The sequence below is a fragment of the Rubritalea sp. genome, from assembly GCF_051252225.1.
In the GTDB taxonomy this organism is placed as follows: Bacteria; Verrucomicrobiota; Verrucomicrobiia; order Verrucomicrobiales; family Akkermansiaceae; genus Rubritalea.
Window position 1 is genome coordinate 1 of the sequence record NZ_JBPOGE010000005.1, and the last position, 57,671, is coordinate 57,671.

At 47.8% G+C, this 57,671-nt stretch carries 50 protein-coding genes, 2 tRNA genes and 1 pseudogene (1 of these 53 running past the window's edge); 34 read left to right on the forward strand and 19 right to left on the reverse strand.

The features are described from left to right. The 3 genes from ACSHX2_RS06450 to ACSHX2_RS06460 all read left to right on the forward strand — a co-directional run bounded on the left by ACSHX2_RS06450 (position 1) and on the right by ACSHX2_RS06460 (position 1,273). Positions 1-77 (forward strand) — tRNA-Asp (locus ACSHX2_RS06450). Positions 78-108: 31 nt separating this feature from the next. Continuing rightward, positions 109-185, forward strand: a tRNA-Asp gene (locus ACSHX2_RS06455). A 224-nt stretch (positions 186-409) separates the two neighbouring features. Continuing rightward, entirely contained in the window at positions 410-1,273 is an 864-nt protein-coding gene (locus tag ACSHX2_RS06460; RefSeq protein WP_435691734.1) for a hypothetical protein, read from the forward strand. Positions 1,274-1,282: 9 nt separating this feature from the next. Here the strand turns inward: ACSHX2_RS06460 and ACSHX2_RS06465 are convergent, their stop codons facing one another. Beyond that, positions 1,283-1,450 (reverse strand): hypothetical protein, encoded by a 168-nt coding sequence (locus ACSHX2_RS06465; RefSeq protein ID WP_435691735.1) that lies wholly within the window; start codon positions 1,448-1,450, stop codon positions 1,283-1,285. Positions 1,451-1,672: 222 nt separating this feature from the next. On the opposite strand from ACSHX2_RS06465, the gene ACSHX2_RS06470 reads away from it, so the two are divergent. The 5 genes from ACSHX2_RS06470 (at position 1,673) to ACSHX2_RS06490 (ending at position 6,296) form a co-directional block, all read left to right on the forward strand. Then, entirely contained in the window at positions 1,673-2,518 is an 846-nt protein-coding gene (locus tag ACSHX2_RS06470) for an SMP-30/gluconolactonase/LRE family protein (protein WP_435691737.1), read from the forward strand. A 67-nt stretch (positions 2,519-2,585) separates the two neighbouring features. Further along, positions 2,586-3,374: a thiazole synthase gene (locus ACSHX2_RS06475; protein ID WP_435691739.1), complete on the forward strand. Its 789-nt coding sequence runs from the start codon at positions 2,586-2,588 to the stop codon at positions 3,372-3,374. Between the two features lie 304 nt (positions 3,375-3,678). After that, positions 3,679-4,755, forward strand: a complete 1,077-nt coding sequence (locus ACSHX2_RS06480; RefSeq protein ID WP_435691741.1) for an alkaline phosphatase D family protein — start codon at positions 3,679-3,681, stop codon at positions 4,753-4,755. 146 nt (positions 4,756-4,901) lie between these two features. Beyond that, complete coding sequence (locus ACSHX2_RS06485; RefSeq protein ID WP_435691743.1) at positions 4,902-5,696, forward strand: hypothetical protein; 795 nt, start codon at positions 4,902-4,904, stop codon at positions 5,694-5,696. Between the two features lie 96 nt (positions 5,697-5,792). Beyond that, positions 5,793-6,296, forward strand: a complete 504-nt coding sequence (locus tag ACSHX2_RS06490; protein ID WP_435691745.1) for a YlbF family regulator — start codon at positions 5,793-5,795, stop codon at positions 6,294-6,296. 144 nt (positions 6,297-6,440) lie between these two features. On the opposite strand, the gene ACSHX2_RS06495 is transcribed toward ACSHX2_RS06490, so the two are convergent. The 5 genes and pseudogenes from ACSHX2_RS06495 to ACSHX2_RS06515 all read right to left on the reverse strand — a co-directional run. Then, complete coding sequence (locus ACSHX2_RS06495; RefSeq protein WP_435691747.1) at positions 6,441-6,971, reverse strand: DnaJ domain-containing protein; 531 nt, start codon at positions 6,969-6,971, stop codon at positions 6,441-6,443. Between the two features lie 13 nt (positions 6,972-6,984). Next, entirely contained in the window at positions 6,985-7,791 is an 807-nt protein-coding gene (locus tag ACSHX2_RS06500) for a tRNA threonylcarbamoyladenosine dehydratase (RefSeq protein ID WP_435691749.1), read from the reverse strand. 53 nt (positions 7,792-7,844) lie between these two features. Continuing rightward, positions 7,845-8,375 carry an NUDIX hydrolase gene (locus ACSHX2_RS06505; RefSeq protein ID WP_435691750.1) on the reverse strand — a complete coding sequence of 177 codons (531 nt, stop codon included), beginning with the start codon at positions 8,373-8,375 and terminating at the stop codon, positions 7,845-7,847. Positions 8,376-8,422: 47 nt separating this feature from the next. After that, positions 8,423-9,205 carry a L,D-transpeptidase family protein gene (locus ACSHX2_RS06510; RefSeq protein WP_435691752.1) on the reverse strand — a complete coding sequence of 261 codons (783 nt, stop codon included), beginning with the start codon at positions 9,203-9,205 and terminating at the stop codon, positions 8,423-8,425. Between the two features lie 95 nt (positions 9,206-9,300). Further along, positions 9,301-9,456 (reverse strand): annotated as a pseudogene (locus ACSHX2_RS06515) (four helix bundle protein); the annotation flags it as partial. A 217-nt stretch (positions 9,457-9,673) separates the two neighbouring features. Between ACSHX2_RS06515 and trpB the strand changes: the two are divergent. Further along, positions 9,674-10,867 carry a tryptophan synthase subunit beta gene (gene trpB / locus ACSHX2_RS06520; RefSeq protein WP_435691754.1) on the forward strand — a complete coding sequence of 398 codons (1,194 nt, stop codon included), beginning with the start codon at positions 9,674-9,676 and terminating at the stop codon, positions 10,865-10,867. 316 nt (positions 10,868-11,183) lie between these two features. Next, the gene (locus ACSHX2_RS06525; protein WP_435691756.1) at positions 11,184-11,870 is read left to right on the forward strand and encodes a PEP-CTERM sorting domain-containing protein; all 687 of its coding nucleotides are present in this window, start codon (positions 11,184-11,186) and stop codon (positions 11,868-11,870) included. Positions 11,871-12,000: 130 nt separating this feature from the next. Here ACSHX2_RS06525 and ACSHX2_RS06530 read toward each other — a convergent pair whose 3' ends face one another. From ACSHX2_RS06530 to ACSHX2_RS06555, 6 genes are all read right to left on the reverse strand, one after another. Further along, complete coding sequence (locus ACSHX2_RS06530; RefSeq protein ID WP_435691758.1) at positions 12,001-13,389, reverse strand: aldehyde dehydrogenase family protein; 1,389 nt, start codon at positions 13,387-13,389, stop codon at positions 12,001-12,003. A 157-nt stretch (positions 13,390-13,546) separates the two neighbouring features. Continuing rightward, a complete protein-coding gene (locus ACSHX2_RS06535) occupies positions 13,547-15,328 on the reverse strand; it encodes an arylsulfatase (protein ID WP_435691760.1) in 1,782 nt (593 codons plus the stop codon). Between the two features lie 141 nt (positions 15,329-15,469). Then, positions 15,470-15,925: a RidA family protein gene (locus ACSHX2_RS06540; RefSeq protein WP_435691762.1), complete on the reverse strand. Its 456-nt coding sequence runs from the start codon at positions 15,923-15,925 to the stop codon at positions 15,470-15,472. A gap of 42 nt (positions 15,926-15,967) precedes the next feature. Next, positions 15,968-17,581, reverse strand: a complete 1,614-nt coding sequence (locus tag ACSHX2_RS06545) for a CTP synthase (RefSeq protein WP_435691764.1) — start codon at positions 17,579-17,581, stop codon at positions 15,968-15,970. Between the two features lie 18 nt (positions 17,582-17,599). Further along, positions 17,600-18,361 carry a 3-deoxy-manno-octulosonate cytidylyltransferase gene (gene kdsB / locus ACSHX2_RS06550; protein WP_435691765.1) on the reverse strand — a complete coding sequence of 254 codons (762 nt, stop codon included), beginning with the start codon at positions 18,359-18,361 and terminating at the stop codon, positions 17,600-17,602. Between the two features lie 116 nt (positions 18,362-18,477). After that, positions 18,478-18,720, reverse strand: a complete 243-nt coding sequence (locus tag ACSHX2_RS06555; protein ID WP_435691767.1) for a hypothetical protein — start codon at positions 18,718-18,720, stop codon at positions 18,478-18,480. A gap of 84 nt (positions 18,721-18,804) precedes the next feature. Between ACSHX2_RS06555 and ACSHX2_RS06560 the strand changes: the two genes are divergently transcribed. The 4 genes from ACSHX2_RS06560 (at position 18,805) to ACSHX2_RS06575 (ending at position 24,148) form a co-directional block, all read left to right on the forward strand. Continuing rightward, positions 18,805-20,388, forward strand: coding sequence for a sodium:solute symporter family transporter (locus ACSHX2_RS06560; RefSeq protein ID WP_435691769.1), 1,584 nt, complete (start codon positions 18,805-18,807; stop codon positions 20,386-20,388). Positions 20,389-20,823: 435 nt separating this feature from the next. After that, entirely contained in the window at positions 20,824-22,248 is a 1,425-nt protein-coding gene (gene dnaA / locus ACSHX2_RS06565; RefSeq protein WP_435691771.1) for a chromosomal replication initiator protein DnaA, read from the forward strand. 257 nt (positions 22,249-22,505) lie between these two features. Beyond that, the gene (gene dnaN, locus ACSHX2_RS06570) at positions 22,506-23,603 is read left to right on the forward strand and encodes a DNA polymerase III subunit beta (protein WP_435691772.1); all 1,098 of its coding nucleotides are present in this window, start codon (positions 22,506-22,508) and stop codon (positions 23,601-23,603) included. 80 nt (positions 23,604-23,683) lie between these two features. Further along, positions 23,684-24,148 (forward strand): SixA phosphatase family protein, encoded by a 465-nt coding sequence (locus ACSHX2_RS06575; RefSeq protein WP_435691774.1) that lies wholly within the window; start codon positions 23,684-23,686, stop codon positions 24,146-24,148. Here ACSHX2_RS06575 and ACSHX2_RS06580 read toward each other — a convergent pair. Both ACSHX2_RS06580 and ACSHX2_RS06585 read right to left on the reverse strand, forming a co-directional pair. Further along, positions 24,145-25,809 (reverse strand): transglycosylase domain-containing protein, encoded by a 1,665-nt coding sequence (locus ACSHX2_RS06580; protein ID WP_435691776.1) that lies wholly within the window; start codon positions 25,807-25,809, stop codon positions 24,145-24,147. The two genes, ACSHX2_RS06575 and ACSHX2_RS06580, sit on opposite strands and share 4 nt — an antisense overlap. A 19-nt stretch (positions 25,810-25,828) precedes the next feature. Then, the gene (locus tag ACSHX2_RS06585; protein ID WP_435691777.1) at positions 25,829-28,057 is read right to left on the reverse strand and encodes a transglycosylase domain-containing protein; all 2,229 of its coding nucleotides are present in this window, start codon (positions 28,055-28,057) and stop codon (positions 25,829-25,831) included. A gap of 217 nt (positions 28,058-28,274) precedes the next feature. On the opposite strand from ACSHX2_RS06585, the gene ACSHX2_RS06590 reads away from it, so the two are divergent. Then, positions 28,275-29,189, forward strand: coding sequence for a S1C family serine protease (locus tag ACSHX2_RS06590; RefSeq protein ID WP_435691779.1), 915 nt, complete (start codon positions 28,275-28,277; stop codon positions 29,187-29,189). After that, positions 29,179-30,396 (forward strand): PDZ domain-containing protein, encoded by a 1,218-nt coding sequence (locus tag ACSHX2_RS06595; protein WP_435691781.1) that lies wholly within the window; start codon positions 29,179-29,181, stop codon positions 30,394-30,396. Before ACSHX2_RS06590 ends, ACSHX2_RS06595 begins: the two co-directional genes overlap by 11 nt. Before the next feature lie 7 nt (positions 30,397-30,403). On the opposite strand, the gene ACSHX2_RS06600 is transcribed toward ACSHX2_RS06595, so the two are convergent. After that, positions 30,404-31,075, reverse strand: a complete 672-nt coding sequence (locus ACSHX2_RS06600) for a metallophosphoesterase family protein (RefSeq protein WP_435691783.1) — start codon at positions 31,073-31,075, stop codon at positions 30,404-30,406. 142 nt (positions 31,076-31,217) lie between these two features. Here ACSHX2_RS06600 and ACSHX2_RS06605 point away from each other — a divergent pair, with 142 nt between their 5' ends. The 3 genes from ACSHX2_RS06605 to ACSHX2_RS06615 all read left to right on the forward strand — a co-directional run bounded on the left by ACSHX2_RS06605 (position 31,218) and on the right by ACSHX2_RS06615 (position 34,917). Next, the gene (locus ACSHX2_RS06605) at positions 31,218-31,667 is read left to right on the forward strand and encodes a rhodanese-like domain-containing protein (RefSeq protein WP_435691785.1); all 450 of its coding nucleotides are present in this window, start codon (positions 31,218-31,220) and stop codon (positions 31,665-31,667) included. A gap of 200 nt (positions 31,668-31,867) precedes the next feature. Continuing rightward, positions 31,868-33,397 carry a cryptochrome/photolyase family protein gene (locus tag ACSHX2_RS06610; protein ID WP_435691787.1) on the forward strand — a complete coding sequence of 510 codons (1,530 nt, stop codon included), beginning with the start codon at positions 31,868-31,870 and terminating at the stop codon, positions 33,395-33,397. An 8-nt stretch (positions 33,398-33,405) separates the two neighbouring features. After that, positions 33,406-34,917, forward strand: coding sequence for a deoxyribodipyrimidine photo-lyase/cryptochrome family protein (locus ACSHX2_RS06615; RefSeq protein ID WP_435691789.1), 1,512 nt, complete (start codon positions 33,406-33,408; stop codon positions 34,915-34,917). 62 nt (positions 34,918-34,979) lie between these two features. Here ACSHX2_RS06615 and ACSHX2_RS06620 read toward each other — a convergent pair whose 3' ends face one another. Beyond that, positions 34,980-35,720 carry an NYN domain-containing protein gene (locus ACSHX2_RS06620; RefSeq protein ID WP_435691790.1) on the reverse strand — a complete coding sequence of 247 codons (741 nt, stop codon included), beginning with the start codon at positions 35,718-35,720 and terminating at the stop codon, positions 34,980-34,982. A gap of 136 nt (positions 35,721-35,856) precedes the next feature. On the opposite strand from ACSHX2_RS06620, the gene ACSHX2_RS06625 reads away from it, so the two are divergent. Together ACSHX2_RS06625 and ACSHX2_RS06630 are read left to right on the forward strand one after the other, a co-directional pair. Continuing rightward, the gene (locus ACSHX2_RS06625) at positions 35,857-36,144 is read left to right on the forward strand and encodes a hypothetical protein (protein ID WP_435691792.1); all 288 of its coding nucleotides are present in this window, start codon (positions 35,857-35,859) and stop codon (positions 36,142-36,144) included. Positions 36,145-36,402: 258 nt separating this feature from the next. Beyond that, positions 36,403-36,687 (forward strand): DUF6172 family protein, encoded by a 285-nt coding sequence (locus ACSHX2_RS06630; RefSeq protein ID WP_435691794.1) that lies wholly within the window; start codon positions 36,403-36,405, stop codon positions 36,685-36,687. A gap of 141 nt (positions 36,688-36,828) precedes the next feature. On the opposite strand, the gene rlmN is transcribed toward ACSHX2_RS06630, so the two are convergent. Beyond that, complete coding sequence (gene rlmN, locus ACSHX2_RS06635) at positions 36,829-37,908, reverse strand: 23S rRNA (adenine(2503)-C(2))-methyltransferase RlmN (protein WP_435691796.1); 1,080 nt, start codon at positions 37,906-37,908, stop codon at positions 36,829-36,831. Positions 37,909-38,353: 445 nt separating this feature from the next. Here rlmN and ACSHX2_RS06640 point away from each other — a divergent pair, with 445 nt between their 5' ends. From ACSHX2_RS06640 to ACSHX2_RS06675, 8 genes are all read left to right on the forward strand, one after another. Continuing rightward, complete coding sequence (locus ACSHX2_RS06640) at positions 38,354-41,125, forward strand: bifunctional aconitate hydratase 2/2-methylisocitrate dehydratase (RefSeq protein ID WP_435691798.1); 2,772 nt, start codon at positions 38,354-38,356, stop codon at positions 41,123-41,125. A 296-nt stretch (positions 41,126-41,421) separates the two neighbouring features. Next, entirely contained in the window at positions 41,422-41,940 is a 519-nt protein-coding gene (locus ACSHX2_RS06645) for a GbsR/MarR family transcriptional regulator (RefSeq protein WP_435691800.1), read from the forward strand. A gap of 66 nt (positions 41,941-42,006) precedes the next feature. Then, the gene (locus ACSHX2_RS06650; RefSeq protein WP_435691802.1) at positions 42,007-42,396 is read left to right on the forward strand and encodes a hypothetical protein; all 390 of its coding nucleotides are present in this window, start codon (positions 42,007-42,009) and stop codon (positions 42,394-42,396) included. A gap of 52 nt (positions 42,397-42,448) precedes the next feature. Beyond that, on the forward strand, positions 42,449-42,907 hold the full coding sequence (locus ACSHX2_RS06655) for a thiol-disulfide oxidoreductase DCC family protein (RefSeq protein ID WP_435691804.1): 459 nt from the start codon (positions 42,449-42,451) through the stop codon (positions 42,905-42,907). Between the two features lie 14 nt (positions 42,908-42,921). After that, the gene (locus ACSHX2_RS06660; RefSeq protein WP_435691806.1) at positions 42,922-43,347 is read left to right on the forward strand and encodes a hypothetical protein; all 426 of its coding nucleotides are present in this window, start codon (positions 42,922-42,924) and stop codon (positions 43,345-43,347) included. Then, the gene (locus tag ACSHX2_RS06665) at positions 43,338-44,237 is read left to right on the forward strand and encodes an MBOAT family protein (protein ID WP_435691808.1); all 900 of its coding nucleotides are present in this window, start codon (positions 43,338-43,340) and stop codon (positions 44,235-44,237) included. The genes ACSHX2_RS06660 and ACSHX2_RS06665 overlap by 10 nt, the downstream gene beginning before the upstream one ends. After that, positions 44,234-45,148 carry a TIGR01777 family oxidoreductase gene (locus ACSHX2_RS06670; protein ID WP_435691810.1) on the forward strand — a complete coding sequence of 305 codons (915 nt, stop codon included), beginning with the start codon at positions 44,234-44,236 and terminating at the stop codon, positions 45,146-45,148. Before ACSHX2_RS06665 ends, ACSHX2_RS06670 begins: the two co-directional genes overlap by 4 nt. After that, positions 45,141-45,461, forward strand: coding sequence for a hypothetical protein (locus ACSHX2_RS06675; protein ID WP_435691812.1), 321 nt, complete (start codon positions 45,141-45,143; stop codon positions 45,459-45,461). The genes ACSHX2_RS06670 and ACSHX2_RS06675 overlap by 8 nt, the downstream gene beginning before the upstream one ends. A gap of 107 nt (positions 45,462-45,568) precedes the next feature. On the opposite strand, the gene ACSHX2_RS06680 is transcribed toward ACSHX2_RS06675, so the two are convergent. After that, positions 45,569-46,726 carry a permease gene (locus ACSHX2_RS06680; protein ID WP_435691814.1) on the reverse strand — a complete coding sequence of 386 codons (1,158 nt, stop codon included), beginning with the start codon at positions 46,724-46,726 and terminating at the stop codon, positions 45,569-45,571. 159 nt (positions 46,727-46,885) lie between these two features. Here ACSHX2_RS06680 and ACSHX2_RS06685 point away from each other — a divergent pair, with 159 nt between their 5' ends. Beyond that, complete coding sequence (locus ACSHX2_RS06685; protein WP_435691816.1) at positions 46,886-47,500, forward strand: LON peptidase substrate-binding domain-containing protein; 615 nt, start codon at positions 46,886-46,888, stop codon at positions 47,498-47,500. A gap of 84 nt (positions 47,501-47,584) precedes the next feature. Further along, a complete protein-coding gene (locus tag ACSHX2_RS06690) occupies positions 47,585-48,220 on the forward strand; it encodes a PEP-CTERM sorting domain-containing protein (protein WP_435691817.1) in 636 nt (211 codons plus the stop codon). 177 nt (positions 48,221-48,397) lie between these two features. Here ACSHX2_RS06690 and lysS read toward each other — a convergent pair whose 3' ends face one another. Further along, the gene (lysS, locus tag ACSHX2_RS06695; RefSeq protein WP_435691819.1) at positions 48,398-49,870 is read right to left on the reverse strand and encodes a lysine--tRNA ligase; all 1,473 of its coding nucleotides are present in this window, start codon (positions 49,868-49,870) and stop codon (positions 48,398-48,400) included. Between the two features lie 274 nt (positions 49,871-50,144). Here lysS and ACSHX2_RS06700 point away from each other — a divergent pair, with 274 nt between their 5' ends. The 3 genes from ACSHX2_RS06700 to ACSHX2_RS06710 all read left to right on the forward strand — a co-directional run. Continuing rightward, a complete protein-coding gene (locus ACSHX2_RS06700; RefSeq protein WP_435691821.1) occupies positions 50,145-51,479 on the forward strand; it encodes a dipeptidase in 1,335 nt (444 codons plus the stop codon). Positions 51,480-51,822: 343 nt separating this feature from the next. Beyond that, complete coding sequence (locus ACSHX2_RS06705; protein WP_435691823.1) at positions 51,823-56,328, forward strand: Ig-like domain-containing protein; 4,506 nt, start codon at positions 51,823-51,825, stop codon at positions 56,326-56,328. Positions 56,329-56,883: 555 nt separating this feature from the next. Continuing rightward, a protein-coding gene (locus tag ACSHX2_RS06710) for an Ig-like domain-containing protein (protein ID WP_435691825.1) crosses the window boundary here: on the forward strand, positions 56,884-57,671 show its 5' end (the start). Its footprint extends 3,673 nt past the window's final position; 788 of the gene's 4,461 nt are visible here — the first part of the coding sequence; the start codon lies at positions 56,884-56,886; its stop codon lies off the right edge, out of view.

The window sequence follows — 57,671 nt, forward strand, 5'->3', positions numbered from 1 at the left end:
GGAGCGGTAGCTCAATTGGTTAGAGCACCGGCCTGTCACGCCGGAGGTTGCGGGTTCGATTCCCGTCCGCTCCGCCATCTCTTTTCAACGCACAAACATCGACTAAGTGGAGCGGTAGCTCAATTGGTTAGAGCACCGGCCTGTCACGCCGGAGGTTGCGGGTTCGATTCCCGTCCGCTCCGCCACTCGTTGATTAAAGGAAAGCACACCATTTGGTGTGCTTTTTTATTATAGCTAACTAAGCGGCGAGGTCTAACTTCTTGCCAAGTGATTGAGTATTCGTTACTCACTTATTATTCACCTCGGGACTATTCATTGTTCCAGAGATGAGAGCCTACACATTCCCCCATGTACTGATCAGTGCTTGGGGTTTTTATTTTTTGAGGGAGGACTGAAGAAGTCGGCGATAATGAAAACGTTTCTCCAACATTTAAAAACAGGTAGGTTTACTCCATATGAGGGGAGTCTCTACGCGCATTTTCCAGGGCTATGGATGACCATGTTACAGCTGACAGCGTGTTTAGTGTTTGCTGTACAAGGCTGGCTCTTGGTTAAGGGGGAGTTACATTGCTGTGCTCAGCTTTTTCCTGAGGGAGTGAGTGATACTTGGGTGGATACACTGCATCTATATTCGGAGCTGGCGCTTGGCTATGGGTTAATGGGTGGTGTCCTCGTGACTTTGCTTGTTCGTATTCCTTATTTTTTGGTGCTTCGCTGGGTGCTGCTGTTTCTCAGCCTGGCTTCCTTATGCGTGGTAGTTTCGCAAATTTCAGGTGCAGATAAGGGAGATTTGCTTGAGCTGGTAGGTGTTATTTCTATTCCTATCATGCTGTTTTGGATGTTGAGTGCACCTCGAGCGTTGAAACAGTTAGGTTGGTTTTTTTGTGTTCTGTTATTTCTGGCTTTGAGCCTTAATGGTGTGGGATTGGTCGAGCTTGCTCAATCTGATGAATGGGTAATATCTATGGAGAGTGCTATGGGGATTGTGAGTCTAGCGCTAGGTATCTCGTTGCTCATTCCCTTTTTTCGAAGGACCGCACTCTATGGAATTCTTGTGATGTGCGGTGTGAACTTCTATCTCTTATTTAGGGCAATGGATGGAAGCAATTTATTGGACCCACTTCTGAATTTGGTGACTCAGGGAGTTCTTCCATTGTTGATATTGATGCTTCTGCAGACATGGAATCCCAATAATCGTCTGACCTTGAGTATGATGGAGATTAGCTCACAAACTCGGAGAATTCTTTCAAGGGCTCCGATTCTACATAAGTGATGCAAGTCGCTATGACTGTTCTTTTCTGAGCATCCATACAGAGGTCAGAAAGAGAAGGAGGTTGAACAGGGCGAAGGCGGAGAGTAGATAGAAGGTGTTATAATTGGCTCCGCGCAAGGATTCTATTTGTTCCATAAAGAATGCGTTATCTTTTGCGTAGTCTGGGATCTCGGGCATGTTCGAAAGGGTGTGATAGCGAAACCCTGCAAGTGTTGCCCCAAGAATAGTAAAATAGGCAGAAAGCCGGCGGACCTTTTTCCAATGGGATTGCTTAGGGGGCCGGGATTTTCTGAAGAACATGGTGTCACATAGTTAACTACTTCAAATGATCCTAACAATAGAAAACCTAGAGGCGGGATCCCACTGGACAAATCTAGAGTGGCAAACTATTGCTAGCGCATGAAGATTGAACCAATTGGAACGTACCGTTCGACATGGGGTGAAGGCCCGATCTGGTGGCAGGGTAAATTGATCTACGTGGACATCGAGCAGCACAAGGTGATCAGCTTTGACCCAGCGAGTGGTGAGGAAAAGGAATTTTCAGTAGGTGAGCGTGTCGGGACAGTGGTTCCACGCGAGACCGGCGGTTACGTGATCGCTGGCGACAATGGTCTCTATTTCATGGACGCAGCTGGTGAGCTGACCTCAATTGCTGATCCAGAGCCTGACAAAGCGAATAACCGCTTCAATGATGGTAAGTGCTCGCCCGACGGACATTTCTTCGCTGGAACTATTTCTTTGGTGAAAAAGGAGGGCGATGCGCGCCTCTATAAACTCGATAAAAATGGCGAGTTTAGTGAAGCATTTGGTCCGGTGACTAACTCGAATGGACTGGCATGGTCTCTTGATGGAACCAAGATGTATTTCATCGACACTCCTCGCCGTGAAATCCTGAGCTTCGATTACGCCAAGGGTGAAATTTCTAACATGCAGTCTGCTGCTGACACGGGTCACATCGATTCTTCTCCAGACGGGATGACAATCGATGCGGATGGCAATCTCTGGGTGGCGTTCTGTCACGGTGCTTGTGTCGCGTGCTTCAATCCTGAGACGGGTGAAGAGGTCCGCCGAGTGGAGATTCCATGCCTTGAAACAACTGCTTGCGCCTTCGGTGGTGAGAATCTAGATGAACTCTACATTACGACTGGCGTGCACAAGTCTGAAGTAGAAGAGCACGCAGGCTTACTCTTCCGTGTTACAGGGCTCGGAGTAAAAGGCGTTCCAGCTTTTGCTTACCAAGGTTAGATTCACTGTAATAAAACACAAATTGGCAATTGCGGCTCGCGCGGTTGCCAATTAGCTTTTCGCCGCCATGAAGAACCAGCCATTAGTTATTGCAGACCGCAGCTTTGATTCACGTCTGATGACGGGTACAGGGAAGTTCCCGTCGAATGAATCGATGCGTGATGCATTGGCTTCTTCGGGTTCACAGATCGTGACCGTTGCTCTGCGCCGTGCTGATCTCTCAGGTGGTATGGATCCGTACGCGAACATTCTCGAATTCATCGATCCAGAGAAGTATTTGCTTCTGCCAAATACCAGTGGCGCGATGGATGCTGAAGAAGCGGTCCGTCTTGCGCGTCTCGCTGCCGCAGCGGGGCTTCCTAAATGGATCAAACTTGAGATCCACCCAGACCCAACCTATCTCCTTCCCGATCCTATCGAGACGCTCAAAGCGGCTGAAATTTTGGTCAAAGAAGGGTTTACAGTTCTTCCTTACATCAATGCTGACCCAGTGCTGGCAAAGCGTTTACAGGAAGTGGGAACTGCCGCCGTTATGCCTCTCGGTGCTCCGATTGGCTCTAACAAGGGCGTGGTGACGCGTGATCAGATTCGTATCATCGTCGAGCAAGCTATCGTGCCCGTAGTCGTCGATGCTGGCTTAGGCGTTCCTTCTCACGCAGCCGAAGCCATGGAGCTCGGTGCAGATGCCGTACTGGTGAATACTGCGATTGCGATTGCGAGTGACCCTGTTCGCATGGGGCTTGCCTTCAAGGCCGCCGTCGAAGCTGGTCGCGCAGCTTACGAAATGGGGCTTCCTGAAGTGATCGATGGTGCCTCTGCGACATCTCCACTCACAGGGTTTTTAGATAGCCTGTAAGCTCTATTTCCTTGAGAAGCTTCTTCAGATGAGTTGACTGCTTAGCCGTCAACTATTCCTCTATTTGGCATAGATCAAACTAGTTCATCGAAACTCGAGTTAGCATATTTTCATGCTCTGCATTATCACACTTAATTCTAAGTGGTGGTGCAACTAACTATTGATCAGTATCATAGGTGATTCATTGAGCATGGTTTCTGTTTTTCTATCCGCAGATCATCAGTATGAATTTTTCCTGTAGACAGAGGTGAGGAGTTTGAGCAACTTTCCAGCAGTACACGAATCACGTGTTCTATAAAATTTTATGAAATCCGTGTTCAAATGTATTCTGGATAAGGTCGTTGTTAGGCTAGGAGTTCTCTCAGTGATGGCTATTCCCTATACTGGAGCTGCAGAGAGTCAGTCATCTGAGTCACCACTCGTTGAGTTTCTGTCCGATAAAACCTACACAGATCAGGACATTACTCAGATCGCGTTTGGCTCGTGTAATAAACCTACGAGGGATCAAGGTTTTTGGGATGTAATTAGGGCTGAAAAGCCTGACATTATGCTGCTGCTGGGAGACAATCACTACGGGAATACATCGAATCCAGTGCGTTTGAAAAGGGCTTATGACAAATTGGCGACCATTCCTCAATACAGCACCTTTCTTCAGAATGTTCCAACATTGCCAACGTGGGATAATCACGACTATGGCGATAAATACCCTGGGCGACTTCATCCTCATGCTGAGCAGTCAGAGCAACTGTTTCTGGACCATTTTTCGATTAAAAAAGAAGATGCGCGTCGCTCGCGAGACGGTATTTACGGGAGCTGGACTTTTGGAGAGAAACCTCATCGTGTGCAGGTGCTTATGTTAGATTTGCAGCGATTTCGTGATCCATTTCAGGAAGGGACTAGAGAAGAGCAGTTTGCCCCACAACCGGGAAAAACACTGATGGGCTCAGAGCAATGGGAATGGTTTGAAGAACAGCTCAAGAGTGAAGCGGAAGTCCGCATTATAGGATCCGGGATTCAAGTGCTCTCCAATGAACATGGGTGGAGGCGCTGGGGGATGTTCCCTGATGATCGGGAGAGGCTGCTTCGTGTCATTAGTGAAGCAAAAGGAACCACTGTGTTATTGTCCGGAGACAGGCACCGTGGCGAGATTTCGGTGATGAACCCAACGAGCGAACGGCCGCTGTTTGATGTCACATCCAGCAGCTTTAATGTCTGCTATCCTGGTGAAGAAAAAAATAGTTTGCGGGTTGGAGAAATAATCGATGAACCACATTTTGGCTGGTTGGACATCAATTGGGACGAAAGTTCGATCAAGGTGCAATTGCTCTCCTCTAAGACTGGCGCTCCTTTGCTCACCAATACTGTGAAGATTCATCCCTGATCACACTTTCACATTGTGGATGATGTGTAATATCTATCTCAAGAAGAGGTTGAGGAGACGGAGCCTAGGTTGTTAAAATCGGCTCCTCTGGCATACTCTATTTCGTTGTCATCCTATTATTTTTAATATGGAGTGACTGACAACCTATGAAAAAACTCTTTTTGTTCACCGTTTTTACCTTCTGTTCTCAGCTTCATGCCGATGATGCCCCATTTGGGGATAGTTCCTATAAAACTGGATTTGGTGGATATCTCTACGACCTTAAAAAAGATGAAAAAGGGGAAGCAACAGAGGTCGCGCAAGGATCAGGGAACTCGTTGACCCGATTTTATGAAGCGTTTGGAGATCTCATTAGGAAAAAATTCTCAGAGAGGGCATTAGATAAATACGCGGTTGCGGATGAATATAACGGACTGAAGTATTTTTATGTCAAAAGCATAAAAGCTGAAGAGGCTCCAGCTCAGTTTGGTTCGTCCTACATTGATCCTATGCAAATCATTATGGTCTACAAAGGCATTGTAGAAGAGGCTCCGAAGAAAGAGTTTCGTTTTGCTGGAGTCTTTGATGATGCGATGTGTGTCTTAGTGAATGGGAAACTAGTGTTCTATGTTTCACGTCATGAGGATGAACTCCGCTATAAGCCTGCTGAAGTAAGTAAGCGCAGAAAGGATGAGGGGGTGAACCATATGGCATATGGGAATTATATAAAATTGAATAAAGGGGATGAACTGACCCTAGTTGCCGCAGAGGTTCCTGGGGGAGGGATGAGTGGTAAGCTACTTGTACAACTGAAGGGGTATAAGTACGAAGACGACAAGTATGAGGACCCTGTCCTGCATCCCTTCGTCTGTGCTGAACTCACCGAGGAAGACGAAAAACTTCTTGGTGGGAGCCAATCTACTCTAGAGGATTTACCGACTTTTCGCTTCAAGCTAGATTAGTGGAGCTAGAGAAGTTTTTTCACGGATCCAATTTTGAGTCTAAAGTAATCCTGTGTTCAGTAAAAGGCGGGCAGCAAATTCGTAGTTTGGTGAGAATTGAGAAAATTTCCTAAAACCCACTATTGCCAAGTGGATGATGCGGGTTTATCGATGCGTATGAGCTTAATTGCAGACGATTCCGCCCTCATGGCAACTACTAAGTCCCTATGTGAGACACTTGTTTCCCAGGACGCATTCAAAACTCTTCACGGCAACGTAGAAGCATTCCTTTCTAACGACGAAGCACGCCTTCAGTACCAAAATGTTCACGAAATGGGTGACGCGCTTAATAATAAGCAGCGTTCAGGTGTTGAGCTTAGTGATGCTGAAATCAACGAGTTCGAGCAAGCGCGTGAGCAGCTTCTTGAGAATGGCACAGTGACTAACTTCATGGATGCACAGCGCGAACTTCAGACAGTTCAGCAGTCCATCAGCAAGTACGTTGGTCTTACTCTTGAGCTTGGTCGCGTACCAACTGAAGAAGACTTCGCGGCAGCAGCTGGTGACGGCGGTGGTGGCTGCTGTGGTGGTGGCGGCGAAGGCGGCGGTTGCTGTAGCTAAAACCTCTATCTCGCTACGATGCGAGATCTATAAAATTTCTAAGGCTTCTGACACTTTTGATGTGTTAGAAGCCTTTTTGATTTTTGTGCCTATCGGCTGAGATCTCTGGGTAGAGATAATTATTCTTAATCGTCCCTGCCTATATTAAAAGAGGGCGCCGTAGCGTTGTTGGAGCTGAGCTTGCCATTTCTCTAGGAAAGAGAGATTGCGGGCAAGTTGGGGAAGCTGTTCCTGAGGAATGTCGTTTGGGAAATTCGCGGTGATGGCTTCTTGACTGTGCTCAATGATGGCAATGAGCGCACTGAGCTTGTCTTGGACTTCCATCGACTCACCTTCGAGCAAGGCCTTGGCGAGGACACTAGTGGCTGAGGACTTCTTGCGGATAAATGCATCCGCTTCTTGTACGAGACTGCCGACCTGCATGAATAGGTCCATTAGGTCGTTGCTCACAGCTCCCCTCGAGTCGTGTGGGATTTCCTGAATCTCCATATACGCCTTCAGACGTTTGGCTGGAGATTGTAGGGCCGCGTAGGCGAGGTTTACTTTCTCGAACTCTGCTTTCTCCCCACCACTGTCAGGGTGGTGAGATGCTGCTAGGTTCTTATAGCTTTGTTTCAGCTGATCGAGATCGATGCTTAAACTGGGCTCGAGAGAAAATGTTTTGAAGGCGTTCATTTGATTGAAAATGTTAAGCGAGTTTCGCGAGTTTCGCGAGTGCGCGCTCGGCAGCGAAGAGGCCTAGGGTAGCTGTCATGTGAGTGATGGAGCCATAGCCGCTGGCACAGTTCAGACGCATGTCTCGGCCGTCGGCGTCCTCTGGTTTTTTTGTAGAGACGCTGCCGTCACACTGAGGGTACACGGCTTGCTCTGTGGAGTAGATGGCGTCGATGTAGAATTTTTTGGACGGCTTAGTGCTGTGCCCCTGAGGGTAGCCGTATTGAGTACGGAGCTTGTTACGAACTTGGGCGAGGAGCGCATCATTACTGATCCGTGCGAGATCGTTTACCAGGATTTTTGACGGGTCACGTAAGCCGCCAGCGCTCCCACAGCAAATGACTGGAATCTCGCGTTTTCTACACTCAGCTACCAAATGGGTTTTCTCTATCGCCCTGTCGATAGCGTCAATCACTAGGTCGAAATCATTTTCAAAGAAGGCTTCGAATGAGCGCTTACTGTAGAATGTATGCAGGTTGTTGACCTCGCAATCTGGATTGATGGCTTTGATACGCGCTTCCATAGCATCGGTTTTTTGATGGCCGATGTTGCCATCCATCGCGTGGAGTTGGCGGTTGATGTTGGTCACGCAAATTTCATCGAGATCGATCATCGTGATTTTCCCCACACCTGAGCGCGCGAGAGCTTCCACAGTCCATGACCCAACACCGCCAATGCCGACGACTGCGACATGGGAATTGGTGAAATTTTCGAGAGCTTTGACTCCGTAGAGGCGAGCGATACCGCCAAAGCGCGAGATGGTATTTTCCGAGAGATTCATAGTGCGTTTCTGAATCGAGACAGAATTACAAAATTGGGGAAATGTAAATAGACTTAAAGCAGCCCGAGCTCTTGCGCTTTGTAGAGACTGGCGTGGATCTTAAAATCGATGTCATAGCCTTCACTTTGTTTCTGTGAGAGAAAGGTATCGAGCTCAGTGAATGGTATCACATGCACCGTGATATTTTCTCCATCCACTCCACCACCAGCGTGGACTTTGCTAAGTTCAGTGGCTGCAAACATGTGAGTGATTTCAGGAGTCATTCCGGCAGATGTGGGGCTGGCGATGAGTTCCGTGATCTTTCCCGCACAGTAGCCAGTTTCTTCGAGTAGCTCCCGTGCTGCAGAGTCCGCTATGGTTTCTCCTTTGAATTCTGGTTCATCGCCGACAAGGCCTGCTGGGACCTCGATTACACGTGACTGAGTAGGAATGCGAAACTGTTCAACAAGTATGATCTCGCCTGCGTCTGTAATGGGTAGGATGGTAACACAGGATGAAGCATTCGGGCGCTGCGCAAATTCCCAATGACCACGCTTATAGAGTCCGAGGTAGGCGCCCTCGTGTAAGACTTCGATTTCGCTCATGGCTGTATCCAAATAGGGTGGGGAGGGAGAGTAAATACCTTTCTGTCTTACGGCAACTTCCACTCTGCTCTGAGTTTGACGTATTCTGCTTGTGGTAAGAGAAGGTAGAGCGGGTTTTTACTCGGGTCTATCTTGCTGATTAGATCGCGAAGGTTGGCTTCTGGGAGGGTGGTGCAGCCGGCGGTGGCTGATGCGCCGCCATTACGCCAGATGTGGAAGAAGATAGCGGAGCCTCCATTTGGTTTGGCGGCTTGGTTGGCGTAGGCTGTGTTGTGACCGATGTAGAGCTTGAGCGAATGCGGGTAATCGTTTTGGCGCATTTGCGCTTTCTTTTCCCATTCGGAGCTCGGTTCGTGGTCGAGAAGGATGTGGCGGTTGTACATGGAGGAAGTGGAGTCTTCTACCCAGAGGTCGCGAGTGGTGACCCGGCGGTAGGGGAGACTTCGGTGCTTCTTGATGCTTTTGTGGACACCATAGGCTCCACCTATTTGGAACACGCCCGCTGGAGCGCGCCCGTCACCTTCTTTTTTAAGATGGGGAGAGGTGGTGAATGGGTGGATTCCGCGTCCCCAGGCGAGACCATTCTTCCCGAGTCGTCCGGTGACTGGCTTAGTGGCAGCTTTCCAGCCGCTGCGGGTGCGTTCGTAGAGTGTGACGCTGACGTAGGACGAATCCCAAGATTTTGCGGTGCCGACGATGAGCTGGTCGCAGTTTTTTGGGATTTCCCAAGCTGTCGCAGGCAAAAGGAGTAGCGTAAAGGCAAGGAGGATACGCTGGATATTGCCTTCGAATGTTGAATGCTTAATGTTGAATGCTGATTGACTAGGCACGTTGTTGAGCGGTTTTGGTGATGCTTGTTAGGAGGGCGACGATGTTGAGTAGTGTCGTCTTTAAGTTTGCTTAGTTTTTGTGAGGAAACAAGTTCATAGGCGATGAATAGATTGATCCAGTATTGAGTCTCTCTAGCCACTTTAGCTGTAATACACATCTTCGAAGTGAAGTCTTTCTTTGATTGTTCGGCTTGAACCTCGGAGACATTTGCACCTATTGAGGTTCCCGAACGTAATATTTGCTCAGCAATAGTATATGGAACGGCGGCTTCAGCTAAGAGAAATTTATGGAGCTAAACAATACTGACTGCAAATTGAAAAGAAAGCTCCTGAATAGCATTAGGCCCAGACATCACAGATAAAAGGGTATTAAGGTTTCAGAACTCTGGCAATTCAACATTCACCATCGAGCATTTAACATTCTAATCAGAGTTGATTTAGTCGAGTTTCTGGCATAGGTAGCAGGGAATGAGCGCTCAATTACCAGATGCCAGTGGTCACTTCGGTACTTATGGGGGAATGTTTGTCCCTGAGACCTTGATGGCTCCACTGCAAGACCTTGCTGCGGAATACGAAAAAGCGAAAGCTGACCCGTCATTCCAGGAAGAACTTGATTATCTTTTACGCCAGTACTGTGGACGTCCTACGCCATTGTACTACGCTGAGCGCTGGACGGAGCTCCTAGGAGGAGCCAAAATTTATCTTAAGCGTGAAGATCTGCTGCACACAGGTGCACACAAGATTAACAACGCAATTGGTCAGATTCTTCTCGCTCAACGCATCGGTAAGAAGCGTATCATCGCTGAAACTGGCGCAGGTCAGCACGGTGTGGCAACAGCGACTGTCTGTGCGCGCTTCGGCATGGAATGCATCGTTTACATGGGTGCTGTCGATATGGAGCGCCAGGCGCTTAACGTAGCGCGTATGCGTTTGTTAGGTGCTGAAGTGAGATCGGTGACTAATGGTCAAGCGACTCTCAAGGATGCCGTCAATGAAGCGATGCGTGACTGGGTGGCAACTGTCGACCACACGCACTATATTCTCGGCTCAGCACTCGGTTCCCATCCATTTCCAATGATGGTGCGCGATTTCCACCGCGTGATCGGTCTCGAGGCACGTGAGCAAATTCTCGAGCAAGAAGGGCGTCTACCTGACCTCTGTATTGCTTGTGTTGGTGGTGGCTCTAACGCGATCGGACTTTTCCATCCATTTATTGACGATGAAAGCGTTGAGCTTATGGGCGTGGAAGCTGGTGGTGATGGAATCATCAAGGAGCGTCACGCTGCTCGATTCCAAGGCGGTAAGCTAGGAGTTCTGCAGGGAACAAAGACATGGTTACTCGCTGATGATGATGGCCAGATCGAGCTCACTCATTCTGTGAGTGCTGGTTTGGACTATGCTGCAGTTGGTCCTGAGCACGCTTACCTAAAGGATATTGGACGTGCGGATTATACCTATGCTACGGATGATGAAGCGCTCGCTGCCTTTCAGGAGTTAGCCTCTGCTGAGGGAATTATTCCTGCACTTGAGAGCTCCCATGCGATGGCTTACGTAAGCAAGATTGCACCGAAAATGGGTAAAGATAAAATCATCATCGCGAACCTTTCTGGTCGCGGTGATAAAGATGTCGAGCAGGCAGCAAAGTATTTGCTGAAGGACTAAACATATTTACTATAAACTTTGCAGTCCACTGTGGTTATTTTACCGCAGTGGACTTTTTTTATGACCGTGCTTAGCGATGACTGAAGTGATGCGGTTTTCTAGTGTTGTTAAGTGCTAATTATGAGTGTGTTATCTCTGTGTTTTTGAGTCTATCCTTTCGATGTTCTTAGGAACTTTCATCATGTGTGTATATTTTGAACGTGTGTTTAGTGGCTGTGTATTAGCGTGTTGCAGTTAATTATTTCGCTTTGACAATATTAGAAACCTCGCTTAACGGATTCCCGCCCCCCCGAAACAACACACACACGAGATAAATATGAACAAGATTCCCCTCGCAATCATGGCATGCTTTGCCGCGGTTGCTACCACCCACGGCTCCACTATTATTTATAGTGAGGACTTTTCTGATACGGTCCTATTAGAAAATGGAAATCCTTATCTAGGTGGCTATTATGGCAATACTGTAGAATTCGGCGAATATGCTGGAGATGAAATGAGGATAGCTATCACGGCTGAGGACACTCTTAAGGTCACAGCAGACAGCATTCTGAGTAGTGCTGGAGTCATCATTGATCCGAATAGTTTTACACCTGGTGCAGGTACGTATACTTTGTCTTTTGACATTGTTTCTTACGTCGCTGGCGCTGGTGATTTTTCTTCTGTCAGTATATGGTCAGGGAGTAATTACGGCTCAGATTCATCCCCTGATGCATTGATCCTGGATACATATCTTAACGAACTTGCTACGGCGGGTGATGCTACTTCTGAGCGTCTCTCGTACGAGACGTATACTTCTACTGGATCTGCATACTCTCTGACATTCGATTACGATGGAACGAGTGCTATTGCGTTGTTTTTCGGTGCAGAGAACAATAATGGTTTTCCGTTTCCTGTAATTGAATACGATAATATCACGATTACTTCAGCAGCGGTTCCTGAACCAACTTCCATGAGCCTTCTTGCTCTTGGTGGTCTGACTCTAGCACTAAGAAGGAAGCGCTAAAGACTCTTTAAGTGCTATCGACATATTTCAAATCAAAGCGCTCTGTTGATTAGGGTGCTTTTTTGTTGGGGGCAATATCTATATATCCACAGTTACCAGTTGAGGTTGTGATTATTCACACTATGAAAAACTAGGTGTAATTGATGACGATCATTTTCTCTTCAGTCATGTCGTGGATGGTTTGTTCGATACCACCGAGGCCGAGGCCTGAGCTTTTGCGGCCACCAAAGGGCATCCAATCGACTCGGAAGGCAGTGTGATCGTTGATCATTACTGCTGTGGCATCCAGCTGAGTTGCTGCCTGCATAGCTTTATCAATGTCTTGGGTGAAGATGGCAGACTGGAAGGCAACTTCTAAGCTGTTAGATTCAGCGATGGCTTCTTCGAGTTCTTCGTAACCATAGAGACAAACTACTGGCCCAAAAACTTCTTCGGTGCTGACTTTGCTCGTCTTATTCGGAGAAAGTAAAATGGTGGGAGCGTAGGTGGTCTCGCTTAGGATTTCTCCGCCGCAGAGTAGAATGGCCCCTTCTGCGATGGCTTCTTGTACCCACTGGTGAACGCGTTGCACTTCTGAGGGCGTGATGAGGGGGCCGACTTGCGTGTCTTCATCGAGAGGGTCTCCGACGCTGAGCTCTTTTGCTGATTCTTTAAGTAATTCAGCAAGTTTGTAGAGAATGCTTTGCTGGACGTAAACACGTTGGACTGAGACGCAAACTTGGCCCGCGTGGTAGAATCCACCTTTCGTGAGAGCTGGGACGACTTTGTCGAGGTCGGCATCGGCTTCAATGATGACAGGAGCAACTCCACCATGCTCGAGTGCGCAGCGTGTACCGGGTGCGAGCTTATTACGGAGTGACCAACCGACTTTGGCCGAGCCAATGAAGCTGAGGAAATTGACGCGCGAGTCAGTGGCTAGTTTCTCAGCGACAGCGGATGGACAAAGGACGACCTGACACCAATCCGCTGGGAGGCCAGCATCGATTAAGATATCTCTGAATGCTAAGCAGGAGAGTGGAGTGGTCCCAGCGGGTTTGACAATGACGGGACAGCCTGCGGAAACAGCCGTGGCGACCTGGTGGATGATTAGATTGAGCGGGTGATTAAAGGCCGAGATAGCTACTACGACCCCAATCGGTTCACGCGAAGTGTGAGCAATTCTATGCAGAGAGGCGGGCGTGTGGCCCATTGGAACTGAGCTGCCAGTGAGTGTGTTGATGGCTGCAGCTGCAAGTTTAACGCCTTCGATTGCTCGGTAGACTTCTACTTTAGAATCGATCATCGGCTTACCACCTTCTTTGGCTGCTTGTTGGGCAAGTGAGTTGTGATGCTCTTCTAGTAGCTGGGCTGTTTTGGTGAGAATAGCGTGACGTTCCCAAGCTGGAATCCATTTCCCTCTATAATCAGCTAAGGAACGCGCAGTTGCTAAAGCCGTGTCAATAGCTGCTGCATCTTGCAGTGGAAGTTCAGCAATGAGTTCTTGCTGGTAGGCTGAGTAAACTTTGAGGGTGTGAGACATGGCTAGAGGAGGTAGTTTAGAAGAGAATAGGAGGATTAGCGGGAGGTCGCTAGAGCAAAGTTAGAAGCTTGTTGCTTCATATAGAATTAAACAAAAAGAGGACGCAGCGAATGATGCTGTGTCCTCTTTGGTGAAATATAAAATTAGCTACTAGTGTCTACTTTTGAAGAGTGAAGGTGCAGTATGGGACACCGACTTGCTTGCCATCTGCGAGGATGAAGTAGGCGGAGATTTTTTGTTTCCCTTGGGCTAGGTCTGTATCGATTGATACGGAGACATCCTTATCTGTGACTGCTTGTCTGCCGATTTCTTTGCCGTCGACTTCTAGAACTACTTCTTTGATGTCGAGTGCTTGGCCTGGATAAGCGCAATATGGCTTATCAACTCCTGGGCGGTCAGGCTGAGCTGGAAGTGAGGCTGTGATCGCAGCATTTGCTTGTGGGTCCCAGCGGAAGAACGCGAGGTTGTATTTTCCTGGAGTTTCTACTTCTACAGCCCAATAGCCGTCGAAGTCCTCAGAGATGAATTTTTTGAGACCACGGATGTGAGACTGGTTCCATGGTGGAAGCTTTTGAGAGATCCAGTCGTGGCCGTTGAGTGTCACGACTTCGGACTTCTCGTTTCCAATGATGAACTCAGCAGTCACTGCATAGCCTGGCTCGAGGTCATCCCACCATGAGTCATAATAGCTACGGAGTAGCTCTACTTTTTCTGGGTGCTTGCTAGCGAGGTCATTCTTTTGTGCTGGGTCATCTGGAAGGTAGTAGAGTTCTTTGCCGTTGATGAGGCGCCAGTCTTGAACCATGACGGAGCTTTTTTTCCATTTGATAGGGTCGACTACACGCTGTGAATCAGAAATGACGAAGCGGTCTTTCCAGTCTTTGGTGTCACCTTCGAGGAGTGGGACGATGCTGACACCGTCAAACTCAACACTAGGATCTTTTTCAACATCACAGAGCTCTAGGAGTGTCGGGGCGATGTCTACAACGTGAGTGAGTGTCTCAACCTCACGCTTAGATGTCATCTCTGCATCTGGATAGTAAATCATGAATGGTACACGGTGGCCGCCATCATACTCACTATCTTTTTTGCCCTGCATGCCTGCGTTATAGGCTTCCGAACCATGAGCGGAGCCGTTGTCGGTCATGTAGATGAAAATGGTGTTGTTTTCGACGCCTAGTTCCTTGAGGAACTTTCTTGTTTCACCGATGTTGTCATCGATGTTTGTGATCATTCCGTAGAATGCAGCAAGGTCACCTGGCTGGTCTTTGTAGAGATCTAAGTATTTCTGAGGTGCAAGGAGCGGAAGGTGGGGAGCATTACTAGCGATATAGGCAAAGAATGGTTTCTTTTCTTCTACGCATTGTTTGATCCACTGGCGACCTTGGTCGAAGAAGACATCGGTACAGAAGCCGTCGACTTTAGTTAGTTCACCATTGTTACGGTAATGACCAGTGAAGTAGTCATTATTCCAGGCGTCTGGAGTTTGACCAACGCCACCAGCACCGTGACTGAATGTGTGGCTAAAACCTTTGTCTTCTGGGCGGAACGGGTAAGCGTCTCCGAGGTGCCATTTACCGAAAATACCAGTTTCGTAGCCAGCATTATGTAACATGGTGGCGAGAGTTACCTCGTTTTTACGGATGAGGGAGCGACCATTGATAGTGTGCCAGACACCTGTGCGGTTTGCCCAGTGGCCAGTCATGAGAGCTGCACGTGTCGGCGAACAGGTGGGGAAGACGTGAAAGTCTTCTAGATTTACTGACTCGCTGGAAAGTTTGTCAATGTTAGGAGTTTTGACGTGCGGGTTGCCATGACAGGCAAGGTCGCCGTAGCCTTGGTCGTCGGTAATCACGAGGACGATGTTAGGTTTTTCAGCAGATGTAGCTACCGCGGCCGTGATTAGGCCAAAAAGTAGGTTTACGATGGTTTTTTTCATACGATTAGGTGGTGTGCGGGGGGAGCTAACAATGAGTGTAGCGAGTGGGGCTTTTAACTCATGCAATAAGTCGTTTCAAGGAGGGAGATGAATTTCCTCCTTCTTGAAACGACTTTAAACTCCCTTTACTGAGAAAGGGTACTAGTTTTCGACTTCAACGATCATGTTGATTTCAACAGACACATTGAGAGGAAGTGCGGCTACTCCACAGGCTGTGCGCGAGTGGATTCCTTTTTCGCCAAAGATCTCAACGAGTAAATCTGAGCATCCGTTGATCACTGTCGGGTGACCGTAAAAGTCTGGCTCGGAGTTGACGAAACCGTTGACGGTGACGATCTGCTTTACTTTGTCGAGTGAGCCAACGGCGTCTTTCACTACAGCAAGTCGGTTAAGTGTGACTAGGCGTGCTGCTTCTTGCGCTGTTTCGATCGTAGTGTCCGTAGGGACTTTCCCTTGATAAGTTTCTTCTACTGGAGGGATGCCGCCGGCGAGAAAGAGGAGGTTGCCACTACGTGTGAAGTTTACGTAGGAGCCAGCGGGCGCTGGAGCTTCTGGTAGTGTGTAACCGAGTTCGGCAATACGTGCTTCTATGTTCATATTGAGTACTAGTTAGAATGTTAAATTAAATCTAGCCGTTCCTTATTTAGTCTTTTCAAGAGCTGCAGCGACGAAGCCAGCGAATAGCGGGTGTGGCTTGTTAGGCTTGGACTGGAATTCTGGGTGGAACTGAGCACCAATGTAGAACGGATGCTCAAGAACTTCTACTATTTCAACAAGACCTTGATCAGCTGAAACTGAGCTGACCTTGAGACCTGCGTTTTCGATTTGCTCGCGGTAAACAGGGTTAAACTCATAGCGGTGACGATGGCGCTCAGAGATGAGTTCACTTTTATAAAGTTCATACGCCTTAGTGTCTTTATAGACGACGGAGTCAGAGGAACCAAGGCGCATACTTGCTCCCATAGTTACGACACCTTCTTGCTCTTCTTGAAGAGAGATGACTGGGTGAGGAGTATTTTTATCGAACTCGGTGGAAGTAGCCCCTTCGAGCTCACAGACATTTCGTGCGAATTCGATAGTAGCGATCTGCATACCGAGGCAAATACCGAAGTATGGGATGCCGTTCTCACGAGCAAACTGTGCTGAACGAATTTTCCCTTCAGTACCGCGGTCTCCGAAACCACCGGGAATGAGAATGCCAGTCACATCCTTAAGGAGTGTGGCTGGTCCTTCTTCTTCGATCTGTTCTGCGTCCACTCGGATCACGTTGACTCGGGTGTCGTGAGCGGCACCTGCATGAACGAGTGATTCGTAGATAGACTTATAGGCATCTTGAAGTTCGATGTATTTACCAACTACTGCGATAGTAACTTCGTGCGTTGGGTTGATTACGCGGTCTACAAAGATACGCCATTTTTCAAGATCTGGAGTTTCTGACTCGAGTCCGAGACGGTCACTGACGAGACGGTCTAATTTGTCACGACGAAGGTCGAGTGGGCATTCGTAAATGGAGTGCTTCACATCGCGGAATGCGACCACGTTCTTCGCTTCCACATTACAGAACATTGCGATTTTAGCGCGGTTGTCTTCATCAAGGTCGTGTTCAGTACGGCAGACAATAATGTCAGGAACGATACCGATTTCACGAAGCTTTGCGACGGATTGCTGAGTTGGCTTTGTTTTAATTTCACCAGCGGCTGCAATGTAAGGAAGAAGGGTGACGTGAATGAAGCAGACGTTGGCGCGACCGACTTCGAGTGAGAACTGGCGAAGGGCTTCGAGGAAGAGGTGGCCTTCGATGTCACCAGTCGTTCCACCGATTTCGGTGATGATCACATCAGCATCGCTCTTAAGAGTGACTTCACGAATGCGGTCTTTAATAATGTCAGTACAGTGTGGGATAAACTGAACTGTTTTTCCGAGGTACTTACCAGCACGCTCGTTCTTGATCACATTTTCAAATACCTGACCAGAAGTGATGTTATTCAGGCTAGAGCATTCACAGTTCGTGAAACGCTCGTAGTGACCTAGGTCGAGATCAGTTTCAGCACCATCAGCTAGAACGTATACTTCTCCGTGCTGGTATGGGGACATCGTGCCCGGGTCGACATTGAGGTAGGGATCGAACTTCTGAATGAGAACGTCGAGGCCACGGTGCTCTAGTAGAGTACCTAGGGAAGCCGCTGCGAGCCCCTTGCCGAGTGAGGAAACAACGCCACCAGTGACGAAGATGTATTTTGTAGGATGTGCCATGTGAAAATGGATGTAAGATTAAGAGTGTGTGATTTGTGAGGTGAGGAAGCGTTCTAGCTCTTCAGCTTGTTCTAGAGTATCGATTCCGCCAGAGGTGTCGTCAGTGATGATGACTTTAATGCGAGCATTATTCTCGAGAGCGCGAAGCTGCTCGAGAGATTCAGCTACTTCTAATGGGGAGGGAGGCCATTGGACGAATTGCTGTAGAAAGTCTTTGCGGTAGGCGTAGATACCTTTGTGGCGAAAGCAAGTGAGATTTGGACTTTTACTACGCTGAAAGGGAAGTGGGGAACGCGAGAAATAGAGAGCATCACCATTATGCTTCAACACACATTTGACCACGTTAGGGTCCTGCATGAGTGCGTCATCATCGAAAGCATTGGCGGCAGTAGCCATTTCTAGCTGATCGTCATTTACTAATACTGACGCGAGTTGATCGATGAGCGTCGGCTCGATAAGAGGCTCATCACCTTGAATATTGATAAGGTGAGTGGCTTGTGGAACTGCCTGAGCAGCTTCGGCTATTCGATCAGTCCCGGTGGGATGGTCAGTAGCTGTCATGGTGACATTTGCTCCAAATGCTCGGCATGCACTAGCAATACGCTCGTCATCCGTAGCGACAATGATGCTATCCAGATTTGAGCACTCTTGGCAGCGTTCCCAAACGTGTTGCACAAGCGGTTTTCCCGCAATGAGGTGCAATGGTTTTCCCGGGAAGCGGGTAGAGGCCCAACGAGCTGGAATGATCCCTAAAACGTAATGGTTAGAATGGGTGTCCAAAGTATGCGCTGCGGCAGATTAGGAGCGCTGCATGTGGCAGGCAAGGTTCTTTTGTTACGAAATTGTAAAAGTAAATTTTTAATAATGAATACGATTCTAAAGCACTGAAGTTGATCTTAAACCAGTTTTTCAGATTTAAGATAATCGAGGGCTTTGGAGAGGCTCTGCTGCTGTAGAAAGTGGTGGAGCTGGGCTGGGATGTTCCCTCTATTTTCTTGATGCCAAGCGACAATGTCTTCGCTGACTGATTGAAGCTGGCGTAGTTGGCTCTCCGGATTGTTTTCGCGTAAGTCTTGATCTGAGATGACATCGAGACGGGTTTGGAGCTGTGTGGCGAGTTGTTTGAAATTGGCTGACATGGTGAAGGCTGGGGTAGATGGTTAATTAAGTAAGGTAAAGTAATTCGTATCGACTTTGAGGGACGAGTGGTTAGCTTGCGAGTTATGAATGAAATTGCGGAGAATTTCAGTAGGATCGATTGGGTGGTGGTATTTGGTTACATGCTGCTCACAACCGTGATCGGGCATATGATGCGCGGTCAGCAAGCAACGATCAAAGACTTTTTCCTTGGTGGAAAGTCGCTGCCCTGGATGGCGGTAAGTGGATCTATCGTGGCGACTGAAATCTCAGCACTCACTTTTATTGGTGTGCCCGGTATGGTCTATGCGATCAATGGGGACTGGACTTATCTTCAATGGGGGATCGGTTCGATCGTAGCGCGAATTATTGTAGGGTACTACTTGGTGCCTATCTATTATGAGCGGGAGATATTTAGTCCTTACGACTTTATGGGGCATCGCTTAGGTGAAGGGGTGAAGAGACTGGTGACTGTCTTGTTTTCTTTAGGGTCTATTTTAGGTCAGAGCGTGAGAGTTCTGGTGACTGCTATTATTCTTAAGACGGTAACAGGCTTAGACATGAATACCTGTATTTTGATCATTGGTGCGTTTGCTGTGGGGTGGACACTGATGGGGGGGATGCGCACCGTGATCTGGACTGATGTAATGCAGTTCGGAGTTTTTATTATTGGCGGACTAGTTTCCTTCATTTGGCTATGGTCAGCCGTCGGCTGGGGGAATGTCATAGACATAAATCGTTCTGTTTTTGTTGATGGCGCGGCCATTGATAAGATGCGGATCTGGGATTTCACCACAGACCCGGCTGTTAGTTTCACCTTTTGGGTCGCAGTGATCGCGATGCCTTTTCAGAATGTCGCGGCCTTTGGTACTGATCAGCTTAATGCTCAGCGTATTTTTTGCTGTGGCTCAGCGAGTGATGCGAGAAAAGCTATTGTATGGAGTAGTGTCTCACAGTTAATCACCTTGCTGATGCTTGCCGTGGGTTCGGGTTTGTTTGCGTGGTATACTGTGAATACACCAACACCAGCAGAGGCTAAGTTGTTCACGGAGGATGCGAGTAACGTGTTTCCTGTCTGGATTGTGTCAGAGCTTCCTACTGGTCTGAAGGGTTTGATCGTAGCTGGTGCGTTTGCAGCTGCGGTGTCGAGTTTGGACTCCATTCTCGCGGCTCTGTCCCAGACCTCCTTATCAGCTTTTTATGGGCAGAAGTATATGGAGGAGAATAGTGATGACCGGAAAATGGTGACGAAGTCGCGAGTACTTGTGTTTGGCTGGGCTATACTTCTCTCAGGTATGTCTATTTTGTTAAGTATCAACTATTACTCAGATACAGGTGACAGGAGTCTGATTGGTTTGGCCTTTAGAATGGTGAGCTATACTTATGGTCCGGTACTTGCGATTCTTATACTGGCTCTCTTCTCTAAGCGGCTTCCCTGGACCTTTACGAGTATTCTTATAGGAACGGTTCTTTCGGTGGCTCTTAGCGCTTATATGCAGGATGATATTTATAATTTGTTCAGCGCTTTAGGTTTTGAAGAACTCGCAGAACTTAAGAAAAGCCGACCTCAATTGAGCTTTGCATGGTTTTACCCAATAACCACAGTTCTGACATTGGCTGTGGCTACTTTGATAGGCTGGATGATGCTAAAGGAGGATGAGCGTGTATGATGAATCAAGTAGTCTGTTAGGCTGAAGTTGATAAACGACTTTACTGTAAATAGGTAGCGTTAAAACGCTGCCTATTTTTTTGAAAAAACGGCTGTTAGAGTTACTGTTTTTATATAAAAACCAATCTGTTAGGTAGTGTTCAAAAGCCCTCTATCGCTTGATCTATGTAGGTTTGGGAGAGTTTTCAACGACTTGTGAACACTTGTTAAAATTTAGTTTAGAGAAGTTTACTATCCATCGCGTCAAGCCTCTAAAAAAAAATAGCCGTGGAACCCTTGTGGAAACTCTAAAAACTTTTTTTGAGAGGATGTTCTTTTTTAAAAAGTTTCCCTAGTGACTCGGTCGGCATGTATCAAATCCGTCACTCGCCTCACAAAGACGGTGTGAGAACGAAAAGCCAGGAACTGAACTACTACACGAGCGGAAGCTACACAAATGCACGAATTACGAACCCAACTGACCCATGATGATGCATCAGACTCTCAAATTTTTTCTGGAGATCAAAAGATCTGGAACGCAGTTTCTAGTCACCTTCAGGAATTATTAAGCCCAGACGCATTTCAGCGTTGGTTTGACGGCGCTGAGTGCGCTGAGATTTCACAGAACGAAATCAAAATCGCAGTCCCAAGCGATATCCACCAAGTTTGGATTGAAACAAACTTCATGCCAGAGCTTCAGGCGGCTGTATCTAAAGTGTTAGATGCCTCTGTAGTTTCTAAAGTGATCGTAGCAGGATCTGAAGATTTTACTCTTGAGGGTGGTTCAGATCAGGACACGTCAGAGCATAGTGTCTCACTTCCGGTAGCAGATCAGTTGAGCTTAGAAAAGAAGCTTAGGACTGTGGGGCTGAACCCGCTCTTTAACTTTAAGCGTTTTGTTGTCGGTCAGAACAGTGAGTTTGCTCACGCTGCGTGTACTGCTGTAGCATCAGGCTCAGGCGTTTCCTATAACCCGCTATTCATTCATGGTGGTTCAGGTTTAGGAAAGACCCACCTCATGCAGGCTGTTGGAAACCGGATGCTTGCTGAAAACCCGAATGCCAAGGTAGTTTATCTGACAAGTGAGAAGTTCACTAATGAGTTCATCGATTCGGTGAAGAAGGGTGACTTAGATAAGTTTCGTCGTAGGTACCGCAAAGCAGATGTTCTGCTGATTGACGATATTCAGTTCCTTGCTGGCAAGGAGCGTTCACAAGAAGAATTTTTCCATACGTTTAATACTCTGCTCGATCTCCAAAGCCAAATTGTCCTGACTAGTGACCGCCCGGCATGTGAGATTAAGAAGTTTGAACCACGTCTTATTTCACGCTTTGAAAGCGGTCTAACTGTAGAAACGCAGTCACCACGCATGGAGACTCGTGTAGCGATTCTTCAGAAGAAGATGGAAGACTGGGATGTGGAACTCTCTGATGAGGTGATTCGCTTTCTCGCGGAACGCATCCGCAGTAACGTCCGTCGCCTTGAAGGAGCTCTTGTTCGTCTCGCGACCTACGCATCTCTCGGTGGTTCATCCATCACTATCGAACGTGCTGAAACTCTACTTCGTGATATTCTTCGTGAGGAAGGTGCTAAGCAGGTCAGCATCGACGCGATTCAGAAAATTGTTTCTGAGCACTTCGATGTTCGCCTCGCTGATATGAGCAGCCGTCGTCGCCCCGCGAATATTGCTTTTGCTAGACAGGTCGCAATGTACCTCAGCCGTAAGATGACTCAATCCTCTCTGATGGAGATTGGTGATGCCTTTGGTGGTCGTGACCACGGAACAGTGATTCACGCTGTTAAGAAGGTGGAAAGCCGTATGGGTAAGGAATCCATGGTACGCGATACTGTTGATTTGCTAGATGCAATGCTGCAGCGCTAGTCTTCATATTTCCACATAATATTTCTCTCAAAAGGTCCTCGGAAACGAGGGCCTTTTCTTTTTCTTTGGAAATAGTGAACAAATCGCGCGCGAGCTCGACATACTACATATTGTGTCTTTGTGGACAAAAGTAGCCATATAGAGCAAAAGTAGTAGTTGGTCTTAAAGAAGACTTGCGTTTGCTGGGGGAAAGTTCAATTTAATCCCGAACATCACCGCTTCTGGTAACAGAAATTACTAACAACGGCCTTATCTTTATGAAGTTTACGATCTCTAAGCAGTCCTTTCTCGATGCCCTCCAACAGGTGCAGCATGTAGTAAGTAACCGCACTACACTTCCGATCCTTTCTAACGTGCTTATTGAAGCAGTTGGCAGCGAACTGAAATTAACCACAACTGACCTCGATGTAGGTGTGAGTGGTTCAGTCATGGCAGATGTAGAAAAAGAGGGTGCTACCACACTTCCTGCAAAGCGTCTCGTGAGTATTATTCGTGAGCTTCCTGCTGAGAATGTAGAGATTTCTGTAGACAACAAAAACTACGCTAGCATTAAGTCTGGCCCATCGTTCTTCAAGATCATTGGTCTCGGTGAAGATGAGTTTCCTCCGCTTCCAAAATTCGAAGAGGCAAAAGAGTACAAGATGTCTCAAGAGGTGTTGTTAGATTCACTCAAGAAAACTTCATACGCAATTTCGACAGATGAGACACGTTACGTGCTCAATGGTATTTACACATCCTTTAAAGAAGGAAAGATCACACTCGTTGCAACTGACGGCCGTCGCCTTGCAATGGTGGAAAACGATCTCGAATTCCCAGCAAGCAATGAAGCCGATGTGATTATCCCATCTAAGGCTGTGCAAGAACTTCAGCGTCTTCTTACGGATAAAGGTGATGTGATCATCCGCCTCACTGATAGCCAAGTGGCATTCGAAATTAATGGAAGCCTTCTCGTTTCTAAGCTCATCGAAGGGAATTACCCTAACTACCGTCAGGTGATTCCTAACAACACATCGGAACGAATCCAGGTGAGCCGTGTGGCTTTCCTTGAAACTGTACGTCGTGTTTCGCTTCTTGCTTCAGATAAGTCAAACTCCGTGAAGCTAGCCTTCGGTGCTAATAGCATTGATGTCATGGCGAATTCACAAGATATTGGTGAAGCATCTGAGCGTATTGATGTGACCTACTCCGGTGCTGAGTTCGCGATCGCGTTCAACCCTGACTTCCTCATGGCTCCCTTGAAAAATCTCGATACCGAAGAAATCTACCTCGACCTCATTGATGAAATGAGCCCAGGGGTTATTCGTATTGAAGGTTCCTTCCTCTACGTGATCATGCCGATGCGTGTGACTAACTAAGTAACCGCCTAATTTTTTCAAATGCCGACCATGCTAAGTTCATGGTCGGCATTTTTTATTAAAGGTATTATGATTTTTCTATGAGACTGTATGTGATTCGTCATGCCAAGGCTATGGATTATGGAAATGCGTCTAGCGGTGGTGAACGAGCGCTTACTGCGGATGGCCAAACTCAAGCGAGCAGGATAGGTGACTATTTTCTGGGAAACTCAGAGAAGCCTGAGCTTGTGCTTACGAGCCCCATTTTACGCGCTAAGCAAACCGCTGAGATCTTATGTGAGGTGGCTAAGCTAGGTAGTGCTCACACAGTGGATTGGCTTCGCTGTGGAATGCGACCAGAAGTGGCAGTACGGGAACTCACAGCATATAGAGAGTTTGAACGTGTCGCTATAGTGGGCCATAACCCAGATCTGTACTTTTTACTCCACCATTTACTGAATGAGATCAGTGCGCCAGAGCATGTTAAAAAAGCGAGCGTGCACGTTTTAGAGAGCTTTGACCCGCCAGCTAACAGTGCTCTGTTAAGTGAGATACTTCGGTTTTAGTTCACCCACGAATGGGTGGTTTTGCGCATCTGTTTGATCAGCTCACTGCTTTTAGGGATAGGTTTGGGGTAGTTGTAGCCAAACCAAAGCACGGCGGTGAGATTATTTCCCTTAGCCATAGACCAGAGTGCTCTCCCTCCGAATGCTGATGTGCTGTGACTGGTAATCCCTTTGAAGTTATTGAGTAGGTCGAGTGTGGCTTTCGCTGAGCCGGGCTGGATAGCCGGTGTGGGCGCGGGAGAGTTAGAGAAGATAGTGTCACCTAATTGGTTACTGATCTTCTGAATGTAATAGGTGTGTGGGCGTTTCCCGTCATTGGCAAGCGTGGCATAGGCTGTGGCCAAATCCAGTGGGGAGCAGACAGCTCTTCCATAAAATATTTCATCGGTGTTGAAAGGACCCTTGAAGCCGAACCGTTTGGCTATGCCGACCATGTCGCTTTCCTCTAATTGTTTACCCGTTTGAGTGGGCTGCCCTTTGATCGGTGTTTTTGAACGCTCGAGAGCTGCTGCGTAGATGAATGGGGTGAAAGCATTTCCGAGATCAATCTTACTGTCTACTGCTCTGTTAAAAGGGCTATCTTTGTATGACTTTCCTCCAATCACACAATGGATAGCTCCAGTCTTGTGATTAAGAATCACGCAAGCTGCTTGGAGTTGTTCATCACCATTTGCTAACAAAATATGATCGATGTCTTTTTGTGCTTTTTCGATAATTTTTTGGTTTAAAGTCGTCTGAATCGTGAGCGCCCCTTCACGGACATCTTCATCTGCGAGGATTTCCTGAAGGTGCCTATCGACAGCTTCCATCGCATAGGGGTTACCGCGAACGGAGTTTGAGCTGTCAGAGTCAGATTGGTGAACGACGAGAGGGGTCTCTTCAATTTGAGCTGCTTCTTCAGGAGTGATGCGTTCAATGTCGACCATGCGAGCCAAGACTTGATCACGTTGTTCCTGAGCGGCTTCTAGATTACGTAATGGAGAAAAAATATGGGGACCGCGGATAATACCCGCAAGTGTGGCCGACTCAGAAAGGTTTAGCTCTTTAGTCGGCTTGGAAAAGTACTTTTGTGATGCTTGCTCGATCCCGTAGCAGCCGGAGCCGAAGTAGATACGGTTCAAGTAGAACGCCATGATCTGTTCTTTGCTGTAGTGTTGCTCTATCCGGAGGGTTAGTGCTATTTCTAGCAGCTTTCTGTTGATTGATTTGGCTTTGATATCATAGGTGTTCCGTGCTAGCTGCATGCTTAAGGTGGAGGCTCCTTGGGTGAAGGAGAGATCTTTGATATTTCGTACTGTTGCTCTGATAAGACCTTTAAAATCAATTCCACAGTGGCTTTCGAAATTAGTGTCTTCGCGAGCGATGAGCGCATCCACGAGGTGCTGCGGTAAGTCATCCTTTGTTATACAGTCTTTGAACTTTGCGTTGCTGAGCTGCAGCTGGAGTCCGCTTGTGTCTAACAATAAGTTTTGCTGCTGTTGTTCCGCAACTTTGTCTAAGTCGAATTGTTGAGCGCGATAGCCATAATAGCCAGCAATGAGAAGGACCACTACGACGCCAATGAGAAAAAGGCGAAGGCTTACCCTGACACAAAGCTGAAGCCATTCAGGCATCCAACTTGTCATTGGTGATTTTGTATTCTGCTCAGATTTCCAGTCCATGGGGAGGTGTTGCTCTATTTTACCGAGCTGGGATTGCCCTTGGTGGGGTTCCTTCTTGGATTACTTGCGCTCGCACCGGGTGATTGTCACAAGTGTGCTTAGGAATCAAGTCACTTGGTACTTCTGCTGTGTATGCAGTGCGTTGTTGCTCGCACCCCGGAGTTGCGACTTGTGACGTATAGCGACAGAGTCGGATCTTCTGGAAGGGCAAGCTAGGCTCTAGTGAGTGCGCTGGGTACTGGCTCGGGTTTGCGGCTTTCATGACATCCGCCCAGATAGGAAGGGCTAGGGTCGAGCCGTAGCCACGGTGGACAGTAGGTTTGTTATCATCCATTCCAACCCATACTGCGCATGTCAGACTGCTAGTGTATCCCGCAAACCAGGCATCTCGGTAGTTGTCCGTGGTTCCCGTTTTACCCCCGCATGGAACTTCGTAATCATAAGTGCTCCGCAAGGACGCCGCAGTTCCACGGCTAGTGACTTCTTGGAGTGTGTTAGATACTGACCAGGCAGAGCCAGTTTTGGCGGCTTGGTAGGGCATAGCACCTGATCCAGGGTAAACGACATTGCCTTCAGCGTCGGTAATTTGTGCAATGATGAATGGGCGGTAAATGACTCCGCCATTTGGAAATGCGCTGTAGGCTTGTGCTACTTGCTGAGGTGTGGCCTCGAAAGCTCCAAGGTAGGTGGCTGGCGTGTCAGGAATTTTTTGGTCAAAACCCACTTTTCTTGCAGTTTCTAAAACGTTTTCTATTTGTGCGTAATCACCAATCCGGACTGAGGCGGTGTTGCGTGAACGCGCTAGAGCCTCGCGGACAGTCATCATGTTTTCGTAGGTTCGATCGGAGTTTGCTGGTGACCAATTTCCGTAGGAGCCCTTGATCTCACCTGGGCGAATTCTGCTGTCGCGTACCCATGCTCCTGGTTGCATCCCTTTATCGAATGCTGTCATGTAGACGAAGGGTTTGAAGATCGAGCCAATCTGGCGTCTGCCGTAGAGAGCTCGGTTAAACTTAGATTCATCGGCATTGCGTCCGCCGACGATAGCTCTGATCGCCCCGCTTTTGTTATCAATACAGACTACTGCGCCCTGGATATACTTTGGTGCTGTGCGTTGCTTTGATGGGATCTGTAGGAACTGTGACCGGGTTTGATGCTTGTACCCTGAACGAGATTCGACAGTGTGGAGGCGTTTTTCAACAGAGAGTTCGGCTGCTTTTTGCAATGTCGGGTCGATCGTTGTTGTGACCTTGAGTCCGCCCATTTCGATATTGTGACGTTCCAAGATTACATCAAGATCACGGCGAATGGCGTCCATTGCGTAGGAATCGTGAATAATCCGGCGACCATTCGGACGCACGTCAAGTTCTTCCGCTTTTGCTAGATCGGACTCATCTTGAGTGACAAATCCATAATGTACCATGCGCCCCAGTGTGACATTGCGTTGGTTTTTAGCCGCCTGATAGTCGACAAATGGCGAAAAGGTGTTTGGGCCGCGAATGATACCAGCAAGCATAGCCGCTTCTGAGAGGCTAAGTTGGGCTGCGGGCTTTTCAAAATAGGTACGAGATGCTGATTCGATACCTCGAATAGAATGTCCCCAGAAAATACGATTCATGTAGTTCTCTAGGATTTCGTCTTTGCTGTATCGATTTTCAATACGTATGGCCAAGGCCATTTCTAAGAGCTTTCCGTCAATTGATTTTCCATCATAGCTGTAGGTGTTGTCTGCCAGCTGCATAGTGATGGTAGAAGCTCCTTCTTTTTTACCTCTCGAGACGAAGCGAGAAAATGCACGAACGAGTCCACGGAAGTCTATGGCGCCATGTTTATAGAAGCGTGCATCCTCACGGGCGATAAGAGCTTGCTTGAAAGAGGGGGCTACTTGATTGAATTTTAGCATTAATCGGTTGTCGCCGTGGACCGTGCCAATTTCCGTTTTCCCATCGTTGGCGTAAACAATCGAGCGCGCTGGCATTTCGGTGACTTTATCTAAGTCGTAACTAGACGCCCTCACCCAATAAAAACCGCCCGCAGCGAGAGAAATAGTAAATCCAATCACAAAGCAGGTTGTGATGAAGCGTGCGCAGCCATTCCAAAAGGGGTGCCATTTCTTTGTGGCAATATCCACCAAAGTCACAGGCCAAAAAAGGAGGCTGAAGAAAGTGCTACGCTGCTTTTGGCGCTTGCGGTTAGTAGCTTTTTTGGCTGTTTTGCGCTTAGCTGATTTTGTCTTTTTGGCTGCCATGATGTTGCGGGAGACCGCCGATTCTGGCAGCCTGTGAGATGGATACGCTAAAAATCCTACAAGTCCTACTGAAAATTCATTTTCAGAATGAAAAAAAAGGACGTATGGTAACGCTATATCACTGAAGAAAATGACAGTATTTAAAAATTGGAGCACTCTTATAATAACTCTGACCGCAATCGTAAGTAATAACGTATGCGCTCAGATCTCTGCACCGATGGTCAAGAGCGTAGAGGAAATTAAGGAACTACAGTCACAGCTACACGATGTGGTAGCAAGGACGCAACCTGCGACAGTGGCTCTCACATCTGAGCGAACGGGAGCTTGGGGCAGTGGGGTCGTAGTCAATGAACAAGGGCTAATTCTTACCGCTGCTCACGTGAGCCAAGGGGCGCAGACGATGGTGGTGATTTTTCCAAATGGGAAAGAGACTACAGCTCGAGTCCTAGGGGGTAACCGTACTAAAGATACTGCGATGCTGCAGATCACTGAGGAGGGTGCTTATCCTTTCGTTGAACTTGGTAGCTCAGATAAACTGGTGGTAGGGGATTTTCTCGTAGCGATGGGGCATGCTGGTGGGCACGATCCTCTGCGCCAGCCACCCGTACGGTTTGGCCGCATGGTGTCGCGCAATGTGAATGGCTATTTTACTAGTGACTGTACTCTTATCGGTGGCGATTCTGGTGGGCCTATTTTTGATATAAATGGCAGTTTGGTCGGGATTAATTCATCGATCGGTCAGAACTATAAGGCGAACAATCACGCTGGAATCAGTGGCTTACTTGCGGATTGGAAGCGTCTGATGAATGGTGAAACTTGGGGGAGTCTTTCTTCAAATCCATTTGCGAACAGCGACTCACCTGTTCTTGGAGTTGAAATAGCTGGTTTACATAATTTTGGGGTCTTGGTCGGCTCTGTTGTTCCAAACAGCCCAGCGCAGAAAGCTGGTGTGAAGCAAGGGGACGTAATCACCTCTGTGAATGAAATCGAGGTCAAAGACGGTACCCAATTAGTGTTTGAACTACACCGCTTTAGACCGGGGCAGCAGGTGAAGTTGACGGTCATACGTAGTGGCGCAGAGATGGAAATAGAGGCGACTCTGATGCGCTTGGCTGATTTAAATGAACAATAAATTTTTGATAGATAGTAGTATGAGAAATGGATTATTAGCTGTTGGTATTTTGGCTCTGTCTCTAGTTGGGGCCAGCGCCCAGAATCACGACCTCGCCAAGGTCGGTTTGCCTTTTGTAAGAATAAGCGACGCAGCTGTGTTAGTGAAGCAGTCTGATGCTTTCTATAAGGCTATAGAGCCACTTTCTAAAGAAGCTGGGCAGCATGCTGTGAATGTTTATAGCTCGGGAAGAATGGTCGCGCGCGGGACTGTGACTGAGCATGGCGTGTTGACCAAGTGGAGTGAGCTAGTTTCCAAGGGGAGTAATATTCAGGTCGTGGGGTACGATGGTATTCAGCGAGACTCCTACGTTAAGTCGGTGTATCTTGAATACGACCTAGCGTTGTTAGACTATGGTGGTGGATTGCCAGCTGTAGATTTTCTGAAAGTGTCTGAGGATCACGTTGGTGATTTTATATTTGCTGTTGGACCAGCTAAGGACGCACATGGTTTTGGTGTTGTGAGTGTGGCCCCTCGAAGCTTGCGCGAAACGGATAAAGCCTATCTCGGTGTGCGGATGGATTTTAATCCGGTGAATGATGGGGGCGTTCGGCTAGAGTCAGTAGAGCGTGGTGCTCCTGCGGCACATGCAGGTCTGGTAAGTGGGGATATTATCACTACGGTTAATGATGAAAAAGTCGACGGAGTGTATGAGTTAGGCATTGTTTTACAGCGGATGAAACCGGGTGAATTAGTAAACCTTTCCATTATTCGTGGTGAGAATGTCTATAGAACCGAAGTTGTGCTAGGTGCTCGCAGTGATGAGATGAAGCAATTTTCTCCAGAACGCATGAAGCAAATGAAGCGTATGGGGGGAGCTATTAATGAAGTAGCAGAAGGTTTCCCTGAAGTGCTTCAGAGTGATATGCAGGTCAGAGCGATCGATGCTGGCGGACCAGTGTTTGATATCGATGGAAACTTCGTAGGACTGATTGCGGCTCGGGCTAGTAGAATCAAGACCTACATTATCCCACCTCATAAACTTTTAGAGCAGCTAGAAAAACAGCCAGACATGACAGCGAGCGTTAACAAGCTCGATCAAAGGCAAAAGAAGCTGGATCAGCGCCAACAAGTGGGGAGAGCGGATGATGCTGAAGAAACCGAGCAGCTTCGAAAAATTATCACACAGGCACAAGAGCGGATTCTAGAGCTCGAGCAAAGCGAATGAGGCCTTGCTACTTAGAAAGGATTTCTTCTAACAAGAATGTCTTACGTTCTCCTAGTGCATTGACTTGGTAGAATTTTTTAAGCTCCGTATCGTAGCCAGTAAGGTAACCACCAGCAAAGACGTTAGTGTCGATGCAGAGGGTGTTATTGATGAGTCTAGGAACGCCGTCGACTTGGCGAGTGTGACCGCAGACTACGAGCTTACCGGAGCAATGAGCTTTGCTTGCTGGAAAGCGCTTGTTCATTAAGGTTTCTGATTTTTGTTGGTCCATTGGGATCGCTGGAGCGAACCCACCATGCACACAGATGAAGTCTTCCGCTTCGTAATAGTAAGGAGCTTCAGAAAGGAATGTCGAATGGCTCATTGGGACATTGTCTAAATTGTTGCCATAAGAAGCGAGACTGGCTGAACCACCTATGAATGGTTCCATCCAAAAATCAAACATGGTAGGGCTACGGAGTACCTCTTCTAGGTAGACATCATGGTTCCCTTTTAGAGTGATTAGTTGGCGGCTTTTCTTAAGTTCGATAAGAAAATCGAGGACACCTTTACTATCCTCACCTCGATCAATGTAGTCACCTAAGGTGACGATTGTCTGATCTGAGCTGGGTTGAGCGAAGTCTAGGAGGGACTTAAGCTGTGAAAGACAGCCATGAATATCACCAATGATAAGAGCCATAGCTTAGTTTTAATAAGTTCAAATATTTATGGAAGCATCGAGTCTGTTTTTATGCTGACGCCTTGACCTTTGGGGCAGGTTATCGATGGAAAAATGTTAGGCTACTTGCGAAGTGGAGGTTATGCTGTTAGGTTACAGTGCTATGAAAACAAAAACACTATTAATCAGCGCACTCGCATTTAGTATCCCAACGTCTTTTCTGTTGGCTGAACATCATGAAGCCTCAGACAAGGCCGACACGGCTGGGGAGAAGGTAGAAAAGAAGAAAAAGAATAATTTTGCAGACATCTCAGTCGATGACCTGAAAGTGGCGATTGATGCAGGTGACGTGGTGGTGATCGATGTGAATGGCGCAGAGTCCTATAAGTCTGGACATGTTCCTGGAGCTGTCGAGTTTGGAGCTGTAAAAGCGGACTTCGCATCAGCACTTCCTGAAGACAAGGGAGCATTGGTTGTTGCTTATTGCGGCAGCCCTAAATGTGGAGCTTGGAAAAAGGCTGCAGTGGCAGCGAAGAAGCTTGGTTACACCAATGTGCAGCACATGAGTGCTGGGATCAAAGGTTGGAAGGACGCAGGTCAAGCAACTGAATAACCCACTAGTATAAATTTTTAAGCGACTACCTAGAGCCTTTCGTTGCTAGGGAAGTCGCTTTTTTATTTTTTAAGGGCACCTCCGGTAACTAGCGTTGGTGCTGATGGAAAGAATTTCCAGTCCGAAAGAGGCCTATCACGTCTTGGCTGGAGGATCGACTTTTCCGTGGCTTGCTTATTTCAAACAATTGAATTTGATAGATGTGTGATGTGTGGCATTTGTATCAGGTGAAATCTGTTGGTTTAATTTTCCCACATCAATTGTTCATGCCGCACCCCGTGCTCGAGGTGGCTGATGAAGTGTACCTCGTGGATGATGCTTGGCTCTATCAAGGAAAAGGTGAGTGGGAAATTCGCCCACACCGAAAGCGCATCCTCTATCTTAAAGCCTGTGTGCTTCAGTACATGGAGCAATTGAAAGCATCAGGCGTGGCTGTTGAGCGTGTGAGCTCACTAGAGCAACTTGCATCCGACTACCAATCTATCAAAGTCTGCCAGCTTACAGATGAAATTCTCCAAAAGGAACTGGAGAGGCGATTTTGTGAGGCTGAGATCGAATGGCTTGAGTCACCTAGTTTTGTGACACCTTCAGTGTGGGCTGAGCAATTTTTTTCAGAAGGGAAAAAGCCCTTTATGAAAACGTTCTATGAAGCTCAGCGAAAGCGCATGGGAATCTTAGTGGATGGCTGCGGAAAGCCAAATGGTGGCAAGTGGAGCTTTGATGAAAATAATAGAAAAAAGCTCCCGAAAAAAGCCATTGTGCCTGAAGATCCTCGCACAAAGTACAGTGAGAGCGAGATACGGATCATTGCGGAAGCTCGGGCAGAATTAGAAGAAAATGGCTTGTGGGTGAAAGCTGTAGGCAACGGCGATAGTCTTCGCTACCCACTGAGCCATCGTGCAGCGGAGCGGTGGTTAGAGCAATTCCTCGCCCAGCGTTTTGTTGGGTTTGGTACCTATGAAGACGCCTTAAGCCAACGCGGTGACTTTTTGTATCATAGCGTGCTCACACCGATGCTAAATATCGGCCTACTCACGCCTCAGCAGGTGGTTGATTCCGCTATAGCCTATGCGGAACAAAACGGTGTCGCGATGAATGACCTTGAAGGCTTCGTGAGGCAGATCATTGGCTGGCGCGAATTCATCGCTATCATCTATCGCAAGCATGGCAGCTGGATGCGGAATCAAAATTTTTGGGGATTTACAGAAGCCATTCCTGTATCGGTCTGGAAAGGTAAAACCGGCCTCGAGCCACTTGATTCTGTCTTGGAGAAGGTCCAACGAGAGGGCTATGCCCATCACATTGAGCGTCTCATGGTATTGGGAAATTTTTTCATGTTGATGCGTATTGAGCCCAATGCGGTGTACCGCTGGTTCATGGAAATGTTTGTAGATGCCTATGATTGGGTGATGGTTCCGAATGTGTATGGGATGAGCCAGTACGCGAGTGGTGGATTTATGGTAACCAAGCCGTATCTATCAGGTTCTAATTACTTGAAGAAAATGTCGGATTTTCCAAGCGGTCCATGGTGTGCGGTATGGGACGCTTTGTATTGGTCATTTATTGATGATCATCGTACTTTTTTCGCGAGCCAGTTTAGAATGAAAATGATGCTTGGGCATCTCGATCGCATGGGCGCTGAGAAGTTGGCTGAGCATCATGCGCTCGCAAACGAGTTTCGGCAATGTATGCGTGAGGGCAAGGTCTGGCCTGGAGACACACTATTCTAGGGGAGCTGATGGCGGAGAATGTACATTTAGTGTGGTTGAAACGTGATCTTCGATTGTTAGATCATCAGTGTTTTGTCGAGGTGGAGAAGCGCTGCGCTCAAGGTGACAAGATGATCGCGGTTTATGTCTATGAACCTTTAGTGTACCGAGCGGTAGAATTTGATGCCTGCCATTTATATTTTCTTAATGAATGCCTAGTTTCACTGAGAGCGGATCTCAGAGCTATTGGCGGTGAGTTGCTTATTCTGAAGGGAGATGTTGTTAGAGTCTTGGAGAGAGTTCGCAGTCACTTCGCAGTGAGCCATCTATGGGCGCATGAGGAAAACGGCAATGAAGTGACCTATACCAGAGATCTTCATGTGGCGGCGTGGGCGAGGGAAATGGGGATCACCATGTGTGAGTACCCGCAAAATGGGGTGGTGCGCCGATTGAAATCGCGTGATGGTTGGGCTGAGCAATGGAAAGATCGGATGGGGGAACCTGTATTTGATAAACCTAGCTCTTTCCATTCACCTGAGATCCAAACCCCAGGAGATGTGTACAGTGCTGAAGCTTTAGGTCTGCAAGACCGATTAATGATCGATAGACAGAGAGGGGGAGAACTGGAGGCTGGGCAGACATTAGATAGCTTCTTGGTCGAACGAGGCATGGAGTATCGCAGTGCCATGAGTAGCCCCGTCACAGCTTACGATGCCTGTAGTCGCTTAAGTCCCTACCTCAGCTACGGTGCCATTTCTGTGAAAGTAGCCTATCAAGTAGGAATGCAGAGGCTTAGTTGTATCAACAAAGATTCAGTACAGAAGGGCAAGGTCACAGTCTGGAAACAGAGTGTACGATCGTATTTGTCGCGCTTGCGCTGGCATTGCCATTTCATGCAGAAAATGGAAGATCAACCCAATATTGATTGGGTCAATATCGCTCGCTCGTATGATGGATTACGTGGTGAAAATTTAGAGCTGTTAGAAAAGTGGGCCCAGGGCATGACGGGGTATCCCATGGTCGATGCATGCATGCGCGCTGTGCGAGCGACTGGCTGGTTGAATTTTCGTATGCGAGCGATGGTGATGTCCTTTGCGAGTTACCACCTATGGCTCGACTGGCGTGAGACAGGAGTGGTGCTCGCGCAGTATTTTGTGGATTACGAACCAGGGATTCACTGGAGCCAAGTACAGATGCAGAGTGGGACTACTGGAATTAATAGCATCCGTGTCTATAGCCCAATCAAACAGGTTTTAGATCAAGACCCTGAGGGGCTTTTTATCAAAAAATGGGTACCTGAATTAGCAAATGTACCAGCACAATACTTAGCCCAACCTGAGGAGATGCCCAGAATGGAACAGGAGTTTTGTGGCTGTGTGATTGGTCGTGATTACCCTGCACCTATTGTGAACCATAAGGAAGCGTATCGTCACGCCCAGGATAAGATAAGGGCGGTGCGCGCTATACCCCATGCACGTGCTGAGGCGCAGGTAATCTATCAAAAGCACGGTAGTCGCTCAACTCGGCGACGGCATCGCTAAGGCTAGTCTTACTTGATCGAGTAGGAGCAGAGCTGTGACGCTTTGTTGCTCTGCTAATACACTTATTGTCGGGCTGCTTTTTTAGCAGCTTTCTTCTTGTTAGACTTGATGCGAATACGGAACTGATTGTCGGTATGCTTGGTTTCTATTTTGGGAATGGCTTTGGCGAGATCGGAGAGTTTAGCATGTCCCCAGCTTCGAGAATCAAAGTCGGGCGCGATATTGTTAATGTGCTGGCCTACACCGCCGAGTGGGGCCCAGCCTGAGTCGTTGCTCGTCGCATCGATCGCTGATTTAAAGTAATGAAATAATTTAGATTCTGTAACTGGCTTTACAGAAGATGCGGAGCCTTCATCGGATTGCAAGAGCTCAAGGTAGATGAACTTATCACAGGTCTCAACAAAGGGTTTCGGTGTCTTCTTTTGGCCAAACCCATAGACGGTGAGGGATTGCTCCCGTATACGTGCCGCGAGTGGCGTGAAGTCAGAGTCGCTGGATACCAAGCAGAAACCGTCGAAACGGCCAGTGTACATTAGGTCCATCGCGTTGATAATCATGGCTATGTCGGTGGCATTTTTCCCTGTGGTGTAGGCAAATTGCTGGATAGGCTGGATTGAGTGGTCAAGTAGAGAATCTTTCCAGCCGCTGAGTTGGTTACTGCTCCAGTCACCATAGATTCGGCGCACGTTTGCGGTGCCAAATTTAGCGATTTCCTCCATGATAAAAGGGATGGATTTAGCTGGCGTGTTGTCAGCATCGATCAGAACGGCGAGGCGCGGTGTGTGGTCAAAACTCTGAGACATTGGTGTTTTTTTAGGTGCTGGTGTGGAGTTTGTCGAAGATATTTCATTCAAAGGGATCTATGAGGGAGCATCTTTAGGGAACTCTGTATCTGTTGTGATCTTGACGCTGAAGCCTTAGCTGTTAGTTTGCTGGTGTATGAAATTACCTTTAATCGTTGTAGGCGCAGTAACTCTATTCATTCCAGCAGCATCATTGTTAGCTCTTGAAATTCCAGTGAAAGTACCAAAGACCCCTGATGTTTCTGACGTTGCGGATAAGCAGCTAGATAAAGCTAAAAAGGACGTTAAGAAAGAAGCGGATAAGCAAGTAGACGAAGCTCAGAAGAAGGCTGAAGATAAAGTTGAAGACGCTACAGGTGAGACTGGTAAAAAAGTCAAAGAGGGCAAAAAAACTGTAGATGCTATCAACGCACTCACTAAGTAAGCTAATATCGGGTGTGTTTCGCCCATTCTAGCGTGCTAGAAATGAAGTCCACGGCTTGATTGTATGGAATATATACAACAAGCCGTTTTTTGTGGCTTGAGAGTGAAGCAATAGTATAAGTTTGTACTATAGGCTCACCATCGTGAACTTTGTTTTGCATATCTGGTGAATGCGTGTAGTCCTGCGCAACGGCGATACACTTTTGGTCTCAAGATTCTCTCTGAGCAAATGGGCGATTGCCCTGAAGAATTATTGATTATGAAAAAAGTATTCACACTTACAGACGAGAAGAAAAAGCCAGCGCGTTTGATCGAAGCAGCGAAAAGCTCTATTAATAAGTACATCAAGCGTGAGCGTAACAAGAAGCTCCCTGAAGGAGTCGACTTTATCGACTTCAACTGCAAGTTTGGTTATGTGGCTGATGAAGCAAGCACCATTCACCTTTCTAAGCTTTTTTCAGCAATTGATGGTGCAGAGCAAGACGCCGTAGAGTCATTCTATGTAGAGGTTATTCCTGTCGAAGGAGTACGCCGTAAGAAGTAACTCAGTTGAAGCTGTAAAAAAAATTACAGCTAGTGCTCTTGAATTGTGTTTTACCACGAATAGCACTAATTTCACGGATTAGGTTACTGGCTTGTGGAAGCTACTAACCTAGGTTCTGAACGCCGATTCTTAGTCGGCGCTTTAAGCCTTTGCCGCTTCAGCTGTCTTTTTCATCTCCTTGAGGCGGAGCTGGCCGCATGCAGCATCGATATCGTGGCCTTTCTCAAGACGCATGGTTGTCATGACGCCGAGGTTCTTTACGGTGTCGCGGAAGAGTTTACAATGTTCATCAGACGGGCGCTCCCATTCGAGGCCTTCGACTGTGTTGTAGGGAATGAGATTGACGAAACCGCCAAGCTTCTTGGCTTTTTCCGCGAGGATTTCTGCCTGCTCTAGTTCATCGTTGATTCCCTTGATGAGAATGTATTCGAGGGTGATACGCTGCTTGTTCTTACTAGCAAAGTAGTGGAGAGCATCGAAGAGTTCAGCGACCTGCCACTTTGAGTTCACAGGCATGATCTTATCACGCACTTCATCGGTGGCTCCGTGGAGCGAGATCGCTAGTGAGACTTGGTTTTCGCGCTCGGCAAGCTTACGGATCATCGGTACGAGCCCTGAGGTGGAGACTGTGACAGAGCGTGGCGCAAGGTGGAGTCCCCAGTGACCAGTGATGATGTCGAGAGCTGGATTGAGATTCTTGAAGTTAGCAAGTGGTTCTCCCATACCCATGAAAACGACGTTGGTGATGACCTTGCCTGAGTGTTCGCGGATGGCGACTAGCTGACTAATGATTTCAGCAGTCGTGAGGTTGCGGGTTAGTCCGTCGAGCCCTGAGGCGCAGAATTTACAACCGTAGGCACAGCCTACTTGTGAGGAAACGCAGACGGTCATACGGTTAGAGCGAGTTCCGTCCTCGAGCGGTGTGGCTGGAATGAGAACGGATTCGATGTAACGACCGTCACTGAGTTGGAAAAGGTACTTTCGTGTGGTGTCCTCAGAACCTTGGACTTTTACGATCTGTGGCAGCTCGATGCTGAAATGCTCATTGAGGATTGCTCGGTAGCGCTCAGTGATGGATTCCACTTTACTGAAGTCACGCACATCGTTTCGGTACACAGCTTCCATGACTTCCTTAGCATGAAAGGCAGAACCTCTGTGCTGGGTGAAGAAGTCAGCAAGACCGTCTCTGGTGATTCCGAGGATGTTTTGTTTCGCGCTCACGGGGCTGTGGTGGCAGGGATTTTAGAAAAAATCACGCTTTTTTTCATCACATCAGTATTCAGTTGGTAGTTGTCACTTTTCTACCACGAATTTCGTGAATTGGACGAATGGGGGAGATTGAATGTTTTAGCAGCGAAATATGCTAAAGTTTCTAAAAATGAATGACTGACGTAACCAGTTTCACGGCGAATGATACGTAATAATAGGAATTGATTAGGTCGGGACGCGTAGGGATATACGTCCGCGCCTTTGGGTTACGTAGCTAGGACGGTGGATGGATTTCACCACGAATCTGGCTAAGCACTCGGAGAGGGGAATCTGAGGCGTTTTGGGGGTGTTATGTATTTTTTTTTGTGTGAGTTATGAGGGAATCTAATTGTTCAAAACTAGTGGGGGAAAATCTTCTTGAAATATGAAGACTTAAGTAGACACTCACAGCGAATTCATGAGCTTGTATTTAGACTATTTAAAAGAGATTGAGGATCGCCAGGACCAAGGGTTGAATCCTAAACCAATTGATGGCGCTGAGCTATTAAGCGAGATCATTGCGCAAATCAAAGACACGGAGAACGAATACAGAAAAGATTCTCTCCATTTCTTTGTTTATAACACATTACCAGGCACAACCAGCGCAGCTGGGCAGAAGGCCAATTTTTTAAAAGACATCATTCTTGGCGTATCTGCTGTAGAGGAGATTACAACAGAGTTCGCATTTAAGCTGCTCTCGCACATGAAAGGTGGCCCGTCCATCAGAGTGCTTCTCGACCTTGCGCTTGATGACGATGTTCAGGTTGCTCTGCAGGCAGCTGAGGTCTTGAAGACTCAAGTGTACCTGTACGATGCTGATACTGAGCGCCTCGAAGCCGCATACAAAGGTGGCAGCTCGATCGCCAAAGACCTTCTAGAAAGCTATGCGAAGGCTGAGTTCTTCACAAAACTTCCAGAAGTACCAGAAGAAGTTAAAGTGGTGACATACATCGCTGGTGAAGGTGATATTTCTACAGATTTACTTTCCCCTGGTGGCGAAGCTCACTCACGTTCTGACCGTGAACTTCATGGGAAGTGTCTTATCACTCCTGAAGCACAGCAGGAAATTTCTAAGCTTCAAGCGGATCACGCAGGAGCACGCGTAATGCTTATCGCTGAAAAGGGAACAATGGGCGTAGGCTCCTCACGTATGTCAGGGATCAACAACGTTGCGCTCTGGGCAGGTCATCAGGCTAGCCCATACATTCCATTTGTGAATATTGCGCCAGTAGTTGCTGGAACTAATGGTATTTCTCCAATTTTCCTCACGACTGTCGGCGTGACTGGCGGTATCGGTATCGATCTTAAAAACTGGGTGAAGAAGACTGATGCTGACGGCAAGACTGTTCTCGATGAGAATGGTGATGCTGTGCTAGAGCAGGCTTACTCAGTTGAGACTGGTACTGTTCTCACTATTAACACAGTAGAGAAGAAGCTTTATAACGGTGACCAGGAATTGGTCGATGTTTCCTCAGCTTTCACTCCTCAGAAGGTGGAGTTCATGAAGGCGGGCGGTTCCTATGCGATCGTTTTCGGTAAGAAGCTTCAGACCTTCGCCGCTAAGACTCTCGGAGTAGAGGCACCTGTGGTTTTCGCTCCAGCTAAGGAAATCTCCAATGCGGGACAAGGTCTCACAGCGGTAGAGAAAATCTTTAACCGTAACGCCGTTGGTGTTGCGAGCACTGATCCACTTCATGCTGGTTCTGATGTTCGTGTGGAGGTTAATATCGTCGGTTCTCAGGACACGACAGGTTTGATGACTTCTCAGGAACTTGAGGCGATGGCTGCGACAGTAATTTCTCCAATCGTGGATGGTGCCTACCAGTCTGGTTGTCACACAGCTTCTGTTTGGGACAAGAAGGCTCAGGCAAACATTCCTAAGCTGATGAGCTTCATGCATAAGTTTGGTCTGATCACCGCACGTGACCCGAAAGGTGTTTATCATCCAATGACAGACGTGATTCACAAGGTGCTTAATGATCTCACTGTAGACGACTGGGACATCACCATCGGTGGTGACTCCCACACACGTATGTCTAAGGGTGTAGCATTCGGTGCCGACTCCGGTACTGTGGCGCTCGCGCTTGCAACAGGTGAGGCAACTATGCCAATCCCAGAATCTGTGAAGGTGACCTTTAAAGGACAGATGAAAGAGCACATGGACTTCCGTGATGTGGTACACGCAACGCAGCTTCAGATGCTCCAGCAGTTTAGCGGAGACAACGTGTTCCAAGGTCGTATCATCGAGGTTCACATCGGCACTCTCCTCGCTGACCAAGCATTTACCTTTACTGACTGGACTGCAGAAATGAAGGCGAAAGCGTCGATCTGTATTTCTCAGGACGCGACACTCATCGAGTCACTTGAAATTGCTAAGAGCCGTATCCAGATCATGATTGATAAGGGCATGGACAATGACACTCAAGTGCTTCAGGGCCTCATCGATAAGGCAAACAAGCGCATTGCGCAAATTCAGTCAGGTGAGCAACCACCACTTGCACCAGATACAGACGCGAAGTACTTCGCTGAGCTCGTTGTAGATCTCGATATTATCAACCAGCCAATGATTGCTGATCCAGATGTAAACAATGTCGATGTATCCAAGCGCTACACACACGACACTATCCGTGATCTTGATTTCTACGGTGGTACTAAGCACGTAGACCTCGGTTTCGTAGGTTCCTGCATGGTGCACAAAGGTGACATGAAGATCCTTGCTCAGATGCTTAAGAATCTTGAGACGCAACAAGGTGAAGTGAAGTTCAATGCTCCACTCGTAGTGGCTGCGCCAACATACAATATCATCGATGAGCTTAAGGCTGAAGGTGACTGGGATATTCTGCAGAAGTACTCAGGTTTCGTATTCGACGATAGTGCTCCTAAGAGCGCAGCACGTACCGAGTACGAGAACATGATGTATCTCGAGCGTCCTGGTTGTAACCTCTGTATGGGTAATCAGGAAAAAGCTGAGAAAGGTGACACTGTGATGGCTACATCCACACGTCTTTTCCAAGGCCGCGTGGTTGCTGACTCTGATCGTAAGAAGGGTGAGTCGCTCCTTGGATCTACTCCACTCGTGGTGCTTTCTGCTATCCTTGGTCGCATTCCAACGATCGAGGAATATAAGGCTGCTGTTGAGGGAATCAACCTCACAAGCTTCGCTCCACCAGTTGCAGAGCTGACAGCCTAAGTTCATTCGCTTAGACTAAAATTTTCAGAGCGGTCCGGAAACGGACCGCACTTTTTTTTGTGGTAAGGTAGCGAGTGGAGTTTGGGAGATTTTTACCGCAAAATGCGCGAAATCTTCGAAAATTGCCGGATTGATGAAACGGATTGATGAAACGGATTTCACCACGAATTTTGCTAATCTCACGAATGTGGGAGGGATATGACTCAACTTTATGAAGATTCATTAAGTTTCAGTAATTATTGAAAATATAATCTTTACTTGCGGTTTAGTTTTCAGTACTTACTGAAAGTACAAACATGAGTGAGCAATTCAAAGAATCAAAGGATGCGTTTATTGCGCAGTGGGGAGCACTAGGTAGCAGCTGGGGAATTAGCCGTACAATGGCACAGGTACATGCCTTGCTAATGGTCAGCCCTGAGCCGATGAGCACCGATGAGGTGATGGAGGATCTGGTGATCAGCCGCGGCAATGCCCATACTAATCTGAAGGATCTAGTCAGCTGGGGCTTGATTCGCATCGTGGTGAAGAAGGGGGAACGTAAGGAGTTTTTCGAAGCTGAGAAGGATGTGTGGAAGATGTTCACGCTAGTGCTGAAAGAACGCCAGCGCCGTGAGATCGACCCAGCACTCACTTTACTACAAGACTGCGCAGAAAATACCGAGAATGATAAAACGGCTGAGGGTGTTGCGTTTCACCAGCAGATGAAGGAGCTAGAAGGCTTTGCTCAGCTTGCCAGCAACGCTGGAGATAAAATTAGTAGACTAAAATATGGGCCAGCTCTGAAGATAGCAGCCAAGCTGTTAGGAGTCGGGTAAGTAGAAGACTTTCTGCCGTCTAACATTCCGTTAGGCGGCATTTATAAAATAAAACCAACTAAGAAAATGAACGGACAAATCGAACAAGTAATCGTTTATATCGTCTACACTGTAGCGAGTATCGGACTCACCATATGGGTGGCTAACACATTACATAAAAATGGCAGGGTGTTTCTGATAGAAGCATTTCGTGGTGACGAGGAGCGCGCTGACGCTGTGAATCATCTTTTAAAGGTAGGGTTCTACCTTATTAACATAGGCTTCGTGCTGCTGTTTCTTAAAATGGGAACCAGACCTGAAGGCTTTGTTGGTGCTATCGAATACTGTGCGACGAAACTTGGTTTTGTCACTCTAGTGCTCGGCGGCATGCACTTCTTCAACATGTATAACTTCGACAAGATGCGTAAGAAGGGAAGAACTCCCCAGGTGACTCCACTTGCTGCTGCAGGAAAATAGCACGTCCCTTTTTTTAAGGACAACTTTCAAAAATAACTGAAAATTCGATAACATGAAACTCAACGATGATGTAGAATGGGTAGAGGTATACTACGATGGACAGTGCGGGATGTGCTGCACTTTTCACGAGTGGGTTAATCGGCAAGAGCGGGCAAACGACATTGTTTTTTTACCCTATCAAAGTGAGGAAGCTCTGAACCGTTTCCCTACACTCAACACGCGGGACCCAGCTAGACAAATGGTGGTGCGTACCAGTACTGATGAGATCTATCAAGGGGCTGAAGCCTGGGTGTGGTGTCTCTGGAGTTGTACTAAGTACAGAGGCTTAGCTAAGAAAGTAAGTAAGCCTCAGCTATTGCCTCAGGTGCAGAAGATTTGTCACTTGCTGGCAGCCAATCGACTCACTTTGAGTAAGTTGTTCTTCCGTGGAAAGAGCAAAGAAGTGGCTGCGAGAGTTCACCATATGCCCGAGGTGGAGTGTGATGGAACGTGTGCGATAAAGAGTGACTAACCGCTGCTAGAAACATGATACAACTTGAGAATATTATTAAGCTCGCTGGTGCTGCGCAACTCGCTCTGGTAGCAGTGAGCTTTTTTATACCGCGTGTACTCAACTGGGATAGCGATTTGAGCAAGCTCCCTCGTTTACTGCGGCAGATGTTCTGGACCTATGCCGTGTATCTGCTGGGAAGCCACTTGTTTTTTGGATTACTCTCTACTTTTGCTGCAAGCGAACTGACGCGTGGAAGTGTGTTAGCCTGTTTCCTCACTGGTTTCATGTTGATATGGTGGGCGGCTCGACTCGTGCTCCAGTTCTTCTGTTTTGATATGAGTGAGGTTCAGCAAAGCCTATTTCATAAAATGGCTAAATGGGGACTGAGTGCTCTCTTTATCTGTCTCACCGTAGTGTACGGCTGTGCGTTCTTTAGAAATATACTACTATGTGCGTAGTCTGGATCATTGCCGTTCTATTTTACCTTGTGGGAGCAAAGCTATTCTTTGACCACAAACCATTGAAGCGACTCTATTGCTGGTTTGCAGTGCTCTGTGGCTATACTGCCGTGCATCTTGTAAGCCTTGAGGCTGGAGCCTTTCTCCGTATGGTCATGCTCTGCAGCGTATTGATGGCTGGCATGAAATGGATTGTGTATAGCGAATGGCGCAGAAGCGGAGGCCAGGTCATACCATTGGGGAGCTGGTTGTGTTTTGCTTGCTGCTGGTTTGGCATGGATCCTAAGCCCTGGGTTACCAGCAGGAGGAAGCTGAGTGTTCGTGCTGACTGGGCGTGGGGAAGTTTTTGTGGACTAGTGGGAGTCGCGCTCGTGTATGTAATGAGCGATGTGGTTGCCTTAGTCCCTCTTTTTATAGCAATGAGCATGGGCTTCCACTTTGGAGCTCTACGTTTACTTACTGCATTTTGGAAATCTGTTGGAGTTCCTGTGAGGGCTCTGTTTCGAAATCCTCTCCGCATGCGTGGCTTTGCTGACTTTTGGGGCAAGCGCTGGAACTTAGCTTACTCACAGATGATGGCTCGCTGCGTGAAGCGTCCATTGAATCGATTTTTAGACCAAAGGGCAGGAACTTTTGCGGTGTTTGTGATTTCAGGTTTACTCCATGAACTCGCTATCACTGTTCCGGTAAGAGGGGGCTACGGTCTTCCGACACTCTTTTTTATGATGCAAGGGCTGTTCACCTGCTATGAAGGGAAACCGAGTAAGTGGATGGGCGTGCTCTGTGGGCTGAGCCTTATTTGGGGACTGCCAGTCTTGTTTCCCGAACGTTTTGTGATGGAGGTGATTTTACCTGCTAGAGATTTTGTAACCGTATTAATTGAAAAATGAAAAGTATCGTAATCGTAGGAGCGAATGGATTTTTGGGACGTGTGCTGTCACGTTACTTCCTCGACCAAGGCTGGAGTGTGGTGGGGATTGCTCGTGAGCCCTATGGCCTGATTGAAGGTGTGGATTTTGTCTATTGGGATGGAAAACATGTCGGAGAGTGGACTGAGGCTCTCGAGTGGGTAGATGTGTTGGTCAATCTTGCGGGGCGTTCAGTGAATTGCCGTTATAGTGAGAAGAATCGTAAAGCGATTATTGATTCACGTGTCGAGACAACGAAGTTGTTAGGTGATGCTGTTAGTAAATGTAAGGGCCCTCCCAAGGTGTGGATTAATTCAAGTACAGCGACGATATATAGGCATGCTGAAGACCGACCGCAGGGAGACTTAGATGGTGAGATTGGAAGCGGTTTCTCTGTCGAGGTCGCGAAAGCCTGGGAAGAAGCCTTCTTTGGGCAAGCTCGTGTAGGAGTGAGACAAGTGGCGATCCGTTCAGCTATCGTGATGGGGAATGAGCCGGAAACCGTGTGGACTGTTCTGCAGAAGCTCGCTCGCCTAGGGCTTGGTGGCAAGATGGGGAGCGGAAAGCAGATGGTTAGCTGGATTACGGATCTTGATTTTGCTCGTGCTGTAGAATGGCTCGCCAAGAATCCAAATGCAGATGGGACTTACAATGTGAGTGCGCCCAATCCCGTAACGAACACTGAACTGATGAAGCTTATTAGAAAGAGTGTGGAGTGCCGATTTGGACTGCCTGCCACTAAGTGGATGCTGGAAGTAGGAGCGTTCTTTATGAGGACTGAAACCGAGCTGATCTTAAAGAGTCGCTGGGTGATTCCCACTAGGTTGTTAGAAGAGGGGTTTGAGTTTAAGAATGAGGAACTTGAGCAACGGGCAGGAGGTCGTCATGTCTGAGGATATTAAATGGCGAGAGCCACTCGCGACGCCGTTAGAATCTGTATTGGCACTCATCAAAGCTACATTTTGTGCTGCATTAGTCGCGTCATTACTGGCACTGATCATCGTGGGGCTGATACTCGGAAAGGGGAGCGCGGGTGTAATGGTCGCATTATACGGCGGTATTATTCACTCAGGTAGTATGCTCGTGGTTGGGCTTCCATTTTACTTATATGCTTGGCCTCGTCCTTGGCTGTCTATTTGGATGCCTGCGTATGCATTACCTGTTGGTGCATTCTTGAGCGTGGTGCCGCTACTATTTATTCTCTGATTAAATGGTGACGCTGTTTTAGGGGGAATAATTGTAATTCTCCCTCCCTATGGAATAGTAAGTGCATTAGTAGCACTTAGATTGCATAAAAGAGAGTGGGATAGTGCCTACGAGAACTGATTTAAAATTATAGCAATCGCAGTGACTTGGGGGAGAGTCAGGATGGGGAGGATGAAGGTGGTTTTCCAGCTTTTGGTGGTTTCCTTGAGTGCCATGATTTCGGTGTAGTCGGTGGCGGCACCGGCCATGAGGAAGGCGAAGCCATTGCCTGGAGCATTGGCGCGGGTGACGAGGTCGGCAGCGATGGGGCTAGATCCTTCTGAGCAAACTTCGATGATGGTGGCTGCGAGCAGCGTCATACCTACACCAAGCATGCTAGGGCCGAACCATGTGGTGAATATAGTGGGATCAACAAATGCTCGGATGCCGGCGGCGAGTACAGTGCCAAAGAGAATCCAGCGAATGATCGAGGTGGAGCCTCGGAGACCATCACTGAAGACTTGAGTGTAGAAGCGTCTGTTGAATTTTGTGTGTCGGAGGGCTTGTTTGGCATCGCGCCAGAAGTTGAAGTCTTCTGGGATGGGAGTGCTGTTGGGATTGGCTTGGACCTTTCCTTTACGGACTAGAATGTCGGCGATGTAGCCAGTGGTGATGGCAATGAGGCCAGAGAGGAGGACGAAGGCGATGGTCCATTTGATACCGATCAGGCCAATGAGAATGAGTGTGAGCGAAAGTGAGTTCCACGGGCTGGCAATGATGAATGCGAGGGTCTGGCCGAGGCTGGCTCCACGCTCATAGAGTTTCATGGCGACGAGCAAAATGCCGTGATTGCAGAGGTCTAACAATAGGCCAGCGCCGGTGGCGCGGAGAATACCATTCATGGTGCCACCCTTGCCTAGAAGTGTCTGAATATAGGCTCGGGGTATGTTTCCTAAGAGCCCAACGGCGATGATTCCTAGCGCGAGCCCCCACCACATTTTAAGTAGAAGTTCGTAGATGCTGTGAGCAAAAGTATGGAGCGCGTGGGGAAGGAGGCTGGAAAAGAAGAGGTGGGCGATGACCGCGAGACCGCAGGCGATAAGCGAGCCCCAGAGTATGTAATCGATCTTGCCTTTGCTCCCACAGCAATCGCCGTGTTCCTCTTTCTTTTTCGGAGTGCTACAACATGTCGGTTTCTGAGTTTTCCGGAAATCTTTTTGCATGAGATCTAGCGCGTCCGGAGACTCTGGCTTTTTAGGATCTGGTTTGTTTCCACAGCAGCTCATGCCCTAGGCTAGACGTATTTCGCTGGGAGAAAAGATGAAATCCTTTTCATCATTCTGAGCCTATCTGTTTGAGATAGTTGGCGCTTTTAGTGAGTTCGCGCATACAGGATAGAGGTGAAGTTTTATTGGAAAAATGGGATGAATGCGGGATAGTGAGATATGGTAAGTGATGAAACGTATTACAAGGCGGGTGCAATCCTTTTACCGGGTGTTTCGGTGCTGCCGCACAATGCCATTCCTCTCCATATTTATGAGGAACGCTATCGGGAGATGTTAAAAGATGCGATAGCAAGCGATTCGAAGTTTATCATAGGTTCACTGCCCGAGCTTGATGGAGAGTTAGAAAGTGTGCCTCTAAAGGTTGCTGTCGTTGTGGAGGTGGTCGCAAATGAACAATTACCCGATGGCCGGTCAATGCTCGTGGTGTCGGCTAGAGAACGTGCAGAGATAGTGTCGTGGGATCGGTCATCTAACTATCCGAGGGCTGTGTATCATAAGATGCAGCGTGAGGGTACAGAAGGGGCCGAGACGATCATTTCCCTCTTGAAAGATAAATTTATGGATGTGCTCACGGGCTGTTCTGAAAAAGAGAAGGCGATGATTGTTGAGCATCTGGATTCCAAGGAGTCTCTCGAGGCTGTGATTGATACTGTCGCGCAGTACTCAACCGCTGAACATAAGAGGCGCTTTTTTCTGGAGGAAGCTTCAGATAGCAAGCGAGCGTCTAAGCTGTTACTGCTGTTAGAAGGTGAAGAGACTCTCGGGAGGTCCTAGCCACTTTAATGTTTGTATTTTATACACTTGTTAGCTTTTACCTATTGTGAAGCTCTCTCTATTGTGTGTATATTCATACGTTTTATGAAAAAAATTATACCCCTATTATTAGTTAGTGGAGTTTCAGCACATGCTGTCACTCTAACCCTTGATGAATCAGCTGTTATCGGTTCAGGAATCACCTATGACATTACTACTACCTTAGCAAATGGTAGTGCTGGTGGTGATTTGACTCAGGCTGGAAACGGGCTTGAAGCAAGAAACACAGCCACAACTATTGTATTTACGGGTGGCACTGTTGATTTGGTCATTACCTCTACATTAGGTAATGAGTCTGTCGTATTTGACGGTTCTGGAGGCCTGACCGACACAACAAACACATTTACTGTAACATCTTCTTCAGGCGGCTGGAGTTACACTGCTGGTAGCCTTGCGGTCGGGCAAGGTGCAGACAATGATGATTGGTTCAGTGGTACTGGGTCTAATTCAGTAACCACTGAAGAAATTAATTTTGGTGGTGCTGCTGGTAGTGGTGCTCCTCTCTCCAATGAAAGCTGGGGATCATTCACTGTACAAAATGTATCTTCATTCACATGGATAGCATTCGGTAATGCAAATGATGAAACTTTTGCAATCGAAGCTGTAGCAGTTCCAGAACCAAGCTCCACAGCTCTTCTTGGTCTTGGCGGTCTTGCGTTGATTATGCGTCGTCGTAAGTAAGATTTTTTCTTACTATTCCTATTATTTTATAAAAGCTCTACCGGTATTCGGTAGAGCTTTTTTTAGTTTTTTTAATATAAAAAATCCTCACTGCAACTGGTGCTGTGAGGATTTGAAATGGTTTAGATCGCTCTGCGGCGTGCTCGGCGAGCCCGCCCTATCTTTAAGAAGAAGAGATTACTTCTTCTTAAGCTGTGGGAAGAGGACGACGTCGCGGATGGTTGGAGCGCCGGTGAGCATCATGACCAGACGGTCGATACCGATACCGATGCCGCCTGCTGGTGGCATTCCGGATTCCATGGTTTCGACGAAGTCGTGGTCGATGCTTTGAGTCTCTCCGCCCGCTTGCTCCGCGAAGCGTTGCTTTTGGAGGATTGGGTCGTTGAGCTCGGAGTAACCAGGTGAGATTTCCTGGCCATTGATGATGAGTTCGTAGACGTCGATAACGTCTGGGTTCTCAGCGTTGAGCTTAGCGAGTGGGATGAGTTCCTTAGAAACGTGAGTGACGAAGCATGGGTCGAAACTATGTTCTTCCACGAGTTTCTCGAAGACTTGTTGAGAGATTTCGTAGTCTTCCATGTTGTCGGAGATCTCAACGCCGAGTTCTTTACACTTAGCGCGGTGTTGTTCCTTGCTGAGCTCGAACCAGTCATCACCAGCGACTTCCTTGATGAGGTCGTGGTATGGAGCGCGCTTCCATGGGCGCTCTAGATTGATAGTGCGCACGTGCTCGCCGTTCTCGTTCTTGTGTTCGATCTGGAGACCGCCGCAGAATTTCTCAGCGAGGTGACAGGTCATTTCCTCAACGAGATCTGCCATTTGTTCGAAGTCTGAGAATGCCCAGTAGGCTTCGAGCATGGTGAACTCTGGGTTGTGACGACGGGAGATCCCTTCGTTACGGAAGTTACGGTTGAGTTCGAAAATCTTGGTGAAGCCGCCACAGAGGAGACGCTTGAGGTGCAGCTCAGGCGCGATGCGCATAGTGAGTGGCATGTCGAGCGCGTTGTGGTGCGTCTCGAATGGCTTCGCAGCAGCGCCGCCAGCTACGTCGTGGAGCATTGGTGTCTCGACTTCGAGGAAGCCGCGCTCGTGAAGGAAGCTGCGAATTTCAGCAATCATTTGAGAACGCTTCACAAAGAGGTCGGCGCTTGATTGGTTCGACATGAGGTCGAGGTGGCGCTTGCGGTACTTTGTTTCGCGGTCGCTGACGCCGTGCCATTTGTCAGGCATAGGGCGGAGAGCTTTGGAGAGAACTGTGAGTTTGGAAACATTGACAGATGGCTCGCCTTTACCAGTGGTGAAGGTTTCGCCTTCGACACCGATCCAGTCGCCCATGTCCATAAGCTTCCAAGCAGCCCACTCGGTCTCGTTGAGACCTTTTTTATTGAGGTAAATCTGAATGCGTCCGTGGACATCGCCGATGGTAGCGAAGACGGACTTGCCCATGTCGCGGATAGCGAGAAGGCGGCCTGCGAGAGTGACCTTTTTGCCATCCTCGAAAGTTGCCTTGAGGTCACCAGGTGTGACTGTGATATCAAACTTGGCGCCATATGGGTCGATTCCCAATTCGCGTAACTTTTCGAGTTTCTCGGTGCGAACTGCGATGAGTTCGGCTTCGGTCGATTGTGGCTGCGTGTTCTGCTCGCTCATAGAGGGCGGAGGTTACGGGGGAAAATGGGTTTTGCAATGCGCATTTGCGAGAAATTGAGAGCTATTTTACCGCGAAATATACGAAAGAGTCGAAAATGCCAGCATGATGGATTTCTACCACGAATCTCACTGATCTCACGAATGGCTCTCACTGAGTGCATGCAAGCTTGAGAACATCGCGAGCCCGCGATGCTGGTATGACTTTGGACTTTCGACAGTTTAAATCGCGAAATTTTAAGTTGCGAGATGTGGGTGGGGGGAGCATGAATGGGGTATGCAATCTCAGCTCGACGATCTTTTTTCATTTTTACGGTTCCCAAGTATTTCAACAGCCTCTGAGCATGCTGGTGATGTGCTTGCTTGTGGTCAGTGGCTTCAGCAAAAGCTCGAAGGTATGGGCCTGAGTGCTGAGCTTCATGAGACACCTGGACATCCTGTGGTAATTGCAAAAAACGAGCATAAAGAAGGGCGCAAGACGGTATTGATCTATGGTCACTATGATGTGCAGCCGGTGGATCCTGTCGAGCTATGGGACACGCCGCCGTTTGAGCCTGTGCTAAAGGATGGCCGGATCTGGGCACGTGGTGCGACCGATAATAAAGGCCAGATGATGGCGCATGTATTAGGGGTGGAGAAAACTTTAAAAGAACAGGGTGAGCTTCCAGTGAATCTTATTTTCCTTTTTGAGGGTGAAGAAGAGATTGGGAGCCCGAGCTTGGTGCCATTTATCGAAGCTCATAAGGAGGAACTTGCTTGTGACATTATTGCGGTTTCAGACACAGGAATGGTGGCGCGCGGAGTGCCGACGATGGGGTATGGCTTGCGCGGTATTTCTTGCTGTGAAGTAACGGTGACAGGGCCGAAGGGCGATCTCCATTCGGGTATTTACGGTGGTGCGGTGGCGAATCCAGCGACTGCGGTGGCGCGGCTAGTTGCTAGCCTTCACGATGATAAAGGCAACATTGCGATTGAAGGATTTTACGATGATGTGAAGCCGCTGGAAAATTGGGAGCGCGAGATGTGGGCGCAGATTCCTGGGATGAGTGATCAGGATATGATCGAACAGACTGGAGCACCTGCTGTGTTTGGTGAGCCTGGTTACAGCTCTGCGGAACGTCTATGGGCGCGCCCTACTGCTGAGGTGAATGGAATCGGTGGAGGTTATCAGGGCGAGGGCTCGAAGACTGTCTTGCCGGCAACGGCGATGGCTAAGTTCTCTTTCCGACTGGTTCCTGATCAGGATCCGAAAGATATTTCTAAGAAGGTGAAAGCACACCTTGAAAAGCACGCGCCTGCAGGAGTGACCGTAGAGGTCGAAGTCGGGCACGATGGTAAGCCGTATTACAGCGATCCGCACAGTGCCTATGGTAAGGCTGGGCAGATTGCTCTAGAAAAGGCCTTTGGCAAGCAACCTGTGCTGATACGTGAAGGTGGCAGTATTCCGATCATTAAGGACATGCAGGACATTTTAGGTGCGGATTCTTTGCTTCTAGGGCTCGCATTGCCAGATTGTCAGATCCACGCACCGAATGAGAATTTCTGGGTGGAGAACTTCGAGGGAGGCATCGCGATGAATGCGATCCTGCTTCAAGAGCTAGCGAAGGTTTAGCGGGGCAAGGGGGAATCGCAGTAATTCTATTGCCTAGAATCATAACCAGTACTTTTGAGTGCTGGTTATTGTGCTTCTAGTAGTTCGGCTGCAGGTAGTGAAACTGGGCATTTGACCAGTAGTCTCTGACGTGCAACTTTATCTATCCTTGCTGATGATGTCATCACAATGTTCGAACTTACTCACTAAGTGAGAGCTTGAGAGAGCGTTTCCCAATACACCCACTTGGGACTCAGCCATCAACTCATTCAGAGATGAGTAAATTATTTCACTCGAACCCATATTAATGGATTTGGAGTTATGTGCATTAGCACACAGGCTTTGATCTATTCACCACTCAATAATGTACAAAATTCTAATTGCCCTGATGGCATGTATGCTCGCGGGCTCAGCGTTTTCTCAAGATAAGTCGAATGATGTTTTGCTCGTGCATGCAGCTACGGAACAGACCGGAAGTGGTTATAGCTACAGTTCGGACAGTACATTAAAATACACTGCAGAATACCTCTGGGGATTCTTGTCGGCGACGGAAGGATTCAACGATGCACAAGTGGATTATGACAGTGAGCCCTATGCGCATTCTCTCGCGGATATTTATTATGACCCTGTGCATTCTGACCTGAAAGCGCAGATTGGGTCAGGGTATCGTTTCGTGATCTTATTCGACTCGGATCAAGCTTATGCGTATCCCGAGGTTTTGTATGAAGGCTGTAAACAGCTCTCGGATTTGGCTTTGGAGGCCGGAAGTACTCCGATGATGATGATGGCGAGTTCCGAATATGTAGGCCCCATTACTCTTGGGGACTATGCGTATCGGGCTGCGAATGGTTCGGGAGTGGAGGTGATTCCAGGCACGTATGCGATGAAAGCAGCTGGTATGCAGAAGGATCAGACTGCCGAAAATGTTGCGAGGCAAGCGTGGATCGCAGCTTGTACCATTTACCGTAAGATAACCGGGCTTGATCCTGCCGATACGAGTTACACCCCTACATATCAGCACTTTGACTACTATGTAAATGAGGATTATGGCTACGATTCGAGGTGGCCTATCGAGAGCAGCGATTTAGTTGCTCTAACAACCTATGCGAATGACGCCGTCATCGAGCAGGATGCCGCTGAGCATTACAACACGAGCTATGAGCTAGATGGATCGGTGCTGTATCGCTATCTGGATCTTTCACAAGCACCGTACAATGGTGAGCTGCGTTACTTTTTCAAGGGCACCAGCACGCATCTTTTCACAAGAGATCGACTGAATACTTATGTTAGTGAATCGATAATATCCAGTGCGACTCATTATGGAAGAATCGTTAATGACTCGAGATTCTGGAATAATGCAGATACTATACAAAGAACTGGCTCTCTTACTAATGCTACCAACTTAAATCGGGGCGCGTTTCTGTATGCTTCAGAAAGTGAAAGCGACGCTTACGCGCAGGACTTGACCAATCTAAACGGAGAACAGCTGATCCCCATGGTTTTTGATTGGATCAAGGCATTTGATGGGGCCAGCGGAACGGCTGCGACTACGAATGCTCTCAATAATCAAGACTGCGCGGATCTTTGGGATGACTATTTCTATCGGGGATGGAAAACGATTCCCCTTACCGTAGGTATGGGGCGGTTGAATGAAGCACTTCCTCAATTTTCCGCTTCTGATGATGACGGTGGCCATACTTCGGATCCCTTGTTCTACATGAATGCGTCGATGATGGTGGCTTCCGCTTTGGGTCAAGAGTTTCCGATACCTGAAGGAACGCTTCCCACCAGAAGGGGGACTTGGTCTCATGCTGAACTTTCCACGGCGATTGAACTTGGACATGACCTCGTAAAGGAACTCGCTTATCTCTCTGAGACTTCGTCCTACGTACCTGATAGTGACTTGTCGATCACGACGAATGCATTACCAAACTTGCCACCGAATGGTTCCTACAGTCATCAGCTTGCTGCTTCAGGTGGTGTCGGTGGTTACTTGTGGGAATTACTTCCTGATACTTCGCTGCCTACTGGGCTAAGTTTATCGGTGAATGGTTTGCTACACGGCACAGTGGCACAAACGGGTACTTGGAATGTTGCCTTTAAGGTTACTGATAACATGGGCTCCTTCCGTAAGGTTGGTTTTACACTCTCAAGTGGAACTGCGGAGGCTGTAGACTTTACTGTGCAGCTCGCGAGTTATGATCCAGCGGCGATTTCTCTGCCTGGTGATGATTCTGGGGATTTAACATACGGATACAGCTCTCCTGCAAATGGAGCCCTATCTGGAACTGCTCCTGATCTAACTTACACTCCGAATGCTGGAATCACGAGTGATAGCTTTACTTATACGATCACTTCCGGCGGTGTGGCTTCGGATACAAAGACAGTGACGATCCAAATGGTGTTGCCAGATGGCTTGGGTGTTGGGGCGCCAGATGCTTATTCTACCGATGCCGAGGTAGATGAAGATGGTTCTGTTGCGATTCCTTTGACGGGCTTTGATGCGCAAGGCGACTCGCTGATGGCTCGGATCATTTCAGCTCCTGCTCATGGTTCCATTGTTAGCCTGACTGGGAATGTCGCGACGTATGAGCCAGGTTTAGATTTTTATGGATCAGACAGTTTTATTTTTAAATTGAATGATGGCGTGCTTGATAGCGCGATGGCGACAATATCAATCACTGTGAACCCGGTGAATGATGCTGTGCCGGTTGCAGAGGCACTATCGGAAGTTGTGACTCAGAATAGCACTCTGGCGATTACTTTGAGTGCTTCAGACTTTGATGGGGATAGCCTCGTCTATTCGGTGGTGTCGGGGCCAAGTTATGGTTCACTTAGTGGGACTGTACCGAATTTAACTTACACACCTGCGAGCGGCTACACTGGGACTGACTCGTTCACCTATAAGGCGAATGATGGTTATGGAGATAGTGAAGAAGTGACAGTGACGATAACAGTCGCTGTAGTCCCAGAGATAACAGTTGCTGTAAACGAATCTGACTACCATTTAACTGGAGCTGAAGTGACTGGTTTCCGGTCCACAGGGGTTCAAAAAAGTCTGGATGCGGATAGTGATGATGTGTACGGATCAGATGGTTACTTTTTCTATGGAAATGGCTCAGATAATAGCAGTAATTCCGACGCGACGCCGTCTTGGGTCACTAGTGTAGAGGTTGCGAATTCAGTTGTCGTTAACGGAGCTTATACGGATTTTGATAACCCGACAGCCTCCATCAGCGAGACGGTAAGTGACTGGACTTCTACAGGGATTTGTACTTTCAACAACGGCAGCGCTGGAACATGGTCTGAGTTATTCAGCTTCACCATAGACGAGACTGCGCCACCGCATTTTAGACTGGGTGTTATGGCGGGGAATGAAGGTAATACAGATGGACGGTGGGATCCTGCAGGAATTCGTGTCAGCTCCATGGGTATAGTCGCAACAGCGTCTGGTCTAGATACGGATTTGGGCATGGTGTTCTTCGATATTATTATTCCAGATGGATTCTCTGGCACTTTCTCGATAGAGGGGCAGACCCGTGATGTAGCCACTGATAAGGGGCCTACGATGGCTGGAGTAGTCTTTGATTTCGATTATCCTCTAGTTTTTGATAATCCACCAGCAGATGATGTGACACGAGTGAATGTGGCATATAGTAATTCTGTAGTAGGAAGTGCATCCGATTTAGATGGTGATACACTTTTAAGTTACTCAGCCCAATCAGGACCTAGTTGGTTGGTGGTCGCCGCTGACGGCTCGCTCAATGGGGTGCCTAGTAGTTCAGATGTCGGTGCGAATAGCTGGGTGATTGAGGTGTCAGATGAAAGTGGAGACAGTGCCACGACGGTCTTAAATATCGCTGTAGTTGACTCGGTATTGATTGGCTACGATTTTGATTCCGATGCTGTAGATTGGAGCGCGGCGAGTATCGTACCAACAGGTATCTACGCGAGCCAGTTTACCTCACCTATGGCAATCGCTCATTCTACAACGGGTGATGCTACAGGTCTGGATGCAGTTGGTGGCGAATTTGGTACTACCAGCACACTAGGCTCAGTGGGGGTACAGACTGTTGATGCTACAACTACCAGCTTCTCAGCGGCTCTCGCTGGAGATGATTACATGAGCTTTACCATCACTCCAGAGGCTGATGTGAAACTCAACCTCACGGCGATGAGTTTCAAGGTGTCACTAAAATCTCCCAATTCTGTGGATGAATATGTTGTGACTGACGCTCAAGGGAACCTTATTGATGAGCCTGCTGTGATCACTACGGACGAAGCACAAGGCACCTTTGGTACATTTAATACTGTGACTGTGAATTTAATAGGTTCGGTATTCGAAACTATTACAGAGGCTACAGAGTTTCGGATTTATGCTTGGGGCCGAGGCACCAGTGCTACGTCAAACACTCTTGCGCTCGTGGATAAAGTGGCGCTTTACGGGAGAGCTTGCATCTATGGTACGAACTATTCAACTTGGGCTTCAGGCTATAGTTTGACGGGGGATGGTGCCTTGACTGGTGCTGACGTAGAGAATGGTGCCACGGGTGACGGCTATTCTAACCTCTTAGAGTTCGCGCTTGGAATGGACCCAACTGTGAATGATGCGGGCTCTAGTGAGGCGAACTATACCGAGAATGACTCTGGATCTGAATATTTCGTTTATGAATATGAGCGACGCATTGATTATCTAGAGCAGGGATTAAGTTACTCTTTGATCGTGACGCCAGATCTTCTGAACCCATCAGGTGAGTCTCCGTACGATGTGCTGATTGATAACTCCGGTGGTGATTACGAGACCGTGAAAACGCGCTTCCAGATGATTAACTCAGCAAAGTTTATTCAGCTCCAAGTGGAAATGGAGTGAGGGGGGAGTTAATTCCTCATAGCGTTTAATCCAATTCTAAGCGCGAAGAGAGAGCATAATTGAGCCCCTGTCGGGGTTCAATTTATGTAGCAGGATGACATCGCTTATAGTCTATTTCAAATGGTCTTAGATTTTGAGTAGCTTATCAATCCTCTCGAGACGTGGCTTAGTCGAGGTGAGAGCTCAGTTGGTGTGCTTTTCGTGCTGCAAAGCGATGCGAAGTGGGTCGAGTCTACAATCAATACTGCCTGAAGGATGTCATTATATCCACAGCGATCGAGGCGTATTGAAGTCTAATTCAACTCTTCACATCTTGTGTATTTGTAGTAGCTGGAGATATGAATATTCCGTGGATTTCACATATGTCAGTGTGTGGGAATTGCAATGATAATTTGTTGACGTTAAATTTGTAGTGAGTGTAGTTTCCGCCATATCTTTCTGAGTTAGTTGATGAATTCCCCAAGGAAAATTAAATCTCTAGGATAGATACATGGTGAACTAGTAAACAGGGGTACCTGTTTTGTTCTTTTAAAGCCAAGCCTTTATCACACTATAATGTACAAATTTCTAACGACTCTATTGACGCTTTTTCTAGCCGGATCAGCGTTTTCTCAAGATCACTCGAATGACATCTTGCTTGTGGGGGTGTCTCAGTTAGCAAATGAAGTACCTCGCTTTGAAGCAACCCAAACCTATCTCTCTGGACTTTACGCTGCGACGAGTGGTTACGAGGGGGCCGAAGTAGACCTCTACATTAATGATGACGCTGAATCTGTTTTAAATTTATATTACAATCCAAACTATAAAGACACTTTTATAGCGAAGATAACCGAAGGTTATAAATACGTCGTCATAGCCTGTGATTCTGAATTTGGAGTAAAGTATCCAGAGCTCTATTTTGAAGAGTGCTATAAAATGTCACAGGCGATATTGGCTGCGGGGAGTATCCCAATCATTGCGATGCATGATGACCCCTCAGACACTTCTCTATTGGAAATTGTATATCGAGTTGCGAATGGCTGTGGTTTAGAAGTGGTTCCCTACGCTCAAGCAATTGACGACATTAGTGACTCTCTGGATAGTTCAGAAAACACAGGCGAGGGCATGGCGCAAAGGGCCTACATAGCAGCCGCTAGTATCTATAGTAAACTGACAGGGATTGATCCCAATACAACAGGCTATGAACCCACCTATACTGCAGACAATTCCCAAGTGCGCTCTCTTGATGGTCATGAGTTTCTTGCGAACACCGGTACACAAACGAATGCGTATCATGAAACCATAGATGATCATTATTCAACTAGTTACGGAAATATTGGGAACGTGCGTTACCGTCCGCTGGA

Excerpts from the sequence above, each read along its gene's own strand:
- ACSHX2_RS06460 (WP_435691734.1), top strand. The coding sequence starts at position 410 with ATGAAAACGTTTCTCCAACATTTAAAAACAGGTAGGTTTACTCCATAT.
- ACSHX2_RS06465 (WP_435691735.1), bottom strand. The coding sequence starts at position 1,450 with ATGCCCGAGATCCCAGACTACGCAAAAGATAACGCATTCTTTATGGAA.
- ACSHX2_RS06470 (WP_435691737.1), top strand. The coding sequence starts at position 1,673 with ATGAAGATTGAACCAATTGGAACGTACCGTTCGACATGGGGTGAAGGC.
- ACSHX2_RS06475 (WP_435691739.1), top strand. The coding sequence starts at position 2,586 with ATGAAGAACCAGCCATTAGTTATTGCAGACCGCAGCTTTGATTCACGT.
- ACSHX2_RS06480 (WP_435691741.1), top strand. The coding sequence starts at position 3,679 with ATGAAATCCGTGTTCAAATGTATTCTGGATAAGGTCGTTGTTAGGCTA.
- ACSHX2_RS06485 (WP_435691743.1), top strand. The coding sequence starts at position 4,902 with ATGAAAAAACTCTTTTTGTTCACCGTTTTTACCTTCTGTTCTCAGCTT.
- ACSHX2_RS06495 (WP_435691747.1), bottom strand. The coding sequence starts at position 6,971 with ATGAACGCCTTCAAAACATTTTCTCTCGAGCCCAGTTTAAGCATCGAT.
- ACSHX2_RS06500 (WP_435691749.1), bottom strand. The coding sequence starts at position 7,791 with ATGAATCTCTCGGAAAATACCATCTCGCGCTTTGGCGGTATCGCTCGC.
- ACSHX2_RS06505 (WP_435691750.1), bottom strand. The coding sequence starts at position 8,375 with ATGAGCGAAATCGAAGTCTTACACGAGGGCGCCTACCTCGGACTCTAT.
- trpB (WP_435691754.1), top strand. The coding sequence starts at position 9,674 with ATGAGCGCTCAATTACCAGATGCCAGTGGTCACTTCGGTACTTATGGG.
- ACSHX2_RS06525 (WP_435691756.1), top strand. The coding sequence starts at position 11,184 with ATGAACAAGATTCCCCTCGCAATCATGGCATGCTTTGCCGCGGTTGCT.
- ACSHX2_RS06530 (WP_435691758.1), bottom strand. The coding sequence starts at position 13,389 with ATGTCTCACACCCTCAAAGTTTACTCAGCCTACCAGCAAGAACTCATT.
- ACSHX2_RS06535 (WP_435691760.1), bottom strand. The coding sequence starts at position 15,328 with ATGAAAAAAACCATCGTAAACCTACTTTTTGGCCTAATCACGGCCGCG.
- ACSHX2_RS06540 (WP_435691762.1), bottom strand. The coding sequence starts at position 15,925 with ATGAACATAGAAGCACGTATTGCCGAACTCGGTTACACACTACCAGAA.
- ACSHX2_RS06545 (WP_435691764.1), bottom strand. The coding sequence starts at position 17,581 with ATGGCACATCCTACAAAATACATCTTCGTCACTGGTGGCGTTGTTTCC.
- ACSHX2_RS06555 (WP_435691767.1), bottom strand. The coding sequence starts at position 18,720 with ATGTCAGCCAATTTCAAACAACTCGCCACACAGCTCCAAACCCGTCTC.
- ACSHX2_RS06560 (WP_435691769.1), top strand. The coding sequence starts at position 18,805 with ATGAATGAAATTGCGGAGAATTTCAGTAGGATCGATTGGGTGGTGGTA.
- dnaA (WP_435691771.1), top strand. The coding sequence starts at position 20,824 with ATGCACGAATTACGAACCCAACTGACCCATGATGATGCATCAGACTCT.
- dnaN (WP_435691772.1), top strand. The coding sequence starts at position 22,506 with ATGAAGTTTACGATCTCTAAGCAGTCCTTTCTCGATGCCCTCCAACAG.
- ACSHX2_RS06575 (WP_435691774.1), top strand. The coding sequence starts at position 23,684 with ATGAGACTGTATGTGATTCGTCATGCCAAGGCTATGGATTATGGAAAT.
- ACSHX2_RS06580 (WP_435691776.1), bottom strand. The coding sequence starts at position 25,809 with ATGGACTGGAAATCTGAGCAGAATACAAAATCACCAATGACAAGTTGG.
- ACSHX2_RS06585 (WP_435691777.1), bottom strand. The coding sequence starts at position 28,057 with ATGGCAGCCAAAAAGACAAAATCAGCTAAGCGCAAAACAGCCAAAAAA.
- ACSHX2_RS06590 (WP_435691779.1), top strand. The coding sequence starts at position 28,275 with ATGGTCAAGAGCGTAGAGGAAATTAAGGAACTACAGTCACAGCTACAC.
- ACSHX2_RS06595 (WP_435691781.1), top strand. The coding sequence starts at position 29,179 with ATGAACAATAAATTTTTGATAGATAGTAGTATGAGAAATGGATTATTA.
- ACSHX2_RS06600 (WP_435691783.1), bottom strand. The coding sequence starts at position 31,075 with ATGGCTCTTATCATTGGTGATATTCATGGCTGTCTTTCACAGCTTAAG.
- ACSHX2_RS06605 (WP_435691785.1), top strand. The coding sequence starts at position 31,218 with ATGAAAACAAAAACACTATTAATCAGCGCACTCGCATTTAGTATCCCA.
- ACSHX2_RS06610 (WP_435691787.1), top strand. The coding sequence starts at position 31,868 with ATGTGTGATGTGTGGCATTTGTATCAGGTGAAATCTGTTGGTTTAATT.
- ACSHX2_RS06615 (WP_435691789.1), top strand. The coding sequence starts at position 33,406 with ATGGCGGAGAATGTACATTTAGTGTGGTTGAAACGTGATCTTCGATTG.
- ACSHX2_RS06620 (WP_435691790.1), bottom strand. The coding sequence starts at position 35,720 with ATGTCTCAGAGTTTTGACCACACACCGCGCCTCGCCGTTCTGATCGAT.
- ACSHX2_RS06625 (WP_435691792.1), top strand. The coding sequence starts at position 35,857 with ATGAAATTACCTTTAATCGTTGTAGGCGCAGTAACTCTATTCATTCCA.
- ACSHX2_RS06630 (WP_435691794.1), top strand. The coding sequence starts at position 36,403 with ATGAAAAAAGTATTCACACTTACAGACGAGAAGAAAAAGCCAGCGCGT.
- ACSHX2_RS06640 (WP_435691798.1), top strand. The coding sequence starts at position 38,354 with ATGAGCTTGTATTTAGACTATTTAAAAGAGATTGAGGATCGCCAGGAC.
- ACSHX2_RS06645 (WP_435691800.1), top strand. The coding sequence starts at position 41,422 with ATGAGTGAGCAATTCAAAGAATCAAAGGATGCGTTTATTGCGCAGTGG.
- ACSHX2_RS06650 (WP_435691802.1), top strand. The coding sequence starts at position 42,007 with ATGAACGGACAAATCGAACAAGTAATCGTTTATATCGTCTACACTGTA.
- ACSHX2_RS06655 (WP_435691804.1), top strand. The coding sequence starts at position 42,449 with ATGAAACTCAACGATGATGTAGAATGGGTAGAGGTATACTACGATGGA.
- ACSHX2_RS06660 (WP_435691806.1), top strand. The coding sequence starts at position 42,922 with ATGATACAACTTGAGAATATTATTAAGCTCGCTGGTGCTGCGCAACTC.
- ACSHX2_RS06665 (WP_435691808.1), top strand. The coding sequence starts at position 43,338 with ATGTGCGTAGTCTGGATCATTGCCGTTCTATTTTACCTTGTGGGAGCA.
- ACSHX2_RS06670 (WP_435691810.1), top strand. The coding sequence starts at position 44,234 with ATGAAAAGTATCGTAATCGTAGGAGCGAATGGATTTTTGGGACGTGTG.
- ACSHX2_RS06675 (WP_435691812.1), top strand. The coding sequence starts at position 45,141 with ATGTCTGAGGATATTAAATGGCGAGAGCCACTCGCGACGCCGTTAGAA.
- ACSHX2_RS06680 (WP_435691814.1), bottom strand. The coding sequence starts at position 46,726 with ATGAGCTGCTGTGGAAACAAACCAGATCCTAAAAAGCCAGAGTCTCCG.
- ACSHX2_RS06685 (WP_435691816.1), top strand. The coding sequence starts at position 46,886 with ATGGTAAGTGATGAAACGTATTACAAGGCGGGTGCAATCCTTTTACCG.
- ACSHX2_RS06690 (WP_435691817.1), top strand. The coding sequence starts at position 47,585 with ATGAAAAAAATTATACCCCTATTATTAGTTAGTGGAGTTTCAGCACAT.
- lysS (WP_435691819.1), bottom strand. The coding sequence starts at position 49,870 with ATGAGCGAGCAGAACACGCAGCCACAATCGACCGAAGCCGAACTCATC.
- ACSHX2_RS06700 (WP_435691821.1), top strand. The coding sequence starts at position 50,145 with ATGCAATCTCAGCTCGACGATCTTTTTTCATTTTTACGGTTCCCAAGT.
- ACSHX2_RS06705 (WP_435691823.1), top strand. The coding sequence starts at position 51,823 with ATGTACAAAATTCTAATTGCCCTGATGGCATGTATGCTCGCGGGCTCA.